This is a genomic window from Dyella acidiphila (assembly GCF_014863405.1).
In the GTDB taxonomy this organism is placed as follows: Bacteria; Pseudomonadota; Gammaproteobacteria; order Xanthomonadales; family Rhodanobacteraceae; genus Dyella_B; species Dyella_B acidiphila.
Genome location: NZ_JACZZA010000007.1, coordinates 57672 through 115131 on the forward strand (window position 1 = coordinate 57672; position 57460 = coordinate 115131).

At 63.1% G+C, this 57460-nt stretch carries 48 protein-coding genes and 12 tRNA genes (2 of these 60 only partly in view); 13 read left to right on the top strand and 47 right to left on the bottom strand.

The window, feature by feature from the left end; translation table 11 throughout:
• Positions 1-1449: the 3' portion of an ABC transporter transmembrane domain-containing protein gene (locus tag IGX34_RS12205; protein WP_192556012.1), read on the top strand. 324 nt of this gene lie to the left of the window's left edge; 1449 of the gene's 1773 nt are visible here — the last part of the coding sequence; the start codon falls outside the window, past its left edge; it ends in the stop codon at positions 1447-1449.
• Between the two features lie 122 nt (positions 1450-1571).
• Here the strand turns inward: IGX34_RS12205 and IGX34_RS12210 are convergent, their stop codons facing one another.
• The 7 genes from IGX34_RS12210 to IGX34_RS12240 form a co-directional block, all read right to left on the bottom strand.
• Complete coding sequence (locus IGX34_RS12210) at positions 1572-1778, bottom strand: cold-shock protein (protein ID WP_188798731.1); 207 nt, start codon at positions 1776-1778, stop codon at positions 1572-1574.
• A 172-nt stretch (positions 1779-1950) separates the two neighbouring features.
• Positions 1951-2700 carry an S-methyl-5'-thioinosine phosphorylase gene (locus tag IGX34_RS12215; protein WP_192556013.1) on the bottom strand — a complete coding sequence of 250 codons (750 nt, stop codon included), beginning with the start codon at positions 2698-2700 and terminating at the stop codon, positions 1951-1953.
• 55 nt (positions 2701-2755) lie between these two features.
• The gene (locus IGX34_RS12220; protein WP_192556014.1) at positions 2756-3322 is read right to left on the bottom strand and encodes a hypoxanthine-guanine phosphoribosyltransferase; all 567 of its coding nucleotides are present in this window, start codon (positions 3320-3322) and stop codon (positions 2756-2758) included.
• Between the two features lie 9 nt (positions 3323-3331).
• Positions 3332-4333, bottom strand: a complete 1002-nt coding sequence (nagZ, locus tag IGX34_RS12225) for a beta-N-acetylhexosaminidase (protein ID WP_192556015.1) — start codon at positions 4331-4333, stop codon at positions 3332-3334.
• On the bottom strand, positions 4333-4866 hold the full coding sequence (locus tag IGX34_RS12230; RefSeq protein ID WP_192556016.1) for a CYTH domain-containing protein: 534 nt from the start codon (positions 4864-4866) through the stop codon (positions 4333-4335). Before IGX34_RS12230 ends, nagZ begins: the two co-directional genes overlap by 1 nt.
• A 9-nt stretch (positions 4867-4875) precedes the next feature.
• On the bottom strand, positions 4876-6189 hold the full coding sequence (rlmD, locus tag IGX34_RS12235) for a 23S rRNA (uracil(1939)-C(5))-methyltransferase RlmD (RefSeq protein WP_192556017.1): 1314 nt from the start codon (positions 6187-6189) through the stop codon (positions 4876-4878).
• 127 nt (positions 6190-6316) lie between these two features.
• On the bottom strand, positions 6317-8353 hold the full coding sequence (locus tag IGX34_RS12240) for a translocation/assembly module TamB domain-containing protein (protein ID WP_192556018.1): 2037 nt from the start codon (positions 8351-8353) through the stop codon (positions 6317-6319).
• Between the two features lie 177 nt (positions 8354-8530).
• Between IGX34_RS12240 and IGX34_RS12245 the strand changes: the two genes are divergently transcribed.
• A complete protein-coding gene (locus IGX34_RS12245; protein WP_192556019.1) occupies positions 8531-9262 on the top strand; it encodes a response regulator in 732 nt (243 codons plus the stop codon).
• A 3-nt stretch (positions 9263-9265) separates the two neighbouring features.
• Here IGX34_RS12245 and recO read toward each other — a convergent pair whose 3' ends face one another.
• The 11 genes from recO to IGX34_RS12300 form a co-directional block, all read right to left on the bottom strand.
• Entirely contained in the window at positions 9266-9976 is a 711-nt protein-coding gene (gene recO / locus IGX34_RS12250) for a DNA repair protein RecO (protein ID WP_192556020.1), read from the bottom strand.
• A 29-nt stretch (positions 9977-10005) separates the two neighbouring features.
• Positions 10006-10944, bottom strand: a complete 939-nt coding sequence (gene era, locus IGX34_RS12255; protein WP_192556021.1) for a GTPase Era — start codon at positions 10942-10944, stop codon at positions 10006-10008.
• Positions 10945-11074: 130 nt separating this feature from the next.
• Positions 11075-11734: a ribonuclease III gene (rnc, locus tag IGX34_RS12260; protein ID WP_192556173.1), complete on the bottom strand. Its 660-nt coding sequence runs from the start codon at positions 11732-11734 to the stop codon at positions 11075-11077.
• A 7-nt stretch (positions 11735-11741) separates the two neighbouring features.
• On the bottom strand, positions 11742-12128 hold the full coding sequence (locus IGX34_RS12265; RefSeq protein ID WP_192556022.1) for a DUF4845 domain-containing protein: 387 nt from the start codon (positions 12126-12128) through the stop codon (positions 11742-11744).
• 125 nt (positions 12129-12253) lie between these two features.
• Entirely contained in the window at positions 12254-13150 is an 897-nt protein-coding gene (gene lepB / locus IGX34_RS12270; protein ID WP_192556023.1) for a signal peptidase I, read from the bottom strand.
• Positions 13151-13168: 18 nt separating this feature from the next.
• Positions 13169-14959 carry a translation elongation factor 4 gene (gene lepA, locus IGX34_RS12275; protein WP_192556024.1) on the bottom strand — a complete coding sequence of 597 codons (1791 nt, stop codon included), beginning with the start codon at positions 14957-14959 and terminating at the stop codon, positions 13169-13171.
• A gap of 165 nt (positions 14960-15124) precedes the next feature.
• Positions 15125-16603: a DegQ family serine endoprotease gene (locus tag IGX34_RS12280; protein ID WP_192556025.1), complete on the bottom strand. Its 1479-nt coding sequence runs from the start codon at positions 16601-16603 to the stop codon at positions 15125-15127.
• Between the two features lie 123 nt (positions 16604-16726).
• Complete coding sequence (locus IGX34_RS12285; RefSeq protein ID WP_192556026.1) at positions 16727-17407, bottom strand: sigma-E factor negative regulatory protein; 681 nt, start codon at positions 17405-17407, stop codon at positions 16727-16729.
• A gap of 5 nt (positions 17408-17412) precedes the next feature.
• Complete coding sequence (gene rpoE, locus IGX34_RS12290; RefSeq protein WP_192556027.1) at positions 17413-18000, bottom strand: RNA polymerase sigma factor RpoE; 588 nt, start codon at positions 17998-18000, stop codon at positions 17413-17415.
• Between the two features lie 143 nt (positions 18001-18143).
• The gene (locus IGX34_RS12295; RefSeq protein ID WP_338015467.1) at positions 18144-20705 is read right to left on the bottom strand and encodes a putative bifunctional diguanylate cyclase/phosphodiesterase; all 2562 of its coding nucleotides are present in this window, start codon (positions 20703-20705) and stop codon (positions 18144-18146) included.
• A 32-nt stretch (positions 20706-20737) separates the two neighbouring features.
• Positions 20738-21229: a hypothetical protein gene (locus IGX34_RS12300; RefSeq protein WP_192556029.1), complete on the bottom strand. Its 492-nt coding sequence runs from the start codon at positions 21227-21229 to the stop codon at positions 20738-20740.
• A 227-nt stretch (positions 21230-21456) separates the two neighbouring features.
• Between IGX34_RS12300 and IGX34_RS12305 the strand changes: the two genes are divergently transcribed.
• Positions 21457-23529: a 3-hydroxyacyl-CoA dehydrogenase NAD-binding domain-containing protein gene (locus tag IGX34_RS12305; protein ID WP_192556030.1), complete on the top strand. Its 2073-nt coding sequence runs from the start codon at positions 21457-21459 to the stop codon at positions 23527-23529.
• A gap of 66 nt (positions 23530-23595) precedes the next feature.
• Here the strand turns inward: IGX34_RS12305 and IGX34_RS12310 are convergent, their stop codons facing one another.
• The 5 genes from IGX34_RS12310 to IGX34_RS12330 form a co-directional block, all read right to left on the bottom strand.
• Complete coding sequence (locus tag IGX34_RS12310) at positions 23596-24156, bottom strand: DUF2058 domain-containing protein (protein ID WP_192556031.1); 561 nt, start codon at positions 24154-24156, stop codon at positions 23596-23598.
• A 27-nt stretch (positions 24157-24183) separates the two neighbouring features.
• Entirely contained in the window at positions 24184-24396 is a 213-nt protein-coding gene (locus tag IGX34_RS12315) for a SlyX family protein (RefSeq protein WP_425598788.1), read from the bottom strand.
• 2 nt (positions 24397-24398) lie between these two features.
• Positions 24399-25742 carry a UDP-glucose dehydrogenase family protein gene (locus IGX34_RS12320; protein ID WP_192556033.1) on the bottom strand — a complete coding sequence of 448 codons (1344 nt, stop codon included), beginning with the start codon at positions 25740-25742 and terminating at the stop codon, positions 24399-24401.
• A 153-nt stretch (positions 25743-25895) separates the two neighbouring features.
• Positions 25896-26696, bottom strand: a complete 801-nt coding sequence (locus IGX34_RS12325; protein ID WP_192556034.1) for an FKBP-type peptidyl-prolyl cis-trans isomerase — start codon at positions 26694-26696, stop codon at positions 25896-25898.
• Positions 26697-26868: 172 nt separating this feature from the next.
• Entirely contained in the window at positions 26869-28629 is a 1761-nt protein-coding gene (locus IGX34_RS12330; RefSeq protein WP_192556035.1) for a cation:proton antiporter, read from the bottom strand.
• A 157-nt stretch (positions 28630-28786) separates the two neighbouring features.
• On the opposite strand from IGX34_RS12330, the gene IGX34_RS12335 reads away from it, so the two are divergent.
• The 3 genes from IGX34_RS12335 (at position 28787) to IGX34_RS12345 (ending at position 29107) form a co-directional block, all read left to right on the top strand.
• Positions 28787-28862 (top strand) — tRNA-Ala (locus IGX34_RS12335).
• 8 nt (positions 28863-28870) lie between these two features.
• A tRNA-Glu gene (locus tag IGX34_RS12340) sits at positions 28871-28946 on the top strand.
• Positions 28947-29030: 84 nt separating this feature from the next.
• Positions 29031-29107: transfer RNA gene (locus tag IGX34_RS12345), tRNA-Asp, on the top strand.
• A gap of 76 nt (positions 29108-29183) precedes the next feature.
• Here the strand turns inward: IGX34_RS12345 and IGX34_RS12350 are convergent.
• Both IGX34_RS12350 and ppsR read right to left on the bottom strand, forming a co-directional pair.
• Positions 29184-29648 carry a DUF1249 domain-containing protein gene (locus tag IGX34_RS12350; protein WP_192556036.1) on the bottom strand — a complete coding sequence of 155 codons (465 nt, stop codon included), beginning with the start codon at positions 29646-29648 and terminating at the stop codon, positions 29184-29186.
• 23 nt (positions 29649-29671) lie between these two features.
• Entirely contained in the window at positions 29672-30487 is an 816-nt protein-coding gene (gene ppsR, locus IGX34_RS12355; RefSeq protein WP_192556174.1) for a posphoenolpyruvate synthetase regulatory kinase/phosphorylase PpsR, read from the bottom strand.
• 225 nt (positions 30488-30712) lie between these two features.
• On the opposite strand from ppsR, the gene ppsA reads away from it, so the two are divergent.
• From ppsA to IGX34_RS12375, 4 genes are all read left to right on the top strand, one after another.
• Positions 30713-33085, top strand: a complete 2373-nt coding sequence (gene ppsA, locus IGX34_RS12360; RefSeq protein WP_192556037.1) for a phosphoenolpyruvate synthase — start codon at positions 30713-30715, stop codon at positions 33083-33085.
• Between the two features lie 110 nt (positions 33086-33195).
• Positions 33196-33903, top strand: a complete 708-nt coding sequence (gene lepB, locus IGX34_RS12365; RefSeq protein ID WP_192556038.1) for a signal peptidase I — start codon at positions 33196-33198, stop codon at positions 33901-33903.
• 77 nt (positions 33904-33980) lie between these two features.
• A tRNA-Ser gene (locus tag IGX34_RS12370) sits at positions 33981-34070 on the top strand.
• A 307-nt stretch (positions 34071-34377) separates the two neighbouring features.
• Entirely contained in the window at positions 34378-35079 is a 702-nt protein-coding gene (locus tag IGX34_RS12375) for a PP2C family protein-serine/threonine phosphatase (protein WP_192556039.1), read from the top strand.
• A gap of 2 nt (positions 35080-35081) precedes the next feature.
• On the opposite strand, the gene dnaQ is transcribed toward IGX34_RS12375, so the two are convergent.
• The 3 genes from dnaQ to IGX34_RS12390 are packed head-to-tail and all read right to left on the bottom strand — an operon-like array spanning position 35082 to position 36910.
• The gene (gene dnaQ / locus IGX34_RS12380) at positions 35082-35798 is read right to left on the bottom strand and encodes a DNA polymerase III subunit epsilon (protein ID WP_192556040.1); all 717 of its coding nucleotides are present in this window, start codon (positions 35796-35798) and stop codon (positions 35082-35084) included.
• Positions 35795-36238, bottom strand: a complete 444-nt coding sequence (gene rnhA, locus IGX34_RS12385; protein ID WP_192556041.1) for a ribonuclease HI — start codon at positions 36236-36238, stop codon at positions 35795-35797. The genes dnaQ and rnhA overlap by 4 nt, the downstream gene beginning before the upstream one ends.
• 33 nt (positions 36239-36271) lie before the next feature.
• Positions 36272-36910 carry a methyltransferase domain-containing protein gene (locus IGX34_RS12390; RefSeq protein ID WP_225737429.1) on the bottom strand — a complete coding sequence of 213 codons (639 nt, stop codon included), beginning with the start codon at positions 36908-36910 and terminating at the stop codon, positions 36272-36274.
• Between the two features lie 243 nt (positions 36911-37153).
• On the opposite strand from IGX34_RS12390, the gene gloB reads away from it, so the two are divergent.
• Complete coding sequence (gene gloB / locus IGX34_RS12395; protein WP_192556043.1) at positions 37154-37918, top strand: hydroxyacylglutathione hydrolase; 765 nt, start codon at positions 37154-37156, stop codon at positions 37916-37918.
• Complete coding sequence (locus IGX34_RS12400; protein ID WP_225737430.1) at positions 37915-39168, top strand: LysM peptidoglycan-binding domain-containing protein; 1254 nt, start codon at positions 37915-37917, stop codon at positions 39166-39168. Before gloB ends, IGX34_RS12400 begins: the two co-directional genes overlap by 4 nt.
• A gap of 85 nt (positions 39169-39253) precedes the next feature.
• On the opposite strand, the gene IGX34_RS12405 is transcribed toward IGX34_RS12400, so the two are convergent.
• From IGX34_RS12405 to IGX34_RS12485, 17 genes are all read right to left on the bottom strand, one after another.
• On the bottom strand, positions 39254-41194 hold the full coding sequence (locus tag IGX34_RS12405) for a SurA N-terminal domain-containing protein (protein WP_192556044.1): 1941 nt from the start codon (positions 41192-41194) through the stop codon (positions 39254-39256).
• A gap of 82 nt (positions 41195-41276) precedes the next feature.
• A tRNA-Asp gene (locus tag IGX34_RS12410) sits at positions 41277-41353 on the bottom strand.
• A 6-nt stretch (positions 41354-41359) separates the two neighbouring features.
• Positions 41360-41434 (bottom strand) — tRNA-Val (locus tag IGX34_RS12415).
• 17 nt (positions 41435-41451) lie between these two features.
• Positions 41452-41724 (bottom strand): HU family DNA-binding protein, encoded by a 273-nt coding sequence (locus IGX34_RS12420; RefSeq protein ID WP_192556045.1) that lies wholly within the window; start codon positions 41722-41724, stop codon positions 41452-41454.
• A 333-nt stretch (positions 41725-42057) separates the two neighbouring features.
• A complete protein-coding gene (lon, locus tag IGX34_RS12425; RefSeq protein ID WP_192556046.1) occupies positions 42058-44571 on the bottom strand; it encodes an endopeptidase La in 2514 nt (837 codons plus the stop codon).
• A 170-nt stretch (positions 44572-44741) separates the two neighbouring features.
• On the bottom strand, positions 44742-46043 hold the full coding sequence (gene clpX, locus IGX34_RS12430) for an ATP-dependent Clp protease ATP-binding subunit ClpX (protein WP_192556047.1): 1302 nt from the start codon (positions 46041-46043) through the stop codon (positions 44742-44744).
• A gap of 110 nt (positions 46044-46153) precedes the next feature.
• Positions 46154-46783 carry an ATP-dependent Clp endopeptidase proteolytic subunit ClpP gene (gene clpP / locus IGX34_RS12435; RefSeq protein ID WP_192556048.1) on the bottom strand — a complete coding sequence of 210 codons (630 nt, stop codon included), beginning with the start codon at positions 46781-46783 and terminating at the stop codon, positions 46154-46156.
• Positions 46784-46864: 81 nt separating this feature from the next.
• Positions 46865-48157 carry a trigger factor gene (gene tig / locus IGX34_RS12440; RefSeq protein WP_192556049.1) on the bottom strand — a complete coding sequence of 431 codons (1293 nt, stop codon included), beginning with the start codon at positions 48155-48157 and terminating at the stop codon, positions 46865-46867.
• A gap of 82 nt (positions 48158-48239) precedes the next feature.
• Positions 48240-48325: transfer RNA gene (locus IGX34_RS12445), tRNA-Leu, on the bottom strand.
• 219 nt (positions 48326-48544) lie between these two features.
• A tRNA-Lys gene (locus IGX34_RS12450) sits at positions 48545-48620 on the bottom strand.
• A 28-nt stretch (positions 48621-48648) separates the two neighbouring features.
• A tRNA-His gene (locus IGX34_RS12455) sits at positions 48649-48725 on the bottom strand.
• Positions 48726-48739: 14 nt separating this feature from the next.
• Positions 48740-48816, bottom strand: a tRNA-Arg gene (locus tag IGX34_RS12460).
• Between the two features lie 22 nt (positions 48817-48838).
• Positions 48839-48915: transfer RNA gene (locus IGX34_RS12465), tRNA-Pro, on the bottom strand.
• 173 nt (positions 48916-49088) lie between these two features.
• Positions 49089-49165: transfer RNA gene (locus tag IGX34_RS12470), tRNA-Arg, on the bottom strand.
• 162 nt (positions 49166-49327) lie between these two features.
• Positions 49328-50131, bottom strand: coding sequence for an amidohydrolase (locus IGX34_RS12475; RefSeq protein ID WP_192556050.1), 804 nt, complete (start codon positions 50129-50131; stop codon positions 49328-49330).
• Positions 50119-51264 (bottom strand): pyridoxal phosphate-dependent aminotransferase, encoded by a 1146-nt coding sequence (locus IGX34_RS12480; RefSeq protein ID WP_192556051.1) that lies wholly within the window; start codon positions 51262-51264, stop codon positions 50119-50121. Before IGX34_RS12480 ends, IGX34_RS12475 begins: the two co-directional genes overlap by 13 nt.
• A gap of 53 nt (positions 51265-51317) precedes the next feature.
• The gene (locus IGX34_RS12485; protein ID WP_192556052.1) at positions 51318-52307 is read right to left on the bottom strand and encodes a LysR substrate-binding domain-containing protein; all 990 of its coding nucleotides are present in this window, start codon (positions 52305-52307) and stop codon (positions 51318-51320) included.
• Between the two features lie 114 nt (positions 52308-52421).
• Here IGX34_RS12485 and IGX34_RS12490 point away from each other — a divergent pair, with 114 nt between their 5' ends.
• Complete coding sequence (locus tag IGX34_RS12490; RefSeq protein ID WP_192556053.1) at positions 52422-53003, top strand: FMN-dependent NADH-azoreductase; 582 nt, start codon at positions 52422-52424, stop codon at positions 53001-53003.
• An 82-nt stretch (positions 53004-53085) separates the two neighbouring features.
• Here the strand turns inward: IGX34_RS12490 and zipA are convergent, their stop codons facing one another.
• A complete protein-coding gene (gene zipA / locus IGX34_RS12495; RefSeq protein WP_192556054.1) occupies positions 53086-54093 on the bottom strand; it encodes a cell division protein ZipA in 1008 nt (335 codons plus the stop codon).
• 11 nt (positions 54094-54104) lie between these two features.
• On the bottom strand, positions 54105-57460 hold the 3' portion of the coding sequence (gene smc, locus IGX34_RS12500) for a chromosome segregation protein SMC (RefSeq protein ID WP_192556055.1). The gene runs 154 nt beyond the window's last position; the window shows 3356 of its 3510 coding nt (coding positions 155-3510); the start codon falls outside the window, past its right edge; its stop codon occupies positions 54105-54107.

Below are 57460 nucleotides of genomic sequence, written 5' to 3' on the forward strand. Positions count from 1 at the left end.
CTGTATGCGCACGTGATCCGGCTGGACGTGAACTTCTTCGAGCGCAATCGCGTCGGCGAACTGATCTCGCGCCTGGGCACGGATACCGAAGTGGTACAGGCGCTGGTCGGCTCGGGCATCTCCGTGGCGCTGCGCAGTGCAGTGATGCTGGTTGGCGCCACCGCGGCCATGATCTGGACCAGCCCGCGCCTGGCCGGCCTGACCGCGCTGGTGATTCCGGCGGTGGTATTGCCGATCCTGATTTTCGGCCGCCGTGTGCAGAAGCTTTCCCGCGCCAGCCAGGACCGCCTGGCCGATGCCGCCGCCATCGCCAACGAAACACTCAATGCCGCGCCGGCAGTCAAGGCGTATGCCCGCGAGGGCATCGAAAGCGATCGCTACGGCAATGCCGTGCTGCGCGCGCTGGCCACCGCGCGCCAGCGCATCGGCATGCGCACCTTCCTTACCGCCGCGGTGATCGTGCTGTTCTTCGGCGCGATCACCCTGGTGCTGTGGGTCGGTGCACGCGATGTACTGGCCGGCAGCCTGGATGCCGGCGTGCTGGCGCAGTTCGTGGTCTACGCGATGCTGTCGGGCGGTTCGATCATGGGCCTGTCCGAAGTGTGGGGCGACGTGTTGCGTGCAGCCGGCGCGATGGAACGGCTGGGCGAGTTGTTCAACGAGCAGGCCACCATTGCCGATCCGGCGCATCCGCTGGCCTTGCCGCAGCCGGTGCGCGGCGCGCTGCGTTTCGACCATGTGGAATTCCGCTATCCCTCGCGTCCGGAAGCGCCCGCGCTGCACGATTTCAATCTGGATATCCGGCCCGGCGAAACGGTGGCGCTGGTCGGCCCTTCGGGCGCCGGCAAGAGCACGGTGTTTGCGCTACTGCTGCGCTTCTACGATCCGCAGCACGGGCGCATCAGTTTCGACGGCGTCGACCTGCGCGCGATGACCTTGCCGGAACTGCGTGGCTCGATCGCCCTGGTGCCACAGGAAACGGTGATCTTCGGCGGCAGCGCGGCCGACAACATCCGCTTCGGTCGCCAGGATGCCAGCGACGAGGATGTGCACGCCGCAGCGCGCGCCGCCGAAGCGCATGACTTTATCCAGCTGCTGCAGAACGGCTATGCGGCGGAACTTGGCGAACGCGGCGTGCGCCTGTCTGGCGGACAGCGCCAGCGCATTGCGATTGCCCGCGCGATCCTGCGCGATGCACCGCTGCTGTTGCTGGACGAGGCGACTTCGTCACTGGATGCGCAATCGGAAGCTGCGATCCAGCAGGCATTGGAACGCCTGGAAAAAGGCCGCACCACTCTGGTGATCGCGCATCGCCTGGCGACCGTGCAGCGCGCGGACCGGATCGTGGTGATGGACGGCGGCCGCATCGTGGCGCAGGGCACGCACGAAAGCCTGCTGGCGGAAGATGGTTTGTATGCGGAGCTGGCGCGGCTGCAGTTCGTCGCCTGATGGCCCCTCACCTCAATCCTCTCCCCGGAGGGGAGCGGAGGCAAACGCAAAAGGCGCATCGTTGAACAAGAAAAAGCCCCGACAGGCGGGGCTTTTTCAGAACTGCATGCAACGGCTTGGAATTACTGTGCGAGCTCGACACCGGAGGCCTGGGCACCCTTCGGGCCCTGGGTCACTTCGAATTTCACTCGCTGACCTTCTTGCAGACTACGGAAGCCCTTGGCGTTGATCGCCGAGAAGTGGACAAACACGTCCTCCCCACCGTCCTCGGGCGCGATGAAGCCGAAACCCTTGGCGTCGTTGAACCACTTGACCGTACCGAAACGCATTGCGTGAACCTCTGAATCTAAGGACTGGATGTACCAAGTCTCTGCGAGAACCACCTCTACCCCTAGGTCCGCCGCCCCTGGCACAGAGAAAGTATCTGCATGTTTTCGGGAAAAGCGCAATATGCGCCCGCGTCCGAAGTGGCCCGGGCATGACCCAGGCCGCGCTGGCTGCTTAGCTTTTGAGCAATTCGGCAAGGATGGGCGGTACCGAGGCGGTCGCAGCCGCCAGGTGGGCGAAGATCTCCTCGATGCTGATTTCGGCCTCGTCGCCGCACCCCGCGGCAAAGTTGGCGACCAGCGCCAGGCAAGCGTAGTCGAGTTCAAGCTCACGTGCCAAGGCAGCTTCCGGCATACCTGTCATGCCTACCAGGTCGCAGCCGTCACGCTTCATACGGGCGATTTCGGCCCGGGTTTCCAGGCGCGGCCCCTGGGTGGCGCCATAGCAGCCGCCATCGATGGCGGGGATGCCCGCCCGCTTTGCCGCAGCCAGCAAGGCCGTGCGGAGGCTGGCGGTATAGGGCTCGCTGAAATCGATGTGCTTGACCTCGGCGCCTTCCACATCGCAAAAACTTGTATAGCGCCCATGGGTGTAGTCGATCACCTGGTCGGGCACCACGATGACGCGCGGCCCCATGTCGTCGCGGATACCGCCCACCGCATTTACGCCGATGATCTTGCGCGCGCCCAGGTGGTGCAGCGCCCACAGGTTGGCGCGGTAATTGACGCGATGCGGCGGCAGCGTGTGGCTTTCGCCATGGCGCGCCAGGAAGGCAATGCGGCGGCCGGCGAAATCACCGACGACCACGTCGCCCGAGGCGGGGCCATACGGCGTGTCGACGCTTTGCCGCGTGCTGCGTTCCAGGCCGGGGAACTGGTAGAGGCCGCTGCCGCCGATAACGGCGAGATCGATCGATGAAGTCATTAGCTGTAGGTCTGCTTAGCCAAAGGTGATGCGGAACGAGTGCGCTGGCAGCGCCCTACTCTTTCAGCGCGTAGATCGCCGGCAGGTTGCGGCCTTGTTCGTAGTAGTCCATGCCATAGCCGAAGACATAGCGATCGGGCAGCACCACGCCGTTGAAGTCGCTCTGGATACCATCGACGCAACGGCCGTGATCCTTGCAGCACAGCGTGGCCACCAGCACGCGCGTAGCGCCGCGGCGCAGGCAGTCGTCACGCACGGCCTTGAGGGTGTGGCCTTCGTCGAGGATGTCGTCGACCAGCAGCACCGTGCGCCCCTGCAGCGATACCGCCGGCTCGCGCAGCCAGTGCAGATCGCTGCCCGAGGTAGCGCCCCGGTAGCGGGTGGCATGCACGTAATCGAATTCGAGATCGGTGCGGATCGCCAGCGCCAGCTGGCCGCCGAACATCAGCGCGCCATTCATGACGGTGAGGAAGACCGCGCGTTCGCCATCGAGCGCCGTGTCGATGGCACGCCCCAGGTCGGCGATCACGGTGTCCAGCTCGGCGCGCTCGAACAGCACGTCGGAACGGAGCAAGGCATCGGCCAGCGTGGGCGGCGCCTGGTGGGCAGGTGATGGACTCATGGCGGTTCCTTAGCGATCCAGGGCAGTAATGCGCGCGACGAAACGATCGCGCTGCGGATTGTCGAGCAGGCCGGCCCAGGTCGCGCCGATGGCGCCGCGCAGGCTGGCGACGCGCTGCATGCTAGCGGCCGAAGGTGTCGGCATGGCGGCAATCGCCGCTTCCACCACCTCGGGGAAGCAGGCCAGCACCAGGTCGCAGCCGGCGCCCAGGTGCGCATGCACCCGCTGCGCCACGCCACCGGCTACGCCGGCAGCGGCCATGCTGATGTCGTCGCTGATCACGGCGCCCTGGAAACCCAGCTCGCCACGCAAGATCTGCTCGATCCAGCGCGAGGAAAACCCGGCCGGCTGCTCGTCGACCGCGGGATAGACCACGTGGGCCATCATCACCGCTTCGGCGTGCGCCGAGAACGCTTCGGCAAACGGGCGCAGGTCGTCGCGGCGGATCTCGTCCAGCGAACGCGGATCGATCGCCTGCGCCTTGTGCGTATCCACCGCTACCGAACCATGTCCCGGGAAATGCTTGAGCACCGCAGCCATGCCGCCCAGATGCATGCCGCGCACATAGGCGTGGACCAGCTCGGCGGTTACGGCCGGATCGGCGTGGAAGGCACGCGTGCCGATGGCGGCGTTGCCGCGTGCCAGGTCGGCGACCGGCGCGAAACTGAAATCGATACCACTGGCGCGCAGCTCGCTGGCCATCACCCAGGCATGTTCTTCTGCCAGGCGCACCGCTTCGGTGGGATCGCGGTCATATACCGCACCGATCTTGGCCAGCGCGGGCAAGCGGGTGAAGCCCTCGCGGAAGCGCTGTACGGGACCGCCTTCCTGGTCGACGGCGAGCAGGAATTCTTCGCCGGCCACGGCGCGGATCGATTCCACCAGCGCCAGCAATTGCTCACGGCCGGTGTAGTTGCGCGCAAACAGGATTACTCCCGCCACACCCGGTGCCGTCAGCCACGCCTGTTCGGCGGGCAGCAGCTCGGTGCCGGCGATACCGATCAGCAACATCAGGCGTGCCCTCCGCTGGATGCATCGATGGCTGCGCGCTCGTCGTCACTCCAGTGCGAAAACGGGTACTCGAGCAGATTGACGTTGTAGTAGCGCGCCAGGCTGCTGACTTCGCGGCCCAGCCACACGGGACGCGGAAACTCCGCATCGGTCGCCGGCAGCTCGATCTCCGCCACCAGCAGGCCCTGGTTGTCGCCGAGGAACTCATCGACCTCGAACAGCCAGCCATCGACTTCGACGTGATGGCGCGTTTTTTCCAGCACCCCATCGCACAGGCTGGCAAGCATGGTTTGCGCATCGGCCAACGGCAACGGCAGTTCGTACTCGGCGCGGGCAATGCCCAGCTCCACCGATTTGATATTCAGCCATGCCTGCTCGCCGCTGATGCGCACGCGCACCGAGGCACGCGCAGTGCCATCGCGCAACGCACGCACATTCACCAGATAGCCCTGTGCGATCTGCTTGCTGCTGCTGACAGCCGCACGCCAGGTGTCATTGGCGAGCAGGAATTTGCGTTCGATCTCGATACCCATCGTGTGAGCTTACCTGCGTTCGAACAGCGCAATCGATTCGACGTGCGCGGTATGCGGAAACATGTCCATCACGCCCGCCGACACCAGCCGGAAGCCATGCTGGTTGACCAGAATGCCGGCGTCGCGCGCCAGCGAGGCCGGATGGCAGGACACATACACGATGCGACCGGTGTGCTTGTGCGGCAGGTATTCCAGCACCTTATCGGCGCCGGCACGCGGCGGATCGAGCAGCAGTTTGTCCCAGGGCTTGCGCGCCCAGTCGGTGCCGCGCTGGTCTTCGAACAGATTGGCCACCGCGAAGCTGGCATTGGTAATGCCGTTTTGTTTGGCGTTTTCGGCGGCGCGTGCAACCAGGCCGTGTTCGCCTTCCACGCCGGTCACTTCGGCGACGCGGCGCGCCAGCGGCAACGTGAAATTGCCCAGACCGCAGAACAGATCGAGCACGCGATCGGCAGGCTGCGCATCGAGCAGTTGCAGCGCATGCGCCAGCATGCGCCGGTTCATGCCGGCATTGACCTGCACGAAATCCAGCGGCTGGAATTCCAGCTCGACATCTTCCACGCCCTCGCCCGCCGGAATGCGGAAAGCAAGCCGCGGCTGTTCGGGCCACAGCGGATGCACGCTGCTGATGCCGCCTGGCTGCAGGTAGATCGCAAAAGCATGCTCCTGCGCGAACGCAATCAGCTTGGCGCGATCGCCTTCGCTCAGCGGCTTGAGGTGGCGGAACACCAAGGCCACGGTATCGTCGCCGGCGGCGAATTCGATCTGCGCGATCTCGGCCGCGGCATCCATGCTGCCGACCAGTTCGCCGAGCAGGCCGATCTTCGGGCCGATGGCCGGATGCACCACCTCGCAGTGAGTGATGTCGGCGACGAAACGCGGATTGCTTTCCTCGCGGAAGCCCACCAGCACGCGGCCCTTCTTCGCCACCGCGCGCACCGACAGGCGTCCTTTGCGGCGATAGCCCCAGGCTTCGTCGGTAAGCGGCGGCAGCCAGCTTTCCGGTTCCACCTTGCCGATGCGCGCGAAGTTGTCCACCAGCACGCGCTGCTTGGCCGCGATCTGCGAGACCGCATCCAGATGCTGCAGCGAGCAACCGCCGCACTGGCCGAAGTGGCGGCAGCGCGGCTCGACCCGGTGCGGCGATGGCGTGAGGATGGCCAGTGTTTCGGCTTCGTCGAAATGGCGATGCCGCTTACGAATCTTGAAGCGCACCTGTTCGCCCAGCAGGGCGCCGCTGACGAATACGGTCTTGCCGTCGATACGGGCCACACCCCGGCCGTCGTGACTCAAATCGGTGATGGGGGCTTCGAACTCGTTCATCGGCACTCTTGGCAAAAAGATGGCGCCAGGGCCGCAGGGCCCTGGCCGGAGAGGTTGGATGGAGGCACTCGCGGCCTCGCCAGCCGCACATGATACCAGCCGGGGCGGCGCCCCCTTACGGGCCAGCTCAGCGGTCGGCAACCGTGCCCTGCGTGGCGGTTTTCAGGCGATGCATCAGCACCGGCCATTCGACCCGGCTCTGCTCGCCCACCACGTGCAGGTAAGGCAAGCCGCTGCCCTCGACGATGGTGTACTCGCTCTGGTTGGCGTTGCTGCCGAGCCCACTCAGCGTGCAGATACCGTCCTGCAGGCTGGCATCGATGCCCATGCGCTTGTAGCCGAGGGTCTTGAATAGCTTCATCACCGCGCCCTGCAGGCCGCTGGCGGGCGCGCCGCCGGTCAACACCGACAGGTTGTTGGCCGCATGCAGGCTGATGCGCCCGCCGTTTTCCGCCTGCAGCGAGGCCTTGAAGGCAACGGGGGTGCTGTTGACCAGTTGCAGGCCGTCGATCGAGCCGTCCAGCCGCCCGCTCATGCTGCCGAAATTGAAGGTGTCGGCCAGCGGCGCCAGATCCAGCTGGTGCAGGGCAATATCGCCCTCGAGCACCGGACTGGCGCCGAACGGCTGCTGCACGGAAAGATGGTTGATCACCGCGCTGCCACCGAAGGCCTTGACGGTCAGCTCGCCACGCATCGCATAGCGGCCGTCTTCCCAGGTCAGCGCGGAAATGCTGCCGCCCAGGGTGCCGGCAAACGGCAACCAGCCCTGGCTCTGGTTGAGCGTGGCCATGTCGACGTTGGAAACATTCGCCACCAGGTTCACGCGTTCGGCTTTGGCCGCAGCAGGCCGCCACTCCAGCCCGGTGACATGCACCTGCCCTTTCCACAACGGCAGCTCCAGCGGCGACTGCAGGCTCAGCGTGCCGCTGCGGCTGCGCCAGTGCGATTGCGTGGCGCCCAGGGTGAACTGGCGTAGCGCCAATTGATTCCATGCCACATTGGTAACGGCGCGATCGCCCTGCGCGGCCCAGTCCACATCGCCGCGCAAACCATGCGCCTGCACCAGCCCCGTGCCATCGGCAGCATCAAGCCAGTCGGTATGGAAGGCGAAGCTGCGCCAGCTGTCGCCCTCGTAATCGACATGGCCTTCGAGCTGGCCGGCAAGATCCAGACTGTGGCCCGCGCCACTCAGCCAGGACTGGCCATAACGATCGTAGGCGACGGGAAAACGCGCCTGGAAATGATCCAGCCTGAGCTTCTGCAGATTGCCTTTTGCATCGATGGCGAGCGCGCCGCTAAGTTGCAGGGAATCGGCATCGTCCAGGTGCAATTGGTTGATGACCAGACCGCCCTTGTCCATGCCGGCGGTGAGATCGAACACCACGTCGTGCGTGGGCAGCCGCGCAGACACCGGCCCGAGTTGCAGCATGCCGCCGTGCAGACCGCCATTGAGCGTCAGCTGGGCCGGATGGCCGTTGGCGTCGACCGCAAAACGCATATGCCCCGCCAGCGCATCGCCACCGGGATTGCCGGCCGGCGTGCTGTAGGCCAGGTCGGCCACGTTGAAATCGCCTGAGGACTGGTACCCCTGGTCACGGACATCCAGGGCGAGGTCGGCATCGAGCTTGCCGCCGTTGATATGTCCGGGCCATACCGTCGCCAGCAGCCCCTGCAGCCAGCCGGCCGGCAGGTTGCGCAGGTTGATCTGCACATGGCTGGTCTGGTCCAGCGGAAAGGCCGTGCCGATATGGGTGACGCCCTGGTCGGCATTGATCTCCAGCGTATTGGCCGAACTGTCCACCAGCATGTTGATGGTGGCATTGCTCAAGGCCCCGCCCGGCGCGCCGGCCAGCTGCAGCGCACCGTCGAACATCCAGCGCATCTGCCGGTCGCGCAGCAGATGCCCACTCAGCGTCAGCGCAACGTGATGCAGCCCGAACGCAGGAATATCCGCCTTGCCGGCGTGCAGATTGATCTGCACGGTATCCGGATCCGTCCCCGGCGCGAGCTGCGCCTGCACATCCTGCAGGGTGACGCCGGACAAAACGATCCGCTTGGCCGCCACCACCGTATCCGCCCATGCGGACGTCGCCAGCAGCAGGCCGGAAAGCGCGCACAGGCACAGCAAAAGCTGCCGGGGGAGGCGGTAAGGTAGACAAATCATGTACGCGCATTTTGCCAAATTAAGCTGAACAGTTCGGACACAGGTAGGCAAATTCGGCCAGCCGATCCGGTACCTTGCACGACGGGTTTGAACGTATGGCCGAGCTTGGCCCCGCCGTTTCGCCCAGCGCGCACCGCTCCAGCACGGATGATTCGATCACCTAAGGAAAGCCACCCCATGCAGGGATCCTCCAGCAAAGCCTCCAACCATGCCGGCCCCTATGTGCTGGTCGCCGACGACGACGCCACCAGCCTGAGCTTTCTGGGCGACGCGCTGCATCAGCTCGGCGCACGCACGGCACTTAGCCCGGATGGCCGCACCGCACTGGCGCTGGCACGCCGCGAGGCGTTCGATCTGCTGATCCTCGATTGCCGCATGCCCGACCTGGATGGTGCGAGCGTGCTGGCCCAGCTGCGCCATGATTTGCCTGCACGCTCCGCCGCCAGCCCGGCGGTGGCCAGCAGCGCCGAGCTGGACGGCGAGCAACGGCGCGCCCTGCTGGCCGCGGGGTTCCATGCCGTGCTGCTCAAGCCCTGCACGCTGAAAGATCTGCACGCCCTGCTGAGTTTGTCGGCCGCCCATCGCGAGCAGATGCCATGGCTGGATGACCGGCAGGCCTTGAGCGCCAGCGGTACCCCCGCGGTGGTGCAGGCCCTGCGCGGGCTGTTCTATCAGGAACTGGTAGCGGTCGAGCGGGAACTGGACGACCTGAGCCAGGATGCCGGGGCGCTGGAGGCGCGGCTGCATAAGCTGCGCTCGTCGTGCGGTTTTTGCGGCGCGGCGGCGCTGAGCGAACACATCGCTTCATTGCAAACCCAGCTGAAGCTGTCGCACCAGGGTGCGATGTTGCCGCTGGGCGCGTTTCGCGAATCGCTGCGCCAGACCATGGCGGCGCTGCAGGTGGCCTGAGCCTCAGCGACGCGTTATCGCGCCGCGCAATACGCGCCAGGCACGCAGTTCCACGCCCCCCAGATGGAAGCGGATCAGCTCGCGCATCATGCCGCGCAAGGCATGCAGGCCCTGGGCATCGGGGGCACGATCCTGCTGCAGCAACTGCAGATCGCTACCGCGCACCGCATGGGGCTCTGAAGCGCGGCAGCGCACCGGACCATGCTCGGCGCGATACACATACAGCGCCTCGGCATGCAGCGCTTCGCCGCTGTCGGCCTCTTCATCGAGTTGCAGGGCGTAGCCGAGCGCGGCGAGCAGATCGCGCTCGAAGCGCCTGAGCTGCCAAGCCAGCGGTGGTTCCTGGGCCATGCGCAACAGGGTTTGCGCGTAGATCGCGTAGAGCTCGGGCAGCGGATCCTGCCGCTCGGTCAGGCGCACTACCAATTCATTGACGTACAGCCCCGCCAGGCCGACATCGCCCGGCAGCCGCACCGGCGCGCCGGCGGGTTCGGCGCTGCGCAAGCTCGCCAGTTCGCCGCGCATTTGCAGATCCAGCAGCACAGGCTGGAAAGGCTCCAGTTGCGCACGCTGCAAACGTCCGCGCTGGCTGCGCACGCCGCGCGCAACCACGCCGACACGGCCATGATCGCGGGTGAGGCATTCCAGCAGCAGCGAAGTCTCCCGATACGGGCGCAGGTGCAGCACGAAAGCAGGCTGTTGCTCGATCAGCATCAAGCGCCGCGCTCCCGCCTCATCGACAGCTAGTCGGTATAGCCGAACTGCTTGAGCATGGACTCATCGTCCACCCAGCCCTCGCGCACCTTCACCCACAGGCGCAGGAAAACCTTGCGGTCGAACATGCGCTCCATATGCCGGCGCGCCGCCGAGCCGATCGCCTTCAGCTGCGCCCCACCCTGGCCGATGACGATGGCCTTCTGCCCATCGCGTTCCACCCAGATCACGGCATGGATTTCGGCCACGCCATCGGGGCGATCGTTGAACTGCTCGATTTCCACGGTGGTGGCGTAAGGCAGTTCCTGGTCCAGCCGCAGCATCAGCTGCTCGCGCACCATCTCGGCCGCCAGGAAGCGTTCGCTGCGGTCGGTGATTTCGTCCTCGCCGAATACCGGCGCACGCACCGGCAGCCGCGTGAGGATGTCGCGCGTGAGCATGTCCAGGCCCTTGCGCTTGAGCGCGCTGACGTAATGCACGGCATCGAAGCTGTGCTTTTCGCACAGGTCGGCGACGAACGGCAGCAGCGCGGCCTTGTCCTTGCTGAGATCCACTTTGTTGAGCACCAGCAGGCGCGGAATCTGCTGCTCGGCCAGCGCCTCGTAAAGCGCCTGGTCCTCATCGGTCCAGCGCCCGGCCTCGATCACCTGCGCCGCCAGCTCGACCTCGCTGATCGCCGAGCGCACGGCACGATTGAGGCTGCGGTTCATGGCGCGCTTGGCGCCGCGGTGCAGGCCTGGCGTATCGACGTAGAGAATCTGCCCCTCGTCGCTAGTGGCGATGCCCAGAATGCGGTGGCGCGTCGTCTGCGGCCTGGGGCTCACAATCGACAGGCGAAAGCCAATCAGCGCATTGAGCAGGGTCGACTTGCCGACATTGGGTCGGCCAGCCAGCGCCACGAAGCCGCAACGAAAATCCGGATGAGGAAGTTCGTTTTCGGCGAGGTCGTCGTCGCGTTCGTCGTTCATAACAGGCAATACTCTTCAAAGACGGCTATAAGCATGGCTCCGCGCCCGCGCGAATGCCACTGATCAAAAACATATTGGCGGGAATGGGGTGTCCCGGGCACCGGACGGCACCAGGCCGCCCATCACGCTTTCAGGCCCCTTCCTGGGCCTCCCGCAGCAGGTTCAGCGCGGCCTCGGCGGCATCCTGCTCAGCCAGGCGCCGGCTGCTGCCCCGACCGGAAGTGGTAATGGCGGCCGGCTCGGTCACCACGCAGTTGACGCCGAAGATGCGCGCGTGATCCTCGCCTTCGGTCGCCACCAACTCGTATTGCGGCAGCGGCCAGCCGCTGGCTTGCAACCATTCCTGCAGCTTGGTCTTGGCGTCCTTGGAAGAACGCGGCAAAGCAGCAATGCGCTCGCCAAACAGCGACCTTACGATATCCCGGCAGGCGTCGAAGCCGCCGTCGAGATACACCGCCGCCAGCAAGGCCTCGAAGGCGTCGGCGAGGATCGAATCGCGCCGGAAGCCGCCGCTTTTCAACTCGCCCGAGCCCAGCTTGAGCTTGTCGCCAAGCTCCAGGTCCCGCGCCATCACCGCCAATGCCTGGCCGTTCACCAGCTGCGCCCGCAGGCGCGACATCTCCCCTTCGGTCGCCTTCGGATGCGTTTCATAAAGCATCTCCGCCACGATCGCTCCCAGCAGGGCGTCGCCGAGAAACTCCATGCGCTCGTTATTCGGCTTGCCGGCGCTGCGGTGAGTCAGAGCCAGCGTGGCAAGCGATGCATCGCGAAAGTGATAAGCCAGTTCCACTGTGTTCTTAGTTGGGCGATGCAATGTTGCCCTGGATGGGCACACTCTTTTCGAAGTGGATCAGGAAATCGATGTTGTAGATGAACGGAATGTCCTTGTCGTAGGCCACCTGCAGTTGCAAGCTCTGATCGCCCTTGCCGATGGTGATATCACCGGGCTGCACGGTGTCGTCGCCGACATATTGGTAAGACATTTTCTTCAGCACGTCGCGGCGGATTTGTTCCGGCGACTTGCCTTCCACGCTTTCGCTGGACATCTCGCCCATGGCCTTCTGCACGCCCATGAACTCGGTGTATGCGGGCACCAGCTTCATCGCCATAAAGGCAAAAAAGCCGGCCACAATCGCAATCAGCAAAAACGAAATTAAGGTGATGCCTGCCTGCTTCGATTTCATAGTCCCCTCGCTACGACGCCGATAGGGTGCGTCTTCCCCGAGCCTATGCGCCTACTTTGCCCGGTCGGCGCCCCGGCCGCCAGCGACCTATTCACGATTCCACTTCAGGCCGGAAAGATGCCGTGTCAGTGAATGACGGTACCGATGCGGTGGAAGTCCACGGCGCCGGTGCTCCAGCCCTTCCAGCTGAACCAGATCACGAAGGCCTTGCCGACCAGGTTCTGCTCGGGCATGCAGCCCCACCAGCGGCTGTCTTCGCTGTTTTCGCGGTCATCGCCCATCACGATGTAGCAATTGGGCGGTACCACCGAGGGCACCCGCGCATTCGGAATCGGCGGCGTCTGCAGCGAAGTCATGCGGGCGATCACATGATTGACGGTGCCCAGCTGCTCGCTCCACACGGTCGCACCGTTGTAGAGCAGGTAGTTGTCTTCGGCGCGGCTGGGATTGCCCTTGAACGGGCCGAGCTGGGTGTCGATCACCGGCTTGCCGTTGATGACGATCTGGCTGTCATGCACCTCGATGCTGTCGCCCGGCAGGCCGACCACGCGCTTGATCCAGTTCTGGCTGGCCACCGGCGCATGCGGGTCGCCGCAGGTCATGTCGCCGCTGCGCACGGTCTTGCCGTTCTCGTCCTGGCACAGGTAGCCGGGAAAACGGAACACCACCACATCGCCGCGCTTGGGTTCGCCCAGGCTGACGACTTTGTTGTTGAAGGCCGGCAGGCGCAGGCCGTAGGCAAACTTGTTGACCAGGATGAAGTCACCCACATCCAGGGTCGGCATCATCGAGCCGGAGGGAATGCGGAACGGTTCGGCCACGAAAGAACGCAGCAGCAGCACCACGAAGATCACCGGGAACAGCGAACGCGCCCAGTCCACCGGGACGGGATCGCGGTATTCCTCGCCTGACGCGTCATAGCGCGCCTTGCGCTGCTTGTACAAAAACAGGCGGTCTAGGCCCCACACCACGCCGAAAACGACGGTGAGGGCGAGCAATATGGCCGAAAAATCAAAATCCATGCGTGACTCCAAAGCCTGCTATTTGTCCACTTTGAGCACGGCGAGGAAGGCTTCCTGAGGAATCTCGACCCGGCCGACCTGCTTCATGCGCTTCTTGCCTTCTTTTTGCTTCTCCAGAAGCTTCTTCTTGCGGCTGACGTCGCCGCCATAGCATTTGGCAAGAACGTTCTTGCGCAGCGCTTTCACCGTCGAGCGCGCGATGATCTGGGCGCCGATGGCGGCCTGGATCGCTACGTCGAACTGCTGGCGCGGAATGAGATCCTTCATGCGTTCGACCAGCTCGCGGCCGCGGCGGTCGGCATGGCTGCGATGCACGATCAGGCTGAGCGCATCGACGCGGTCGCCGTTGATCAGCACATCGACGCGTACGAACGGACCCGCATCGAAACGCTCCAGGTGGTAATCCATCGATGCATAGCCGCGCGAGACGGATTTGAGCTTGTCGAAGAAATCCAGCACCACTTCGGCCAGCGGCAGTTCGTAGTTGATCTGCACCTGGGTGGCCAGGTACTGGATCGAGCGCTGAACGCCGCGCTTCTCTTCGCAAAGCGTGATGATGTTGCCGATGTAGTCGGGCGGCGTAAGGATGTTCGCCACGATGATCGGCTCGCGGATTTCCTCGATCTGCGGCACCGGCGGCAAACGCGCGGGATTGTCCAGCTCCATCACGCTGCCGTCGGTCTTGAGGATCTCATAGACCACGGTAGGCGCGGTGGTGATCAGGTTCAGATCGTATTCGCGCTCCAGGCGCTCCTGCACGATCTCCATGTGCAGCATGCCCAGGAAGCCGCAGCGGAAACCGAAACCCATCGCTTCGGAGCTTTCCGGCTCGAAGAACAGCGCGGCATCGTTGAGGCGCAGCTTGTCCAGCGCTTCGCGTAGTGCCGGGTAATCGTCGGCGGAAACCGGAAACAGGCCGGCGAACACGCGCGGCTGCATGGTCTGGAAGCCGGGTAGCGCACGCTCGGCCGGCTTGCCAGCCAGGGTCAGCGTGTCGCCCACAGGGGCGCCGTGCACGTCCTTGATCGAGGCGGTAATCCAGCCCACTTCGCCGGCCGACAACTTGTCGAGCTTCTTGCGCTTGGGCGTGAACACGCCCACTTCGCTTACTTCATGAGCGCGGCCGGTAGACATCACCAGCAGCTTGTCGCCCGGCTTGATTTCGCCCTGCATGATGCGCACCAGCGACACCACGCCAAGGTAATTGTCGAACCAGGAATCGATGATCAGCGCCTGCAGGCGTTCGGTATCGCGCGGCTTCGGCGGCGGAATGCGCGCCACGATCGCCTCGAGCACTTCGATCACGTTCTGCCCGGTCTTGGCGCTGACCGCCACGGCGTCGGTAGCATCGATGCCGATCACCGCCTCGATCTCGCCCTTCACCTTTTCCGGATCGGCGGTGGGCAGGTCGATCTTGTTGAGCACCGGCACCACTTCCAGGCCCTGCTCCACCGCGGTGTAGCAGTTGGCCACCGATTGCGCTTCCACGCCCTGCGCCGCATCCACCACCAGCAACGCGCCTTCGCACGCGGCCAGCGAGCGGCTCACTTCATAGGAGAAGTCGACGTGCCCGGGCGTATCGATGAAATTGAGTTGGTAGGTCTTGCCGTCGCGCGCTTTGTACGGCAGCGATACGGACTGGGCCTTGATGGTGATGCCGCGCTCACGCTCGATCGGGTTGCTGTCCAGCACCTGGGCTTCCATCTCGCGCTCGGCAAGTCCGCCGCAGATCTGGATGATGCGGTCGGCAAGCGTGGATTTGCCGTGATCGATATGGGCGATGATGGAGAAATTGCGGATCAGTTCCATGGAATACGCTGTCAGCTTCACCGCCCTGCGCGACGCGCGGGCAGCCTATCGCCGGGATGGCGACATTAGCCGTTCATTATCGCATGGATTGGGATACCGGACGGTACCGGCCAGTCCGCAAATTCAGGGGCCTGCCAGTACGGCAGGCCCCTGCTGAGTGAGGATTCACTCGTCTTTGCCGTCGGGAACGGTCAGCGCGATGAAATTGCTCTGATCGCCACGGCGTACCAGCAACAGCACGGTGTCGCCGGCCTTCACATTTGCCGTGGCGGCGCGGAATGCGTCCACGCTGCCGATTTTCTTCTGGTTGACCATCAGGATCACGTCGCCCGGCTGCAGGCCGGCCTGGGCCGCCACCGGTCCGGTCACGTTCGCGACCAGCACGCCCTCGCCCGCCTGCAGGCCAAGCTGGCTGCGGGTGGCCGAATCCAGACTTTGCACCCCCAGACCCAGCGCATCGGCGCCCTTGCTCGGCGCCGCCGGACCTGCCTCCGCCAGCGCGTTCTTGTCGCGCGGCATGGCCCCGATGGTGGCCTCGATGGTTTTGCTCTGGCCATCGCGCCACACCTGCACCGGTACGGTGGTACCGGGCTTGGTCATCGAGACCAGCGGCGGCAGATCGGCCCCCTGCTCGATGGCATGGCCGTTGAAACTCAGGATGATGTCGCCGGACTGCAAGCCAGCCTTCTGCGCCGCGGTGCCCGGGGATACCGTGACCACCAGCGCGCCCTTGGAGCTGCCCAGCTTGAGCGCCTTGACCACATCGTCATCGACCGGCTTCACCTCCACGCCCAACTGCCCGCGCGTGACATAGCCCTTGGTCTTGAGCTGATCCACCACGTTCATTGCCAGATCGATGGGAATGGAGAAGGCCACACCCTGATAGCCGCCGGTGCTCGAATAAATCTGCGAATTGACCCCCACCACCTGTCCCTGCAGGTTGAACAGCGGGCCGCCGGAATTGCCGCGGTTGATCGGCACATCCGTCTGGATAAACGACGTCGCCGGCTGGTCCCGGCTGCCCAGGTTGCGCCCGACGGCGCTGACGATGCCTTGCGTAACGGTGTAGTCGAAGCCGAACGGCGAACCGATCGCCAGCACCCACTGCCCGGGCTTCAGCTGCTGCGAATCGCCAATGCTTACCGCCGGCAGGTTGCCGCCGGCACTTACCTTCAGCAGGGCGATGTCATAGGTGGAATCGGTGCCGACCACCTTGGCGGTGAGCGTCCGATGGTCCTGCAGGCGGACCGTCACCGTATCGGCATCGTCCACCACATGATTGTTGGTGATGATGTAGCCGTCATTGGAAATGATGAAACCCGAACCCAGCGACGTATGCGCCTGGTCTTCCGGCGACGGCATCATCGGCATGCCGAAGAAACGCCGGAAAATTTCCGCCTGGCCCGGATCCATGCCCTGCATCGGGACGCCCCCGGAGCCTTTCGGACGCCGCCCGCTGTACTTTGCCTCCACTTGCACGACAGCCGGGGCGTTCTTTTGCACGATGCCGGTAAAGTCGGGCAAACCGCCTATTGTCGGGGCGGCCTGCGCCCATGCCATGCCCGGCCCGGCAAGGCCCATGGCCACAGCACCGCAGAGTAGGCCACTGAGAAGACGGTTATGGACGAGACGGGGGTGAATCATGGTTCCTCCTCGAGTCTGGGCACACTGCTCCCGCCCCATGGCTCGTTGCGTGAAGCGAGAGGGGTGCAATTGAGAAAAAAAGAAGGGACAGCTCAGCCGCAACGCGGCAAGGCGCGGGCGTGGTTAACGCCCGGCGCCTGCCTGGTAGGCCGGATTCTGCACCGCGGCCTTGGCCTGCGGCGTGTCGATCAGCAGCAGGTAGCTGCCGTCATGGTTGTTCAAAGCGCGATAGCCGTTGACCGAGTAACGCTGGCTCGCCGGATACCGCTGGAACAGCGGATTGTCGGAAGGATCGCCCAGCGTCACCGATGCGCGCTGGCTGAGGCCGGAGGCTGAATAAGCACTCAGCGACGGCGGCACAACGGCCAGCCCCTCGTTGCTCGCGCCGGACGCACTGACCGCAGCCGAAGCTATGCTTGCATGCGTGGTTTGCGGCGAAACGCTGGCGGTGGTCGGCGAATGCTCGGAATCGGGCGCCGTGGGCTGCGAAACCATCAAGGCGGCCACCGCCACGCTGGCGGCGATCGCCCCGCCGACGGACAGGCGCAGCCAGTCCCGGCGCCGGGGCGAAACCTGCGGTGCAGCCTGCTCGCCCTCGATCACATCCATCACTCGCGCGGCGAACCCGGCACTGGCCACGCCCGGCAGCTGCCGGCGCAGGCCGTCGCCGGCCACGTGGTAGCGTGCCCAGGCATCCATCAGCGAGGCATCGCGGTCGAGCCGGCGCAGCAGAAAACGCAGTTCGTCCCTGGACAATTCACCGTCCATCGCCGCGGAAAGAGTTTCCTTGTTCGCTTCACTCATGACATCTAATCCTCGCGGTCTGAGAGCAGTGGCCGCAGCTTTTCGTCGATCGCCTCGCGTGCCCGGAAAATGCGTGAACGCACCGTACCGATAGGGCAGCCCATGGCTTCGGCAATCTCTTCATAGCTGAGGCCTTCCACTTCACGCAGGGTGATGGCTGTCCGCAGCTCCTCGGGCAAGGCTTGGACAGTGGCAAACACCGTTTGTTCAATTTCTTGGCGCATTAATTCGCGTTCAGGGGTGGCCCCTTCCTGCATGCGGTCGGCGCCAGGGACGAACACCGCGTCCTCGATCGCAATATCGTCCGTGGGCGGCCGGCGCCCCATGGCCACCAGATGGTTCTTGGCCGTGTTCACGGCGATCTTGTACATCCAGGTATAGAAAGCGCTCTCGCCACGGAACGAGCCGATGGCCCGCCAGGCGCGGACAAACGCCTCCTGGGCCACGTCTTCGCATTCGGCGTGGTTATGCACATAGCGGGAGATCAGGCCCAGGACCTTGTGCTGATACTTGCGCACCAGCAGATCGAAAGCACGCCGGTCCCCATTTTGAACACGCTCAACCAGCGCACTATCGAGTTCGTTATCGCCCATCCGGGCCGTCTCCTTCGTCTCTGCACCATTCCGGGATGCCGCCCTTCGGATGGGTGAGCTGCTCTGACCGGTTCCGTGCCCGCAAGTTCAGCACGGATGTCACGGCTCCTGGAGATTCTAAGATAAGTGCGCCTGGCCCGGGCTCAAGCCGGCAGTTTCTCCAGGGCACCGGACAGCAGGCGCTCCCGCTCCGTCAGCAGGCGCTCGAAGGTGCCATGCGGCAGCGGCCGGCAGAACAGGTAGCCCTGCAGCTCGTCGCAATGATTGGCGCGAAGGAACTGCAGGTGCTGCTCGATCTCCACGCCCTCGGCCACCACGCCGCGCTTGAGCCGGTGCGCCATCTCGATGGTGGCGCGCACGATGGCCTCATCGTCCGGATCCACGCCGATATTGCGCACGAAGCTCTGGTCGATCTTGATGCGGTCGGCGGGCAGCTTGCGCAGGTAGTCCAGCGAGGCGGCGCCGGTGCCGAAGTCATCGATCGCGATATGGCAGCCCATGCGATGGAGCTTTTGCATGTTCTCCATCAGGTTGGGCGCGGCCTTGATGCTGATGCTTTCGGTTACCTCCAGCTCCAGCAGGCCGGGATCGAGACCGGTCTCCTCCAGCACGGTCGCCACTACCTCGGAGAGATCCGGCTGCATCAACTGCACGGCCGACAGATTGACACCCAGGCGCAAGCGCAGGCCGAAGCGGTCTTCCCACGCCCTCGCCTGCTTGCACGCGGTACGCAATACCCATTCGCCGATCGACACGATCAGGCCGGTTTCTTCCGCCAGCGGAATGAAGAAGCCCGGACCGATATTGCCGAGTTCCGGATGCTCCCAGCGCAGCAACGCCTCCATGCCGACGATGTCTTCCGTACCCGCATTGATCTGCGGCTGATAGAACACCCGCAGTTCGCCGTTCGCCTCGGCATGGCGCAGCCGCGCTTTCAGCGTGGCGTTCTGCTGTTCTTGCGCGGGGCTGACGTCGTAAACGCGATAGTTGTTGCGCCCCATGCTCTTGGCGGCATACATCGCCTCGTCGGCATGCTTGAGCAGGGTTTCGGCGTCCGGCGCGTCTTCGGGGAAGAAGCTGACGCCGATCGAAGCGGTGACCTGCAGCTCAGGGCCATCGTCCAGGTGCAGCGGCACATCCATCAGCTGCACGATCTTTTCGGCAACGCGCAACACATCGTCGGTTTTCACGATGTGCCTGAGCACGATGGTGAATTCATCACCGGCGTAGCGCGCCACCGTGTCGGAAGCGCGCACGCTGCTGCGCAGCCGCTGGGTCACGGCGACCAGTACCTGGTCGCCCACCGCATGGCCAAGGGTGTCGTTGATGAACTTGAAGCGGTCCAGGTCGACGAACAGCACGGCAAAGGTTTCGCCGGTGCGCGTTGCTTCGCGGATGATGGTGTCGAGGCGATCGTTGAACAGCAGGCGGTTGGGCAGACCGGTAAGCGCGTCGAGCAGGCCTTCTGCACGCCCCTGTTCGCGCGTGCGCCGCAGCTCCAGCATGTGCGCAAAATGCGCCGCTGCACACTGCAGCACAGGCTCCACGATTTCCGGCTCACCGAGCGGATTGCGGCTGCCAGCCAGTAGCGCACCAAGCACGCTGCGCCGCTCGTCGAGCAACGGCAGGCCGACGAATCCACGCAAGCCCAGCTGGCCGATCAGCGGATCGACATCGGCCAGGCGCCTTGCGTCGTGCGGATGCATCAGCGTGCGTCCGCCCAGCACCAGGCGCAGCGAACTCTGCAGCTGCGGGCCGGGCAGCACCTGATCTTCGCCACGCAGGCGCTGCACGATCTGCACCGGCACGCTGCTTTCCTCGGGGCGTGCCGACCACACCGCCAGATAATCCATACCCATTTCATCGAGCAGCAACTGGGCGGCATCGACGACGCCTTCGTCGTCATACCCGCCATTGAACAAACGCGCCAGCAAGGTCAGTGCGACGGTCGGACGCACACCGGCACGATCGCTGCGAAACTGCAGCGCGATCAAGTCGCGCCCGCTATGACGCACGCGGCGCACACTGGCTTCGCCGGTGTCGTGACCGCGGATCGATTTGCGCTGGCAGGCCAGCCAGCGGCGATCGGCATCGCTGAAAGCCTGGTCGGTACTGACGTTCTCGAAGGACAACACCTGGTGCAGCGTCAGGCCGGTCAGCACGCTGTTGGCCAGGCCGCTATGGCGCATGTACGCCGGACTGGCCTCGACCACCCGCTCGACTACCGGGTCGACGATCAACCAGTCGCCCTCGCCATCCTCGAAAATAAAACGGTAGTCGCCGCCGGTAGACGGCACCGCTACCGCGGCCACTGGGGGCGATGCGGGGGCCGGCTTCTCGGCCACCACCACTGCCCTGCCGCCATGCAGTTGCTGCCAGCGCGGTATCAGTTCGGTGCCGACCTGGGAGGCATACAGCCAGCCCGCCACCATCGCCGGCAGTTGCGCCGGCTTCATCGTCGCGTCGTCCACCAGCACGGCAATGATCGGCGCCTCGCTGCATGGCGGCAGCAGCCGCAGCTGCTCGCACAGGGTGAGGCTGGAGCGGCCGTCGCCGTCGAATGCGATCACGATCAGCGACAGCGGTTCGCGCCCTTCCAGCAGAATGGCGGCGTGCGTGGTATCGCGGGCCGAATGAATGGTGGGATGTCCTTCGCGGTCGAGCACGTCGAACAGTTCGCGGCGCAGTTCGCGCTGCGGTGCCACCAGCAGAATTCCCGTCAGGAGCGGCGCGCCGGTCACAGCAGCCAGCGCCCGTCGCGCAGGCGGGGCCGCTGCGCCATCGGCGCCGTCCCGCTGAGGCGTACCGCCACATCGTCAAAACTGGCCGCCAAGGCCGGGGCGGCATCAAGCAGCACTACTCGCCGCACATGGCCGGCTGGCGCGCGCGCCAGTTGGCGCAGCAAGGCGCTGTCGGTGGCCGACATCGGCAGCGGAAACTGGCGCAGCAGATACACCCCGAAATGGATGCTCTGCTGGATATAGCGCAAGGCAATGCTCAGCCGCTGCGAGCCGGGAACGCGCGCATGCGCTTCGCGCAGATTCTCCATGCCGTCCTGCGGATCCCACACGTAAACCGTCTGGCCGTGGTTCCTGGCCAGCGCGCGGAATTGCTCCACCAATGCCTCGCTATGGTCATGCTCAAGCACGACCAGCCCGCCGGGCGCCGTGAGGATTCGCTCGTAGATGTCGCTGCCGGCAAGCGGCGCGGGTGCCATCAGGGGAGTCATTGCGCCCAAACCGATAGAGAAGTCGTCGTCGCTCGTACGTTACGCACTCGTACGCCAAGCGCAATAGCCGGAACGCCATGGCGTGACGCATGCGGCATCCCGTGCAGCCGGACTTGCGGCATTGCGGCATAAGCGCCTTTGGCACCTTCCTTTCCTGCACCGGGGCGTCTCGCAATCGACGCTGCGGGACGGTATGGTGACGGTTTCCCGGCCACCTCCCCATCCCCATGTTCGAAGGATTGCGTTTCAATCACTGGAAAACGAGCCTGGACGACAGCGGCATCGTGACGCTCACCCTGGATCGCGCCCAAAGCAGCGTCAACGCGATTTCCCGCGAAGTGCTCGATGAGCTCGGCCAGATCGTGGAACGCCTGGCGATCGAAAAGCCGGCCGGCGTGATCATCCACTCGGCCAAGCCGAACGGCTTTGCGGTGGGGGCGGACATCAAGCAGTTCGTCGAATACGCCAAGCACGGCACCGTGCAGGAAAACATCGAGAACGGCCAGCGGGTGTTCGAGGCCCTGGCACGCCTGCCCTGCCCGACCGTGGCCGCCGTGCATGGCGCCTGCATGGGCGGCGGCACCGAACTGATCCTGGCCTGCCGCCAGCGCATCGCGGCTGACGACGACAAGACCCGCATCGGCCTGCCCGAAGTGATGCTCGGCATCCACCCCGGTTGGGGCGGCTCGGCCCGCCTGCCGCGCCTGATCGGCGCGCCCGAGGCCCTGCCGATCATGCTGACCGGCAAGGCCCTGTCCGCCCGCCGCGCCAAGAGCCTGGGCGTGGTCGACCGCGTGGCCCGCCCGGACGAACTGCTGCCTGAGGCGCGCGCTTTGCTGCGCAATCCGCATGCCCGTCCGTTTGCCCAACGGGCTACCGCCTGGGCGACCAATACCTGGCTGGCGCGGCAAATCCTTGCGCCGATGGTGCTCAAGCAGACCGCGGCGAAAGTACGCAAGGAACATTACCCCGCTCCGTTTGCGCTGATCGAGGTATGGAAGCGTGGCGGCAGCAGCATCCAGCAGCGCCTGAAACTGGAGGCGCGTTCGGTGGCCAAGCTCGCCGATACCCCCACCGCCCGCAACTTGATCCGCATCTTCTTCCTGCAGGAACGCCTCAAGAGCCAGGGCAGCGGCATCGAGGCGGAGATCAAGCACGTGCACGTGGTCGGCGCCGGCGTCATGGGTGGCGATATCGCCGCCTGGGCCGCGTTCAAGGGCTTCGAGGTCACGCTGCAGGATCGCGAGATGAAATTCATCCAGCCTGCGCTGGACCGCGCCCGTGCGCTGTACGAGAAAAAGCTCAAGACGCCGGAGAAAGTGGACGCCGCCAGCCGTCGCCTGCGCGCCGATGTCGAAGGCGCTGGCGTAGCCAAGGCCGACCTGGCCATCGAAGCCATCTTTGAAAACGCCCAGGCCAAGGAAGCGCTCTACGCGACGATCGAACCGCAATTCCAGAACAACGAAATCCTGGCCAGCAACACTTCTTCCATTCCGCTGGATGAACTGCGCAAAGGGCTGAAGGCGCCGCAGCGTTTCCTTGGCCTGCACTTTTTCAATCCGGTGGCACAAATGCCGCTGGTGGAAGTGGTGCGCCATGATCAGCTCGATCCCGCCATCGAGAAACGCGCACTCGCTTTCTGCAAGGCGATCGGCAAATTGCCGGTGGCGGTCAAGGGCACGCCAGGCTTCCTGGTCAACCGCATCCTGATGCCTTATCTGTTGGAAGCATTGCGCCTATACAACGAAGGCGTGCCCGGCCCGGTGCTGGACAGGCAAGCCAAGCAATTCGGCATGCCGATGGGACCGATCGAGCTGGCCGATACGGTCGGGCTCGATGTATGCGCCTCGGTAGGCAAGGAACTGGCGCCGTTCCTGGGCCTGGAACTTCCGCCTGGCCTGGAAGACAAACTCGAAGCCGGCAAGCGCGGCAAAAAGGACGGCCAGGGCTTGTACACCTGGCAGGACGGCAAGCCACAGAAACCTGAAGTGGATCCCGATTACACCCCGCCGCCGGACCTGCAGGAACGCATGGTGCTGGCGATGGTGAACGAAGCCGTAGCCTGTCTGGGCGACGACGTGGTCGACGATGCCGACCTGCTGGATGCCGGGGTGATCTTTGGTACCGGCTTCGCACCGTTCCGTGGCGGCCCGATTCAATACGTGCGCACGGAAGGGGTGGCCACTATCCGCCAGAAACTGGAAGCACTAGCCAAGCGCCACGGCGAACGCTTCACGCCCAAGAACGGCTGGGATCATCCCGCTCTGAAACAGAGTGGCTTCGAGTTTCCGTCCGCTTAAAGAACCGCCGCAATCCTCGGCAAGCCGATAACGAAGGTGCCCTTGCGGCACCTTCGCTTTATGCGTTCACCACATCAGGTCATCGGGCACGCCGTCATCGCCTACCCCACCGGTGGCAGGATCCACCAGCAGCGCCAGCAGATGCCCATCGATATCGCGCACCTGCTGGGCGATTTCGTGTGATACCAGCAGATAGCGTCCAGCATGCTGGACCACGCCCAGCTTGCCGGCGTTAAGATCCGCCAACTGCGCGGCATCCACATGCACCCGGCGGATCTTGCCGCCATATTCGAAATGGCGCACCTGGTCCACATCGGCTTTATTGAGTGCCTTGCCATCCAGCAGTTGCTGGATCCTGGCCTTGCGCTCGCGCTTGATGCGCGCCTGTTCGGCAGCCTCCTGTTCGGCGCGCTTGCGCTCGGCCGCTTCCGTCTGCGCGCGGATCGCATAGGCCTTGGCCAGATCCATTTCTTCCTGACTGCGCGCAGGCTTGTTCGGCCGGTGCGGCGGCTTGCCCTTGCCATGCGCAGGACCCGGCCTGGGCGCAGGCTGTTGCTGACGCTTGTCGTCCTTGAGCTGTTTGACGATGCCGCTCTTGAGCAGCTGATCTCGCAATGAATCAACCATGATCGAAACCCGGATTAACCTTAGTTCTCAATAGTGCGGGGGCGGCGGTTCGGAATGCGGATCGTGCCCCTGGCCCGTGCGCATGCTCGCCAGTTCGGTGCGCAGGTCGTGCACCAGGCGTTCCAACGCGGCAATGTGCAGGGACTGCTCCGCATCGGCCACCGTCAGTGCCTGTACGGCTTCATCGACAAAAGTCAGCCGTACTTCCAGTTCCGTAAGCCGCTGTTCTAGATTGCTCATAGTCATGCGGAGCGCAACACGCTGCGGCCACGGCCAATGCCGTAATACGCCATGCCCGCCTCTTCCACCGCCTCCGGCTCATACAGATTGCGGCCGTCGAAAATCACCGGCTCTTTCAGCATGCTGCGGATACGTGCGAAGTCCGGACTGCGGAAGGCCTTCCACTCGGTAAGGATGGCCAGCACATCCGCGCCATCCAGTGCCTGATAAGCGCTGTCGCACAACACCAGGTCGTCGCGCTCGCCGTAGATGCGCTGCGTTTCCTCGCGCGCCTCGGGATCGAACGCACGCACCGTGGCGCCGGCAGCCCACAACATTTCCATCAGGCGGCGGCTCGATGCCTCACGCATATCGTCGGTATTGGGTTTGAACGCCAATCCCCACAAAGCCACGGTGCGGCCGCGCAAATCGCCGGCAAAGTAGCGCTGGATAAAGTCGAACAGCTTGGCTTTCTGATCGTGATTGACCGCTTCGACCGCAGTCAGCAAGCGCGCGTCATAACCCACCGCGCGCGCCGTACGCTCCAGTGCCTGCACATCCTTGGGAAAACACGAGCCGCCGTAGCCGGCGCCCGGATAAATAAAGTGGTAGCCGATGCGCGGATCCGAGCCGATGCCTTGGCGCACCAGCTCCACGTCGGCGCCTACGCGCTCTGCGATATTGGCGATCTCGTTCATGAAGCTGATCTTGGTGGCCAGCATCGCATTGGCTGCGTACTTGGTCAGTTCGGCCGAGCACACATCCATCTCGACCACGCGATCGTGATTGCGATTGAACGGCGCGTACAGCTTGCGCAGCATATCGATCGCGCGCGCACTCGAGCTGCCGATCACGATGCGGTCCGGGCGCAGGCAATCCTCGACGGCATCGCCCTCCTTCAGGAATTCCGGGTTGGAAGCCACATCGAACGGGATATCCGCCTGCCGCGCAGACAGCTCCGCTTCCACTGCCTTGCGCACGCGATCCGCAGTACCTACCGGCACGGTCGACTTATTGACGATGACGGCGTAGCGATCCAGATGACGGCCGATCGACTTGGCCACACCGAGCACGTATTGCAGATCCGCGCTGCCGTCTTCGTCCGGCGGCGTGCCTACGGCAATGAAGATGATTTGCGCATGCGCAATCGCCGTCGCCGCATCGGTGGTGAACTGAAGTTGCCCATTGGCGTGATTGCGCCGCACGATGGGTTCCAGGCCCGGCTCGAAGATGGGCATTTCGCCCCGCTCCAGACGCGCCACCTTGGCCTGATCGATATCGACACAGACAACATGGTTACCCATTTCGGCCAAACAGGCCCCGGTGACCAGGCCTACGTAACCGGTGCCGAAAATGGTGACTTTCATGGAATAGGATCACAACCACACTTGGGGACGGCAATTCTAACAGGGCATGTAAGAAACCCCAGTGTCAGTTGTAGGTGAAACCTGACCCATAAAAAAGCAGGGCGCGAATTGCTTCGCGCCCTGCTTTTCATACGTGGATTGCGTCAGCTGCGATTACTGATCGCCACCGCTGCTGTCACCGCCCTTGGGGCCGGCAGCGTCACCCTGCGCGGCGCTGGCCGGGGTCGGGCCGGTGCTGACCAGGGTGATGTCGAAGATCAGCGTGGCATTCGGCGGGAACGGACGCTGCGGTTCAGCACCATAGGCCAGGCTGGCCGGGATGAAGAACTTGTAGTGGCCGCCCACCTGCATCAGCTGCAGACCTTCGCGGAAACCCGGGATCACGCGGGCCAGCGGAATCGCGGTCGGTCCCGGCGGGGTGTTCTTCTCGGAGCTGTCGAACACATCGCCGTTCACGAAGGTGCCCTTGTAGTTCACCTTCACGGTGTCATTCGGACCCGGACGAGCGCCGGTGCCCTGCGTGATCACCTGGTACTGCAGGCCCGAAGCGGTGGTCTTCACGCCCGGAGCGCTCTTGTTCTTGGCGAGGAACGCGTCACCTTCAGCCTTGTTCTTGGCCGAGGCAGCATCGAACTCCTGCTTGGCCTTGGAGCGCAGCTGCGCTTCGAAAGCCTGGGCGGTGGAGTTGAATTCCTGCTCGTTCATCGGCGGCTTCTTGCCGGACAGAGCGTCCTGCACAGCCTTGGCAACGGTCGCCGGATCCACGGCATCACGCATGATCGGCGGCACGGAACCGGCCAGTTCATAGCCGACCACGGTGCTGGCCTTGATCTTGTCGACGGTGCCCGTCGCGGAGCTGGTGCTGCTGGTGGTCTGTGCCTGCGCGCCAGCGGTCATGCCCAGCGCAACAGCCAGGGCGGCCGCCGTCAGCGTGGGTCGCAGAAAGTGCTTCATTTGGAACTCCCTCGTAATGGATATGCCGGCGTGCCGGCCGGACCTCCCCCAAATGGAGGCTGGCCACCCATTGTGCGGTGTCCAGTCCGGTCTTGGCAACGACGTTCAGGCGTTGACCGCGATTAAAATGGAAGGTTCAACAAGAAGCCTGCTTACGCCGTCTCATTCAGATTCATTTGTGATCGACGGGTGAAGGCTTTTCCAGTGTCTCGCGCAATGCGGCCTGCAAACGCGCATGCATTTTGACCAGTCCGCGCCAAAGCAGGATCGCCAGCACCACGCAAGCTGCGACCAGCGACAACGCCACGCCACGCGGCGGCAGGATCGCCGAGCCAAGCACACTCACCAGAATGGCCAATGCAACCAGCGTGGCAAGCGGGATCAGCTTCGCAAGAACCTGCCGGATCGCTTGCGTATAAGCGCCGGCAAAACGCTCGCGTATGCCCAGTTCCGCCAGCAACATGCCCAGCGCCTCGGCTTTGCGATAAACCGCAATCAGCAATGGCAACGATAGAAACAAGGCCAGCGCCCAGATCACCGAATGGCGAATATCGCGGCTCCAGCCCCAACGCTCGAACCATGCCGCGTTGTGCGCATTGATGTAGGCGCCGATCACAAACAGCGTCACGATCAAAGCCACATTCACGGCGATATGCCAAAGCAGGCGGCGAAACATCGCGGCCAACACTGCGTTATCGTCGACCGGGCGCAGGTTCTCCAGCCAGCCGCTGTAACTGGTCATCAACAAGCGCAAGGGACGCGGCACGATGCGCCGCCCGGCACGCGCCAGCGAATCCGCCGAACGAAGCAGATACGGCGACGCGATCATGCAGATCAGCGCGGCAGCCACCGCCGTGGGGTAGATGAAATCACTGACCGCGCCGAGCGTAACCCCCAGCGTGGCGATCACGAACGAAAACTCACCGATCTGCGCCATGCACAGGCCGGTGCGCAACGACGTGCGTGCATCGTGTCCGATGAAAAACATGCCCGCGCCGCACACCACGCTCTTGCCGACCATCACGGTCAGCGCGATCAGCACTGCCGGCAGCGCGTAATGAACCAGTTGCGCGGGATCGATCTTCAAGCCGATGGCAACGAAGAACAGCGCCGCAAACATGTCGCGCAAAGGTTCGACCAGATGCACCACGCGTGGCGCGCTGCGTGCCTCCGCCACCACCGCACCGGCCAGAAACGCACCAAGCGCAACGCTGAAACCCAGCCATGCGGCCAGCAGACTGGCGCCAAAGCAGATACCTAACACGCTCACCAACAGGGTTTCGTCCCGATCGAAACGGGCGACGTAATCCACCAGGCGCGGCAGCAGCAGCAAGCCCACGATCATGCCGGCCACAACGAACAAGCCCAGATGCCCGACCAGGGCAAACGCCGCCACCGGTTGTACCGCGCCCCTGATGGCAATCGCGGTCAGCAAGGTCAACAGCACGATGGTAAGCATGTCCTCCGCCACCAGCATGCCGACCACCAGGCGCGCGAACGGCCATTGCCGCAAGCCGTTCTCCGTCAACGTGCGCGTGGCCACCATGGTCGAAGACAGCGCCACGATCGCGCCGAGGAACAAGGCATTGCGACCGCCCCAGCCGAACAGCAGGCCCAGTTGATAGCCGACCCACAACATGAAGCCGACTTCGAACACCGTTACCAGCAGCAAGGTGCCGCCCACCTGGCGCAGTTTGCGCACGCTGAATTCGAGCCCCAGCGTGAACATCAGCAGGACCACGCCAAGGTTGGAAATGTCGCTGATGGTGCGCGGATCGGTGATCAACACGCCCGGCGTATGCGGGCCGATCACCACGCCGGCCAGCATGTAGCCAGGCAGTACCGGCAGGCGCAGGCGCTGGAACAGGATGCTGGTGGCGCCGGCCACCAGCATCACTAACGCAAGGTCGCGGATGAAGCCGATATCGTGCATGCCTTCCTCATGGCGCGGTCTCGCTGGCAGCTTAAACCGAAGCGGGAACAAGACTGCAGGCGAAGCAAAACATCTGGTTCATCGAATGATGAGATTTTTATAAAAATTTGCTTGACGGAATTCCAAACCCATCTTATTCTTTCGGGCTTCCAGCAGTGGGGCCATAGCTCAGCTGGGAGAGCGCCTGCATGGCATGCAGGAGGTCGGCGGTTCGATCCCGCCTGGCTCCACCAACACATACGTCCCCATCGTCTAGAGGCCTAGGACATCACCCTTTCACGGTGGCGACCGGGGTTCGAATCCCCGTGGGGACGCCAATTCAAGCGACAGCCGCAAGGTCATCGCAACGAGTTGGAAACGGATTTAGTGTGTTTGAGTGCGCTGGAAGGCAGTAACAACGCGGAGCGGTAGTTCAGTCGGTTAGAATGCTGGCCTGTCACGCCGGAGGTCGCGGGTTCGAGTCCCGTCCGCTCCGCCATTACTGAAATCTGTAGTCACAGGAAGCTCGCCATTGCGCGGGCTTTTTTGTTGCCCGCCGGCAGGCGCGCAACAGCTTACTTCGGCACCGGCTCCAGGGTACCGGCCGAATGCCCCTGCTCCGCCAGATACTCCAGCCAGCGGGCCAAAAAACCATTCATCTGCAAGCGATGCTGAAACACGGTATGGGCCGGCGGAAACGGACCCAGCACCTGCCACAGATGGCGCCCCGGATGACAATGCAGCGCTTCGGCCACATGTGCATCGTTGTAGACCCGCAATTGCGCCGCGGGTGCGCGATGCCCGGTCTGCGCATCCACAAAGCCGTAGGTGAGCTCCAGCTCCAGTGTGTACGGATGGCACTCCTGCACGACCAGATGCACCGGCAAGCCGTCGTCGATATCCGAAATATAGTCGCCCACCGCCAGCTTCTGCGGCGCGAACAGGCGCGTGAGCCGATGGTAGTTTTCGGCATAGAGCCCCATCAGGTACTCAAAGCGACCTGGCAGCAAGGCGGAACGGCTGTCGAGAACGGCACTCATAGGAATAAGGATGTCTCCGTGGCTCAGAACATGGTTTTTTCGATACCGAATTGATCGAAGATCTTGCTGGCAATTTCCTCGATCGATACGTGCGTGGTGTTGAGGGAGGGAATGCCGGCCTGGCGCAGCAGCCGGTCGGCCTGCTCCAGCTCCCACTTACATTGCTTTAGCGTGGCATACCGGCTGCCCGGACGTCGCTGCTCACGAATCTGCGCCAGCCGCGTGGATTCGATGGTCAGGCCGAACAAGCGGTTTTTATAGGGGCGCAGGCGGGACGGCAGCTCCAGCTTTTCCAGGTCCTCATCGGTCAGCGGGTAATTGGCGGCGCTGACCCCGTAATGCAAGGCCATATAGAGGCAGGTCGGGGTTTTGCCCGAGCGCGACACCCCCACCAGGATCAGATCGGCCTGCGCGTAGTCCACGTCCATGCCGTCATCGTGGCTCAGCGCGTAGTTGGTGGCGTTGATGCGCGCCTCGTATTTGGCGAAGTCCACCAGGCCGTGCGAGCGGTTCACCGCACCGGAATGGCGGGTGGCGAGCTCTTCCTCCAGCGGCCCGATAAACGGCGCAAACACATCCAGCATCAGCGCGCCGCTGGTGGCGACGATTTCGCACAGCGTCTTATCGGCCATGGTATTGACCACGATCGGCCGCTCTCCGCTCTGGGCATAACGCGTCTTGATGCGCAAGGCCGCAGCCTCGGCCTTCTGCGCGTTATCGATGAACGGCAGGCGGTGCTTTTCGAATTGCACCCCTTCAAACTGGGCAAGGATGCTGTTTCCGATCGTCTCGGCCGTAATACCAGTGGAATCGGAGATGAAAAAAACCGAGCGTTGCATGCGCGTTCCATGGGTGAGTGGAATTCCTGCCCTGCACCATATCGCAAGCGCGAATCCCTGTCTTTGCTTGACCCGGACCTGACTGGTATGCAGTTGGCGCGGCCGCGGGCGCGAATGGTCTTCTTGTGCCGCGCACCATCGGCAGCGGACAATACCAGTCTTTCGCGGCATGGATTTCCCCGCCGCTGCCCGGCTTATTAATCACGAGCTCTTGAGGAGATTCCCTTGAACGACCTGGTGCTTTGGCTCGACCAACTGCGCATGACCGACCTTGGCAAAGTGGGCGGCAAGAATGCGTCGCTCGGCGAGATGATTGGCAACCTGGCCCAGCTCGGCGTCTCCGTGCCGGGCGGCTTTGCCACCACCGCCGACGCGTTCCAGCAATACCTGGAGAAGAGCGGCCTGTCCAAGCGCATCGCCGAACGGCTGGCCACGCTGGACGTCGACGATGTCGACGCGCTGGTCGCCGGCGGCAAGGAAATCCGCGGCTGGATCGTCGACACCGCCCTGCCCGCCGAGCTGGAAAACGCCATCCGCGCGGCCTACGTCAAGCTTTGCAAGGATGCCGGCAGCGACAATATCGCCGTGGCCGTACGCTCCTCCGCCACCGCCGAAGACCTGCCCGACGCCTCCTTCGCCGGCCAGCAGGAAACCTTCCTCAACGTGGTCGGCATCGACGATGTACTGCACAAGGTGAAGGAAGTCTTCGCCTCGCTCTACAACGACCGCGCCATCGCCTACCGCGTGCACCAGGGCTTCAAGCACGAAGACGTATTCCTCTCGGCCGGCGTGCAGCTGATGGTGCGCTCGGACGTGGGCGCTTCCGGCGTGCTGTTCACGCTGGACACCGAATCGGGCTTCCGCGATGTGGTGTTCGTCACCGGCAGCTACGGCCTGGGTGAAATGGTGGTGCAAGGCGCGGTCAATCCCGACGAGTTCTACGTGTTCAAGCCCACCCTGCAGGAAGGCAAGCCGGCGGTGCTGCGCCGCAGCCTCGGCGCCAAGCAGCAGCGCATGGTGTATTCGAACCAGCCGGGCGAGCGCGTGCGCATCGAGGAAACGCCAGCCGCCGAGCGCAACCGCTTCTGCATCAACGATGCCGACGTGCAGGAACTGGCCAAGCAGTCGCTGGTAATCGAAAAGCATTACGGGCGCCCGATGGATATCGAATGGGCGAAGGACGGCAACACCGGCAAGCTGTACATCGTGCAGGCGCGCCCGGAAACGGTGAAATCCCGCGCCCACGCCACTCAGCTGGAACGCTTCCACCTCAGCGAGAAGGGCAAGGTGCTGGCAGAGGGCCGCGCCATCGGCCAGAAGATCGGCAGCGGCAAGGCACGGGTGATTCGTTCGCTCAGCGACATGAACAAGGTGCAGGCGGGTGACGTGCTGATCGCCGACATGACCGATCCCGACTGGGAGCCGGTGATGAAGCGCGCATCGGCCATCGTCACCAACCGCGGCGGACGCACCTGCCACGCAGCGATCATCGCGCGCGAACTGGGCGTACCGGCGGTAGTGGGCACCGGCAATGCGCTGGAAAGCATCCCGGACGGCCACGAAGTGACCGTGTCCTGCGCCGAAGGCGATACCGGCATGATCTACGAGGGGCAGCTGAAGTTCGAGCGCGTCACTGCGGATCTGGGCGCCATGCCCGAAGCGCCGCTCAAGATCATGATGAACGTGGCCAACCCCGAGCGGGCCTTCGATTTCGGCATGCTGCCGAACGCCGGCATCGGCCTGGCACGCCTGGAAATGATCATCGCCAGCCACATCGGCGTGCACCCGAAGGCGCTGCTGGAATATGGCAAGCAGGATGCCGACACCAAGGCCAAGATCGATGCGCGCATCGCCGGCTATGCCGATCCGGTGAGCTTCTATGTCGATCGCCTGGCCGAAGGCATCGCCACCATTGCCGCCTCGGTGTACCCGAAGCCGGTGATCGTGCGCCTGTCCGACTTCAAGTCCAACGAATACGCGAACCTGCTCGGCGGTTCGCGCTACGAGCCGCATGAAGAAAATCCGATGATCGGCTATCGCGGCGCCAGCCGTTATGTCGATGCCGGCTTTGCGGAGTCGTTCGGCCTGGAGTGCAAAGCGGTCAAACACGTGCGCGAAGTGATGGGCCTCACCAATGTGTGGGTGATGATTCCGTTCGTGCGCACTCTGGACGAAGGCCGCAAGGTGGTCGAGGTGCTGGCCAAGAACGGCCTGAAGCAGGGCCAGCATGATCTGAAGGTGATCATGATGTGCGAGCTGCCGTCGAACGCCCTGTTGGCCGACGAATTCCTCGACATCTTCGACGGCTTCTCGATCGGCTCGAACGATCTCACCCAGCTCACCCTGGGCCTGGACCGCGATTCCAGCGTGGTGGCGCACCTGTTCGACGAGCGCGACCCGGCCGTGAAAAAGCTGCTGTCGCTGGCGATCCAGACTGCGCGCAAGCGCGGCAAGTACGTGGGCATTTGCGGTCAAGGGCCGTCCGATCATCCGGACCTGGCCGAATGGCTGATGGACCAGGGCATCGAATCGGTATCGCTCAATCCCGATACCGTGGTCGACACCTGGCTGCGACTGGCCAAGAAAAAAGCCGGCTAAGACACGGGGTGTGAAATGCGGGGCGGTGGCAACACCGCCCCGCTGTTTTTTTGAAACTCAGTCCTGCCGGCGCGGTCTCTACCCCATCCACCACCGTCAAGGGGAAGATCATGCGCGCGCTGCTGCAATGCCTCGATCGCAACAAGGGCTTCATCGCCTTCATGCTCTGTCTGGTGATGTTCCGCAGCGCCCTGGCAGACTGGAGCGTAGTCCCCACCGGCTCCATGCAGCCCACCATCCAGATCGGCGATCGCATCCTGGTGGACAAGGCGGCCTATGACATCCGCCTGCCGCTCACGCATATCTCGCTTGTGCACCTGGCCGATCCGCAACGCGGCGATATCGTGGTACTCGACTCGCATGCCGCCGACGAACGCCTGGTGAAGCGCGTCATCGGCGTCCCCGGCGACGTGATCGCCCTGCGCGACAATGCGCTCTACGTCAACGGCGTAGCGGCCACCTACTCGCCCACCCGCGTGACGGGCATCCACGACGACCAGTTGGACCCGGCCCGCTATGAGGTGGAAAGCCTGGGCAATGTGCGCCATCTGGTCAGGCTGTCGCTCTACCGTCCTGGCGAGATGCGCAATTTCGGCCCGGTCATCGTGCCCGCCGGCCAATACCTCCTGATGGGCGACAATCGCGACAACAGCATGGATTCGCGCTATCTGGGCTTCTTTCCACGGCGGGAAATCGTGGGTCGCTCCCGCTACGTGGCGCTGTCGCTGGACCCCAGCAACGACTACCTGCCGCGCAAGCAGCGCTTCGGCGCCCCGCTCGACGGACCGCCCGCCCCGCCCCACCCGCAAGCCCGATAAATCCAGCGCCGGACAGTTGTCAGGGTCCGGGCAAGCACGTATCATGTCCGGCTCGCGCAGGCTACGCGCACCTTTTCGGAGAGGTGGCAGAGTGGTCGAATGTACCTGACTCGAAATCAGGCGTACGTGTAAGCGTACCGTGGGTTCGAATCCCACCCTCTCCGCCAGTTAAGAAAACGCCCCTCGTGGGCGTTTTTTTATGGCCTCCGCAGTTGACCGCCATGCGGCGAATGCATCGACCGTTACGGCCAGCAGCGATGGAATATCGCCAGCGTCACAGCGACTCAAAAAAGCATGTACGAGTTGCCATGCCGGCCAGCAAGCTGATGCGCGCAGTTGCTGGTATCCATGCGCCAAAGCCTGGATTCTGTACTAGGTCGGACGCAGCCCTCATACTTCGCGCAGGTTGTGTTCACGCCTATGGCAATGGATGGGCTGATAGAGTTTGTGTTCAAGCTGAGGCATGTAGCACCCATGATCGAATTCGGACACGGCACCCATGTCGGATTGCGCCGCACGCGCAATGAAGACACTTATTGCGCCGATGCGGCACTGGGCCTGTTCCTGGTCGCCGACGGCATGGGTGGGCATCAGCACGGCGAGGTGGCCTCTGCGCTGGCCCGTGACAGCGTGATCGAAGGGGTGCGCCGTGGCCTGCCGCTGGCCGAAGCGATCCACAAGGCCGCCGCGCGAGTGCTCGAGCACGCACAGCGCTACGACGATGCACTGCCGATGGGCACCACGGTCGCCGCGGTACGCCTTTCCGAACAGGGTTATGAAATAGCCTGGGTCGGCGACAGCCGCATTTACCAGTGGAAGAACGGGCTGCAACAAGTCAGCCACGATCATTCGCTGGTACAGGCGCTGGTCGAGGCAGGCGTAATCAACGAATCACAGGGTCGCCGACATCCTCAACGCAACGTGCTGACCCAGGCCCTGGGCATTACCGCGCTGGATCAATTGCACGTCAGCATGGCCAAGGGGCCGCTCACGCCAGGCATGGGTTTTCTGGTGTGCAGCGATGGGCTTACGGAAGAAGTAAGCGACAACGCCATTGCCAACATCGTCGGCCGGCAGGAACTGGCCGCGCAGGAGTGCGTCGATCACTTGCTGCTGGCGGCGCTGGACGCCGGCGGCAGCGACAACATTACGGCGATTCTCGCGCGTAATCGCTGAGCTTACGCTTCCGTTTCCAGCCGGCGCCAAATCGATTGGCCGCCCGCGCTCTTGTCCAGCGCATCCAGCCGCTTGCCGTGCGCATCGAGTTCATCCTGGGCGGCACGAAACACGCGCGGGCGACGCGACAAGACCAGGGGCGTCACCACCGCACGCTCCCCTCCTTCGCTGGCACCTTCAAAACCCAGATCGAGCACGACCTGGCCGGACGTCATCGCCAGATAGACATCTGCCAGCAACTGCGCGTCGATCAGGCCGCCGTGCAGATCGCGTGCGGAGTTGTCCACGCCCAGGCGTTTGCACAAGGCGTCGAGGCTGTTGCGCTGGCCTGGATAGCGCTCGCGCGCCATCAGCAGCGTATCCAGCACCGGACAGTAATCGCGGATGCGCCCGTAATCGGCACCTGCGCGCGCCAGTTCGGCATCGAGAAAGCCGACGTCGAAGGTGGCGTTGTGGATGATCAGTTCGGAGCCTTTGATAAAGGCCAGAAACTCTTCAACCACATCTTCGAAATGCGGCTTGTCGAGCAGGAATTCATCGGCAATGCCAGTGACTTCGCGCGCACCTTCGTCGATGGCGCGATCCGGATTGAGATAGGTCTGGTAATGGCGGCCGGTGGGGCGGCGCTCGATCAGTTCAACACAGGCGATTTCGATCAAACGATGACCCTGGCGCACTTCAAGGCCAGTGGTTTCCGTATCGAGAACAATCTGCCTCATGCTTTTTCCTTGAATTGCTCGGCCTGCTCGCGCGCGGCCTGATCAACGCGCTCGTTTTCCACATGGCCGTTATGACCGCGAACCCATTGCCAGCGCACCTTGTGCGGCGCGACGGCAGCGGCAAGGCGTTGCCACAGGTCCTGATTTTTTACTGGCTTCTTGTCGGCCGTGCGCCAGCCGTTGATGATCCAGCGCGGCACCCATTCTTCGATACCCTGCATGACGTAACGCGAATCCGTCGTTACGGTGATGCTGCATGGACGCTTGAGCGCTTCAAGCGCGCTGATGGCGGCCAGCAATTCCATCCGGTTATTGGTGGTCTGAGCTTCGCCACCGCTCAACATCCGTTCCGTTCCCTGGGCCCTCAGCAACGCAGCCCATCCGCCCGGGCCAGGATTGCCGAGGCACGCGCCATCGGTAAACGCTTCTACATCTGCCACTCGCTCTGCTCCGCTTTTTACTTGTTGGATAAATCAGCTGACTGAACTGCGCCGCGCGCCGGGTGCGAGGCCTGCGCCCACCGGTGTGGTGACCGGCTTGGGGCGCAAGCGCGTAGGCACGTTCATCGGCCCTTGCTTGCGCGCCACCAACACATAACCGCCACCCAGCAGGGCCGCGTGTTCGCCGTGCCCGTTGGGTGCCAGCGGCAACGCCCGCCCTACCCGCTGCACGCGTTCAATCTGCAGATCGGCACGCCGCAGCCGGGCCGCCAGCTGAAATGGCGTGGCGGCACGGGCGGCACTGCCGCGCGTCTGCCACAGCCACCATGGGGTCCAGCCGCTGAGGGGATTGATGCCGGTAAGCACCAGCATGCCGCCCGGCGCCAGCACCCGGATGACCTCGTCCAGCGACAAGCTACCTGGCTCGAAGGCATGACGCAGCAAGATCAGATCGAAGGCCCGGTCCACAAACGGCAGCGGTTCGCTGGCGCTGGCTTGTACATCGCCCTGCAGGCGCCCCTGCACCAGCCGTAGCGTGACCCACTGGCCCAGATAAGGCGGATTGGGCGGCACGTCCTGGGCCGCTGCCGAGAGCAGCAGCGCACGGGTGCCCGCACAACGGCGCACATCAGGCAGGTAGGCCACCGTTTCATCCGCGAGAAGGCCCCGCATGGGCGCGCTTGCATAGATGTCGGGGGCGCGCTGTGGCATGTACCGATGGCCTGTCGCGTGAGCGGATTGATTGGGGAGTTTAATAGCTGGCTTCACAAAGACGAACCAGCCCTCAACATGGTTCGAACAATATTTCGATTAACGGATATCTAACGAACCTGCGTTCCCGGGGTTTTATAGTCCGGGGTCGCGCGCAAGCAGGATGCCTGCGCCAGTCGATACGAAACCAGAGCGGAGCACGCCTTGCACGTCGTACCGTTACCGGCGCTTGCCGACAATTACATCTGGCTACTGCATGACGATAGTGGTCAAGCCCTCGTGGTCGATCCGGGCGAAGCCGCACCGGTGGAGGCTGCGCTCGCTGCGCGCAAGCTGAATCTGCGCGCCATCCTGCTTACGCATCATCATGCCGACCATATCGGCGGCGCCGGCCAGTTGCGTGAACGCTACGACGTTCCGGTCTATGCGCCGGACGACGATCGCATCGGCGTTGCCACGCATCGCGTCAATGATGGCCAGTCGCTGCAGCTGCAACAGCCCGCGGCGCGCTTCGACATCATGGCTGTGCCAGGCCATACGCTCAGCCATATCGTGTATGTGGGCGAAGGCGTGCTCCTGTGCGGCGACACGCTGTTCAGCCTCGGCTGCGGCCGCCTGTTTGAAGGCACCCCTACGCAGATGCTGGCGTCGCTGGAGCGACTGGCCGCCCTGCCCGGCGATACGCTGGTGTGCTGCGGACATGAATACACCGCGGCAAACGGCCGCTTCGCGCAAACCATCGAGCCTGCCAACGCGGCGCTTCAACAGCGCCTGGATCAGGTAACCAAACTGCGTGCCGAACAACGCCCCAGCGTGCCGGCAACTTTGTCGAGCGAGTTGGCATGCAATCCGTTTCTGCGCGTGAACAGCGCCGAGGTGATCGATTGGTGTCGTCGGCATGGTGCCGCCAATGACGCCGTCGCCCGCTTTGCGGCACTGCGTTCGGCCAAGGATGAGTTTCGCGCATGAAGCATACGCCGCGACTTCTGCCCGTTGCGCTCGCTTCGCTGCTTGCAGCCTGCGCGACGCCACCGACCACCGGCCCCACGCACGCACCCGCCACGGTCACTCCGGCGCCCACCCCGGCACCCGCCGCCAATCCGGCACCTGCGCCTACGCCGCAGGCGCAGGAAACAGCACCCCAAACACCAGCGGATACCGCTGCCGTTTGGGACAAACTGCGCAATAGCTTCGCCATGTCCGATTGCGATGCGGACCCGCAAATCATGGTCTGGGCACATCGCTACACGCAGAATCCGCAACGCTTTGAAGCGCAGATGAGCAATGCGCTGCCGCAATTGGTCTATGTGCAGCAGGTGGCGGAAAAGTATGACGTGGCCGGCGAATTCGCCCTGCTGCCCTGGGTGGAAAGCCAATACCAGCCAGTACCCGGCCATCGCAATCTGCCGGCTGGCATCTGGCAGATTGTCTCCAGTACTGCGCACGTGATCGGACTGCATACCGACCGCGGCTATGACGGTCGCCTGGATACGGCCGCGTCGACCGACAGCGTCATGCGCATGCTGCACGACTACTACGGCAATCTGCACGATTGGCGACTGGTCGACTATGCATTCAATCGCGGCGAATTCGGCATGCAGCGCATGCTGCAGCAGCACGGTGTTCCGCCGCAGGAACCGGCCATACCGAAAATGCCGGTCCCCCGCGTCACCCGTGAGCATCTGACCAAGCTGTTGGCGATCTCCTGCGTGGTGCGCGAGCCCGGACGCTTCAACGTGGAACTGCCGACGCTTGCCGCCGATCAGCATCTCGAAGCGGTCGAGGTCAACCATGGCATGACGCTCTCTACCGCCGCCAATAACGCCGGCATGGATGCGAGCCTGCTCAAGCGGCTCAATCCGGCCCTGCAGACCAATGCGGTAGATGCCAACACGCCCGGTCACATGCTGTTGATGCCGCATCGCAATGCAGAACAGTTGCGCACGGCCATGCAGGTAGCCAGCGACCAGAACATGACCGCCAGCTTGTCGGACACCGGCGATACGACGCTCTTTGCCGACAAGTCGGGCGATACCGACAGCGACACCGCCGCACCTGCAAAGTCCCATCGCGGCCGCACGCATACCGTGCGCGCCGGCGAAAGCCTGTGGCAAATCGCCAAGAACTATTCCACCAGCGTAAACAAGCTCGAGCGCCTGAATAATCTGCACGGCAAGGCGCTGAAGCCCGGCCAGGTGATCAAGCTCGACGGGCCCTGAAAGATTTCCCGGCAGCACCTTAAACAAGGGCAATAAAAAAGGCGGCTTTAAAAGCCGCCTTTTTCGTTAGGACATGCGCACCGGATTACATGCGGTCCTTGGCGTACTGGATCTTGGTCTTCGCCTTCAGCATGTCGACGAAGCCTTCCGTCTCGACGCTGCCATACACCTGCATCATCTGGCGATACAGCTGCCGGCGATCGTCTTCCGTCAGCTTGGACAGATCACCGCCTTGCACCTTGTCGACCGCCAGCACAGCGTAAACGCCGTTATCCAGCGAGACGGCCGCATACTGCGATTTGCCATCCGCTGCCGGATGCGGCGTCACAAACGCCTGGTCGATAATCGGCTGCGGCACGCTCTGCGCGTTCTGCGGGGCCTGCTGCACACGCTGGATCTGGTTGGACGTCTGCAGATCGGCATGCTCGGCCTTGGCCACCGTGGCCATGTCCTCGCCCTTGTTCAAGCGCTCAACCAGCACATCCGCTTTCTGCTTGGCTGCATCGGCGATACGTGCATCGAGAATCTTCTGCACGATGGCGTCGTGCACTTCGGCGATCGATTTCGGCGAAGCGGGAACGTGCTTGTCTGCGCGAATGACTACCGAATCGGTCTTGCTCAGATCCACCAGGCTGGAATTGTTGCCCGCATTGAGCACATCGTTGGAGAACGCTGCGGCAATCACCTTGGGATTGGTGGTGATGTCGTCGTTCTGGCCCTTGGGGCCACCGTTGCGGCCAAACAGCGGAGTTTCTTTGATCTGCAGCTGCAATGCCTGCGCCGCCGGCTCCAGCGAGCCAGGATTCTGCGAGGTCAGGTCGGTCATCTTGCCGGCCGCCTCGTTATAGGCGCGATCGTGATCGGCTGCCGTGGCTTCCTTCAGCAGCTGATCGCGGACTTCGGCGAACGACTTGGTCTGGCCGCTGCGGACATCGCGCAGATAGATGATGTGGTAGCCCTCGTCGGACAGCACCGGCTTGGAAATCTCGCCCTTCTGCAGCGCAAACATGGCCGATTCGAAGGCCGGGTTGGTCACGCCCTTCTGCAGCCAGCCGAGGTCGCCGCCGGTAAGCCTGGAACCCACGTCATCGGAATCCTGCTGCGCCAGCTTGGCGAAATTCGCCGGCGTGGCTTCGGCCGCGATCTTCTGCGCCTTGTCCAGCGCCGCCTTCTGCTGGTCCGGCGTCGCGTTCTTCGGCACGTTGACCAGGATATGCGACACCTCGCGCTCTTCCGGCAAGCCGAAGCGGGAGAGTTCGCTCTGGTAACGCTTTTTCAGATCGTCATCACTCGGCACGGATTCCGGCTTCAGCTCGGTCCCATTCACTTCGATGTACTTCAACGACACCTGTTCCGGATTCATGAAATCCGCCTGGTGCGCCTTGTAGTAATCCTGCACCTGCGAGTCGCTGACCTGGCTATCCGCCGGCGCCTCATGCGGCAGCACGAAATAGCGGATATCCCTGCGTTGCAGCTTGATGTCCAGGTAACGATCGACATCGGTCTGGGTAACGATCGTGCTGCCGCTGATGGCGTCCGGCAACAGGCCGCCCTGCAGCGAGGTGCGCAGGCTCTCCTGATACATGTCCGGCGTCATGCCGGCAGATGCCAGCTGCGCACGGTACATGTCGGAATTGAACTGGCCATCGACCTGGAACGAGGGGTTGGAGGCAATGGCTTCGCGCAACGACTGGTCCGGCACGCGCATGCCGAGATCTTCGTTGGCCTGCAGCAGCAACTGCTGGTCGACCAGCTCGTCCACGATCTGCTGCTTGAATTCGGGCTTGTCGAACACGCTCGGATCGAACTGGTCGCCGAGCTGCGCACGCTGCTGCTGGCGGATGCGGTTCATCGCATCCTGGTATTGCTGCTGGCCGACCTCCCGCTTGCCGACCTTGGCGACAAAGGTGTCGACCTGCGAGCTGAAATAGCCCTCGATGCCGAAGAAGGACATCGCTAACACCGCGATGCCCAGCACGACGATGGCTGGCCATCCTTGCATCTTGTCACGTAGTGACTGGAGCATAGATCTTCCCGCTGTTTTCGTTGGCGCGTTTCCGCGCATGTCCTAAACGACAAGGGCGCCACGGGGGCGCCCTTGCAAACCGTGGCGGAGCGGACGGGACTCGAACCCGCGACCTCCGGCGTGACAGGCCAGCATTCTAACCGACTGAACTACCGCTCCACATACTGGTGGGTGCTGTAGGGATCGAACCTACGACCCTCGCCTTGTAAGGGCGACGCTCTACCGCTGAGCTAAGCACCCGCAACCAAGCGGGCCGCTTAGTTTACGGCGTCCTTGAGCACCTTGCCAGCCTTGAACGCCGGGATCTTGGACGCGGCGATCTTGATTTCCTCGTTGGTACGCGGATTGCGGCCGGTACGGGCAGCACGCTCGCGCACGGTGAAGGTGCCAAAGCCGACGACCGACACGTCGTCGCCGTTCTTCAGAGCCTTCTGCACGGTCTCGAAGAAAGCTTCGAGTGCACGGCCGGCATCGGCCTTGGTCAGTTCGGCCTGTTCGGCGACGGCATTGATCAGATCGGTTTTATTCATTGAGTTACTCCCTTAAACAGATATTCGGCCCGCGGATAGGTTGGGGACGGGACAACGCAGGAAAGAATTGAAAGGATGCTACGGAAGGCGCTGCCTCGCGATCCCGCATCGCTGTGCGCACTGCAGTGGCCCAGGATGGCGGTGAGCCTTTATACCAGCGCCCCCCGGGGTCCGCAATATGAGCTGTACCAACGCTTTGCGAGAGTTCAGCGGCATTCGGCCACGCCACTGCAAACCGTACGCAACCGCTGCTTGACAACGGCGTTACACAGTGTGAAGCAGGCGACACGGTAACCGTGTCGCCTATCGCAATGAGCGGGGAATTGTTGCGCTTTAGTGCGTGCGCGTAGGTGCTTCGGAACTTTCTTCGTGCGAACCGGCGTCGGACGATCCGGAAGAAGTGGCCTCGGCATCTTCCTTCGCCGGCAACGGCTGCAACGGCCGTTCCAGTGCAATATCGAGTACTTCGTCGATCCAGCGCACGGGATGGATATCCAGCGATGCGGTGATGTTTTCCGGGATATCCGCCAAATCCTTACGGTTCTCGTCCGGAATGATCACCGTCGTGATACCGCCGCGGTGTGCCGCAAGCAATTTTTCCTTCAGACCACCGATCGGCAGCACACGCCCACGCAGGGTGATCTCACCCGTCATGGCGACTTCGGAGCGAACCGGTACCTTGGTCAAAGCCGAGACCAGGGCGGTGCACATCGCAATACCTGCGCTCGGGCCGTCCTTCGGCGTCGCACCTTCCGGCACGTGGATGTGCAGGTCGAATTTCTCGTGGAAATCGGGCTCGATCCCCAGGCGGCTGGCGCGCGCGCGCACCACCGACAAGGCGGCCTGGATCGACTCTTTCATCACATCGCCGAGCTGGCCGGTGTGCACCAGGCGTCCTTTGCCAGGCACGATCGATGCTTCGATGCTGAGCAAGTCGCCGCCGACCTGGGTCCAGGCAAGACCCGTCACCAGACCAACTTCGTTCTGCTGTTCCTTGCGGCCGAAGTCGAAACGACGCACGCCCAGGTATTGATCCAGATTGTCCGAATTCACCTGCACCTTGCCGGGAACAGCCTTGGCCTTGTTCTTCTTGGCATCCGGCTTGGCCTTCGCCTTTTCCGCCGCCTTCTTGTGTTCACTCAGCGTAAGCTGCTTGACCACCTTGCGGCAGATCTTGGAGATCTCGCGCTCAAGATTGCGCACGCCGGATTCGCGCGTGTAATAGCGCACGATGTCGCGCACCGCTTCGCCGTCCACGCTCAATTCTTCCGGCTTGAGGCCGTTGGCCTTGATCTGCTTGGGCAGCAGATATTTCTGCGCAATGGCGAGCTTCTCATCCTCGGTATAGCCAGGGATGCGAATGACTTCCATGCGATCAAGCAACGGGCCAGGAATATTCAGCGAATTGGCCGTCGCGATCCACATCACCTCGGAAAGATCGAGATCGACTTCCAGGTAATGATCGTTGAAGGTGTGGTTCTGCTCCGGATCGAGCACTTCCAGCAAGGCCGACGACGGATCGCCACGGAAGTCCATCGACATCTTGTCGATTTCGTCGAGCACGAACAGCGGATTCTTGCTGCCGACCTTGTTCATGTTCTGCACAATGCGGCCCGGCATCGAACCGATATAGGTACGGCGATGGCCGCGGATCTCCGCCTCGTCGCGCACGCCGCCCAGACTCATGCGGACAAATTTACGGTTGGTGGCTTTGGCGATCGACTGGCCGAGCGACGTCTTGCCCACGCCGGGAGGGCCGACCAGGCAAAGAATCGGACCCTTCATGCTGCTGACACGCTGCTGCACGGCGAGGTATTCAAGGATGCGCTCCTTGACCTTCTCCAGGCCGAAGTGATCGGCGTCGAGCACCTCTTGCGCCAGCGCCAGATCCTTGCGCACCTTGCTGCGCTTCTTCCACGGCACACCGATCAGCCAATCCAGGTAGTTGCGCACCACCGTGGCTTCGGCCGACATCGGCGACATTTGCTTGAGCTTGCCGAATTCCTGGCGCGCCTTGGTCAACACCGGCTTCGGCATACCGGCGTTTTCGATCTTCTTTTGCAGTTCCTCGATCTCGTTGGGGCCATCCTCGCCCTCACCCAGTTCCTTCTGGATGGCTTTCATCTGTTCGTTGAGGTAGTACTCGCGCTGGCTTTTCTCCATCTGCGACTTCACGCGGCCGCGGATGCGCTTTTCCACCTGCTGCAAATCAATTTCACCGTCGACCAGACCGATCAGCAGCTCAAGTCGCTGGCCCACATCGGCGGTTTCCAGCACCCTTTGCTTGTCGGACATGCGCACGGTGAGATGCGCGGCAATCGAGTCCGCCAGGCGCGACGGATCGTCGATGCCCGACAGGGTCGCCAGCACTTCAGGCGGCAACTTGCGGCTCTGCTTCACCAATTGTTCGAACAACGACACCAAGGTGCGCGAGACCACATCCAGCTCGCGCTCTTTCACGCTGTAGACGGGCTCGATAACGCGCGAACGCGCAGTGAGCATGCCGCCGTCGTCGTGGTACTCCTCGATGGCGACACGCGACTGACCTTCGACCAGCACCTTCACGGTGCCATCAGGCAGCTTTAACAGCTGCAGTACACCGGCAAGCGTGCCGATTTCATGCAGGTCCTTCACGGCAGGATCGTCGATATCAGGACTCTTCTGCGCCACCAGCAGGATCTGGCGCTCGCCTTCCATGGCGCGTTCGAGCGCGCGCATGGATTTGTCGCGGCCGACGAACAGCGGAATCACCATGTGTGGATACACCACAACATCGCGCAGGGGCAGGACCGGCAGCGCGTCTACAAGGGTGCCGGTGGCGACAGGATTTGCAGCACTTTTTGCCATCGCAGGAAATCTCTCATGAAAATGAGGCTTACGACCACGACACTGCGCCGAGGCCACTGACACGTCAAGTGGAGGCAACCCTAGCGTCACTCAAGTGCCAGGCGGATAACAAAAAACACGCGGCCCCGGTGGTTGCCCACCGGGGCCGCGGCATACGGATGTTGTAACAATCAGGCCGCTGCGTCGCCGCTTTCGCTGCCGATACGCGGTTGCTGTTGCAAGTTTCCACGATAGATCAGATAGGGCTCGGCCTGACCTTCGATCACGGCATCGTCCACGACGACCTTGCTCACATGCTCCAGCGACGGCAGCTCGTACATGGTATCGAGCAATACCTGCTCGAGGATGGTGCGCAGGCCGCGCGCGCCGGTCTTGCGCTTGAGCGCCTTGCGCGCAACTGCCTGCAAGGCTTCCGGGCGGAATTCCAGCTCCACGCCTTCCATCTCGAACAACTTGCGGAACTGCTTGGTGACTGCGTTGCGGGGCTCGGTGAGGATCTTCACCAGCGCCGCTTCATCGAGTTCATCCAGAGTCGCCACCACCGGCAGACGGCCGACGAATTCCGGGATCAGACCGAAACGCACCAGATCCGCCGGCTCGACTTCGGCCAGCACTTTGCCGAGATTCTCGGTGCGTTCCTTGGAGCGCACTTCCGCCGAGAAACCGATACCGGTGGTTTCCGAACGCTGCTGTATCACCTTCTCCAGGCCGGCAAATGCGCCGCCGCAGATGAACAGGATGTTCTTGGTATCGACCTGCAGGAATTCCTGCTGCGGATGCTTGCGACCGCCCTGCGGCGGCACCGAAGCCAGCGTGCCTTCGATCAGCTTCAACAGCGCCTGCTGCACACCTTCGCCGGAAACGTCACGAGTGATCGACGGGTTTTCGCTCTTGCGCGAAATCTTGTCGATTTCGTCGATATAGACGATGCCCGACTGCGCCTTCTCGACGTCGTAGTCGCACTTCTGCAACAGTTTCTGGATTATGTTCTCGACGTCCTCGCCGACGTAGCCCGCTTCGGTCAACGTGGTGGCGTCGGCGATCGTGAACGGCACGTTGAGCAGGCGCGCCAGCGTTTCGGCCAGCAGCGTCTTGCCCGAACCGGTCGGACCGATCAGCAGGATGTTGGACTTGCCCAGCTCGATGTCGTCGCTGCGCTGGCGAGACTCCATCCGCTTGTAGTGGTTGTAGACCGCGACGGCGAGCGCCTTCTTGGCGCGCGTCTGCCCGACCACGTACTGGTCGAGGGTCTCCATGATTTCCTTGGGCTTGGGCAGCTGGCTACGCCCGGAGGCTGCCTTCTCCTCCAGCTCCTCGCGGATGATGTCGTTGCACAGCTCCACGCACTCGTCACAGATGAACACGGACGGACCCGCGATCAGCTTGCGTACTTCGTGCTGGCTCTTGCCACAGAAGGAGCAGTAGAGAATCTTGCCGCTGTCGTTGGAACGGCCCTGCCGCTCGTCGCTCATTCGTTTGATCCTGCTGATAAATCCCAGTTACGGGTCGAGAATAGCACAGGGTCCCGAGTCCGCACCCGGACGCGGGACCCATGTAGGTCTAAAGCTTAGATCGGCCCAAATCAGGCGGACTTGACCGTTTCAACAGCCCGGCGGTCCAGCACGGCGTCGATCAGGCCGTATTCCTTGGCGGCCTCGGCGCTCATGAAACGGTCGCGCTCCATGTCGCGCTCGATCTTGTCCAGCGGCTGGCCGGTATGCTGAACGTAGATGTCGTTCAGGCGGCGACGCAGGTACAGAATTTCCTGGGCCTGGATCTCGATATCAGTGGCCTGCCCGCGGGCACCGCCGGAAGGCTGGTGGATCATCACGCGCGAGTTGGGCAGCGAATAGCGCTTGCCCTTGGCGCCGGCCATCAGCAGCAGCGAGGCTGCACTGCAGGCCTGGCCAATGCACATGGTGCTGACATCGGGCTTGATGAATTGCATGGTGTCGTAGATCGCCAGGCCGGCGGTGACTGCACCACCCGGGCTGTTGATGTACAGATGGATGTCCTTTTCCGGATTCTCCGACTCCAGGAACAGCATCTGCGCCACCAGCAGGTTGGCGACCTGATCGTTCACTTCGCCGACCAGGAAGATCACGCGCTCCTTCAACAGGCGCGAGTAAATATCGTACGAACGTTCGCCGCGAGCGGTCTGCTCGACAACGATCGGCACCAGGTTGAGGTTCTGGATCTGGTCCATGGCCATGCGTGTGACTCTCCGCGTGTGGGGACTGAATGGCGATTCGAGCAATCAGGTCAGACTATAGCCGGACCTGATCGAATCGTCTCAGGCACCGACCGGGCGCATCACTTCGTCGAAGCTCAGGTTCTGGACGGTGGTTTTGCCGTGCTCGGCCACCCATTCCGCCACCTGATCTTCCATCACGCGATTCTGCAGCCCGGACATCAGTTGGGGGTCGCCGTTATACAGTTCAATGACCTTTTCCGGCTCTTCGTAGGTCGAGGCAATGGCGGCGAGCTGCTCGGCCAGGCGGCTGCGATCGAGCTTGAGCTCGTTCTTGCGGGCGATTTCACCCATCAGCAGGCCGGCGATAACGCGCAGGCGAGCGGCCGGCATGGCCGAGTCGATCAGCTGCGGCGGCGGTTGCTGACCGCGCGGTACGCTGCCAGCCGCCAGATTGCGGGCTTCGGATTGCACCATCAGGTTCGGAACTTCGAGTTCCTTGTGCGTTTCGGCCAACTTTTCGGCCACCTGCGACTTCAGGCGGGCCATCAGGGCAGCCTTCAGTTCACGCTCGAGGTTGGCGCGCACTTCCTTGCGGAAGTTCTCCAGGTTGCCATCGACGATGCCGAACAGCTTGATGAATTCCGCATCGACTTCCGGCAGCTTCTGTTCCTGCACCTTCACGATCTTGAAGCTGACCTTGGCGGTCTTGCCGGCAAGCTGCTCATTGCGAAAATCGGCCGGGAATTCGATCTCGGCTTCGAATTCGTCGTCGGCCTTGTGGCCAGTCAACGCCGCGTCGAGCGCCTTGAACAGGGTGCCCGAGCCGATCACGCTGCCAGCGCGTTCCAGGCCTTCGGCCGGGAAGCGGTAGTCGCCGGTGGCAGCGGCGTATTCGAACATCACGAAATCGCTCTCGGCCGAGGCGCGCTCCACTTCGTCGAAGCTGCGGCGCTGCTGACGCAGCGTCTCGATCATCTTTTCGATGTCGGCATCGGTCACTTCAGCCACCGGGCGGCTGATTTCGAGCGTGGAAACGTCGACGTCCGGGAATTCCGGCATCACCTCGAAGGTGGCGGTATAGGCGATTTCGCCGTTTTCTGGCTGGCCGGTGGTATCGATCGCCGGGTTGGCGACCGGACGCAGGTTTTCCTTTTCGAAGGCTTCGCGCAGCGTGCTGCCGATCAGGTCCGAAAGCACCTCGCCACGCACCTGCGCGCCAAAGCGCTGCTGGATCACGTTGGTCGGCACTTTGCCGGGACGGAAACCCTTGAGGCGCACCGTGCGGCTCATTTCGGCGATGCGAGCGCTCACCTGCGTCTCGAACCGCTCAGCCGGAAATTTGACCGTGAGCTTGCGCTCAAGCTTGCCGACGTTTTCAACGGAAAACTGCATGACGTCTCCTGGAATTACCTGTGATGGCCCCAAATGGGGCCGCGGCGGCCCCGGCCGCCCGCAAAATCAAGCTCAAGGTCGGTGGTGCGAAAGAAGGGACTCGAACCCTTACGGGGGTTACCCGCTGGAACCTAAATCCAGTGCGTCTACCAATTCCGCCACTTTCGCATCGGCTATGAGATTGCAAATACATGATTTTCAACGATTTTCAGCAGCAATGCCGAATTCGCCAAAAACCATCGGTTTGCGACCTTAAGTCGATGATTACCTTATGCCAAGCCAGCCATTTTACGGATGTGCGGCGGCTCAGCACAAGCACTCGCGCGCGCTGCCGGCCTGAAGATCTGACAAACAAAAAGACCCGCATCGCTGCGGGTCTTTCGTAATTGGTGGGCCGTGTAAGATTCGAACTTACGACCAATTGATTAAGAGTCAACTGCTCTACCAACTGAGCTAACGGCCCGGAAACTGCCTTTTTATGTACTGCAAATTGGGGTGGACGATGGGACTCGAACCCACGACAACTGGAATCACAATCCAGTACTCTAACCAACTGAGCTACGCCCACCGTAACCACGAATCTGGCGCGCCCGACAGGAATCGAACCTGCAACCGTCGGCTTAGAAGGCCGATGCTCTATCCGGTTGAGCTACAGGCGCTTGACTGAAGCAGAACACCTGCTGGTCGGGGCAGAGGGATTCGAACCCACGACATCCAGCTCCCAAAGCTGGCGCTCTACCAGGCTGAGCTATACCCCGATTTCGAAACCCGGTCAGCTTTCGCGTACCTGAGCCTTGAAATCCTACGGGTGACACTCTGGCCCGTCAATCCGTATCGAACACGCCGGACTCCAATCTTTTTGTCCGGTTTTCGCAGGCGATTTCTGCCTGCGATGCAGACACGACTCGAACAGTATCGTGTCTTGCAAATATGGTGCGCCCGGAGAGATTCGAACTCCCGACCACCAAGTTCGTAGCCTGGTACTCTATCCAGCTGAGCTACGGGCGCGTGGTAAAAAACCATCTTGCCGGGCATTCGATCCGAAATCCGGAAGGGGCCGAAGCAAGAAGCGGAATTATTCAGGTACAGGCCGCCGACGTCAATACTCTCCGTGAATTTTTTTGAAATATTCCGTTCATGTCTTCGACGATGCGCGGCCGCTGCGCCACGTCAGCGGATGTCGAGCGCGAACTCATCCGCATCCATCCACGCGGGAAAGCGCTCGCGATGCGCGAGCAACGGTGCGGGATCGAGCGTCACCGTTACCACTTGCTCCTGCGTGCCGAGCTCCACCAGCGGCTCGCCAACCGCATCGATCACCGCGCTGTCGCCAGCGTAAGGAAGATCGTTGCCATCCGTACCGACCCGGTTTACGCCAATGACGTACGCAAGGTTCTCGATCGCGCGAGCGCGCAGCAAAGTGCGCCACGGTTGGCGGCGCGGCGCAGGCCAGTTGGCGACGAACAACGACAAGTCGTAATCCATGCCGCCTGTCGCCGATGCCAGACGGCGATTGCGCAACCACACCGGGAAACGCAGGTCGTAGCAAACCTGCGGCAAGATCCGCCAACCTTTGAGCTCGACCAGCAAACGCTCCGAACCGCCGCCGTAGCGCGTGTGCTCACCGGCCATGCGGAATAGATGGCGCTTGTCGTATTGGGCGAAGCTGCCGTCCGGACGCGCCCAGATCAGACGGTTGTAAACCTTGTCGCCATCCCGAATCGCCAGGCTGCCGGTGACCACGGCGCCGACCTCGGCAGCCAGCGCACGCATCCACGCAACACCCTCCCCGTCCATGCCTTCGGCAGCGCTGCGCGTGTCATTGCTGAAGCCGGAAAGAAACGTTTCCGGCAATACGATGAGATCGCTTTGACCCGCCACACTGCGCACCAGCGCGCCGTAGTAATCGCGGTTCGCCGGCGCGTCGTGCCAGCGTGTAGCGCCCTGCACCAACGACACCTTCAGAGTTTGCATAGCCGCTCCGCCGCTGCATCCATGGTGGCATCGCTCTTGGCGAAGCACAGGCGCACCAGGCGCGTGCCGGGCGCCTTCTCGTAGAACGGCGTCAGCGGAATGGCCGCCACCCCGCCCTCCTTCACCAGCCACTCGCAGAACGCCACATCGTCTTCGTCGCGAATCGCCGAATAATCGACCAGCTGGAAATAGCCGCCGGGAACGTCGAGCAGCTTCAGGCGCGATGGCGCCAACAACTGGCGAAAACGATCGCGCTTGACCTGATAGAACGCGGGCAGCTCCAGGTAATGCTCCGGGCTGCTGGCGAGGAATTCTGCGAAAGCGACCTGCGCCGGATGGAAAGTGCAGAACGTGAGGTATTGATGCACCTTGCGGAATTCTGCCGACAGCCTGGGCGGCGCCACGGCATAACCGACCTTCCAGCCGGTGCAGTGAAAGGTCTTGCCAAAACTGGAAACGACGATGCTGCGCTCGGCCAGCTCCGCATGCCGCAACACGCTCTGGTGCGCAGCCCCGTCGTACACGATGTGCTCGTAGACTTCGTCGGACAACACGATGATCGGCGTATCGCGCACGATCGCCGCCAGCTCATCCAGATCCGCCTGCGACAACACTGCACCCGAAGGATTGTGCGGGCTATTGATCAGGATCATGCGCGTCTTCGGCGTGATCGCCTCGCGCACGCGCTGCCAATCGATTGAAAAGCTCGGCACGGTAAGTGGGATGTGCACGGCGCGTGCGCCTTGCAGATCGATGGCCGGTTCGTAGGAATCGTAGGCCGGATCGAACACGATCACTTCATCGCCCGCGCGCACCAACGCGGCAATCGCCGCAAACAAGGCTTCGGTCGCGCCGGAGGTTACGGTGACATCACTATCCGGACTGAGCTTATGCCCATATAGCCGCTCGGTTTTCAGTGCAATCTGCTCGCGCAGCGCAGCCGTGCCGATACCGGGCGCGTATTGATTGAGTCCGTTCGCCATCGCGCGGGTCACCGCATCGCGCAACGCCTGCGGCGGCTCGAAATCGGGAAAGCCCTGACCCAGATTGACCGCCTTGTGCTGCACGGCCAGATGGCTCATCACACTGAAGATGGTGGTGCCTACTTTCGGAAGCTTGGTTTCGATGGTCATGGGCAGCGGTATGGATGTCTAAACGCGAAGACTAACATGGGCGCGGCGACAGCTCAGGGCGCAGGTTGCCCCGGCAGTTCCAGCGGATGGAGCGGACGCTTCATGCACTCGTTGTGGACCAGGCGCGTAGCCTCCGGCAAATGTTCGGCAAGAAAATCGATCAGGGCACGTACGCCCGGAAGCATGCCCCGCCGGCTAGGGTAGACAAAGTGCATGACACCATTGGGGGCGCTCCATTCCGGCAGCACCACTTCCAGCTCGCCGGAGGTGATCGCCGGAGCGCAGACGAATTCCGGCAACAGGGTGACGCCCATGCCCGAGCGCGCCGCACTCAGCAATACGGCGAAATCACCGGTGATCAGCCGCGCCTGCACTTCAACGCTGACACGTTCGCCGTGCTCGTCGATCAGCTCCCAGATCTGCGCACCTTCGTGCTCCAGCATGGACAACGCCGGCAGCCGCGCCAGATCGTCCGGATGCTTGGGATGGCCGTAGGTCTTGAGCAAGGCCGGACTGGCCACCGGCAGCACGCGCGACTGACTGAAGCTGCGCACGATCATGTTGGCATCCGTGTCGAGCTTGGTGCGCACGCGGATGGCCAGGTCGAAACCTTCGCTGATCAGGTCGACGCGGCGGTTGCTCGACAGCACCCGCACCTGCAGCTTGGGATACTGCGCCATGAAGGTCGGCAGGATGTGCGCCAGCACGGTCTGCGCAATCGAGATCGGGCAGCTCAGGCGAACCACGCCGCGCGGCTCGGCGCGCAGCTCTTCCACCGCATCCTGCGCCGCCCTCGCCTCTTCCAGCACGGCGCGGCAGTGTCCGTAGAACCGCTCGCCCACTTCGGTGACCACAAAGCGTCGGGTGGTTCGTTGCAGCAGGCGTACCCCCAATCGGTCCTCCAACTGGGCGATGCGCTTACTGAGCCGGGATTTGGGTACCCCCAGGGCCCGGCCGGCAGCCGAAAAACCACCGTGCTCGACTACGGCCGCAAAGAAGTACAGGTCGTTCAGGTCCTGCATGGCACCCGGTAAGGCCGTCATAGTCGTTTCCCATTTGGAACAATAAGTTCAAAAACATCCATCTTATCGGCCGTTTGTTCCGAATTTATCTTATCCACCAACGTCGGACTGCCCGACCTGGAATGAGATATCACCATGAAACTGCTGCATATTGACGCAAGCTCGCTGGGCCAGCATTCCGTGTCGCGCGCACTGACCGCGGCTGTCGTAGCTCAGATCACCCGTGAAAACCCCACCAGCAGCGTGACCTATCGCGATCTCACTGCCCAGCCGCTGCCGCATTGGGCGCCGGTGGTGGACGCCGAAAGCGAAGCGGCCAAGCTCGGTGAAGCCGTGATGGACGAATTCCTCGCCGCCGATGTGGTGGTGATCGGTGCCCCGATGTACAACTTTTCGATCCCCAGCCAGCTCAAGGCCTGGATCGACCGCATCGCCGTCGCCGGCAAGACCTTCAGCTACGGTGCGTCCGGCCCGCAGGGCCTGGTTGCCGGCAAGCGCCTGATCATCGTGTCCTCGCGCGGCGGCGTGTACTCGGCAGGCCCGGCCGCCGGCATGGACTTCCAGGAAACCTACCTGCGCACGCTGTTTGGCTTCCTGGGCGTGACCGATGTGGAATTCATCCGTGCCGAAGGCGTGAACATCAGCGCCGAGCATAAGACCAACGCGGTGGCCTCCGCCCACGCCACCATCGGCCAGTTGGCCGGCAAAGCCGCCTGATCGAAGCATCACGCGAATTCCCACGCTGGATAGACAGAGCGCCCGTTATGGGCGCTCTTGTTTTTGCGGACTTGGCGAATGGTCAGTGACCAAAACGGATTTCGCCGCCATCGTGATCGCGATCCCAGCCGCGCAATTCATCGCGGATATGCGCAATGCGCTGGCGGCCAAGCGCATTGCGCTCCTCGTCCAGCACTTGTCCATCGAGCAATTCCGCGAGCCGCTGCGCAGTGGGCAGCATGGCATCCCAGGCATCCAGTGCCGGCACCGGTCCGGGCAAGGCCATAAAGAAACTCAGGCCAGGCGTACGCAGCGTGTCGATCCGGGTCAGGTCGAAGCTGCCCGGCTTGAGCATATTGGCCACGCTGAAGATCGGGCCAAGCTCGCGCTTGCCGTCGACCAACCGGTGATAGATGCCCATGTCGCCGTATTCCAGCCCCGCCTTCTCCGCCGCAACCACCAGGTCGGCGCCATTGAACGCATGTCCTTCGCGCGCCACCAGGAACAAGGTGACAATGCGCTCCACCGGCATCTGCGGCGGCCGTTTGCCGAGATCCGAACGCGGAGGGATGCGCGGGGCCGGGGCGGGCGCAGGGGCTGGCGCCGGTGCTGCCGCTTCGATCGGTTCGGCCGGCATCGGCGGCTGCGCAGGGGCTGACGGCCTGACGAGGGGTTCGACAGGTGCGGTGGCCGGCGAAGAGGAACGCAGCATTTCCACGATGGAGGCCGCGTGACCGGTGGGCTTGGGCATGGCGGCGTGGCCGCTACGCGTATCGGCCAGCGTGGCGCCCAGCTTTTCCAGCTCTTCGCGCAAGCCGACATCCAGCTCGCCCTGCTGCGGCAGCGGTTCGGAAAACAGCGGATCGTGGCGGTCGTCGGCGATGTCGCGGAAGCCATCGTCCTCGTGCGAATCGCCGAAGGTAGGCTCGCGCCGCTCCATGCCGGGCTCCGGTGCCGGACGGCGCTTGCCTTGTTCTTTCTTCGGCTCGCCGAACAACCACACCAGCACCAGCACGATGAGGCCGAGGATCGCCAGCGGCACGCCGACCCAGGGGTTCCACGCAAAAGCCAATTCGGTTGCAGGCATCATGATCCCCATCCTCAAGCAGCGCCGGCCAGTTTGGCGGCCTCGGCAAGATCGACCTGCACGAGGCGCGATACGCCAGGTTCGCGCATGGTAACGCCGCACAACTGACTGGCCGCTTCCATCGTGGCCTTGTTGTGGCTGACGAAGATGAACTGCACTTTCTCGCTCATCTCGCGCACCATGTTGGAGAAGCGGCCCACGTTCGCTTCATCGAGCGGCGCATCCACTTCGTCCAACAGGCAGAACGGCGCCGGATTCAGGGCAAAGATGGCGAATACCAGCGATACCGCGGTAAGCGCCTTCTCGCCACCTGACAGCAAGGTGATGTTGGACACGCGCTTGCCCGGTGGGCGCGCCATGATGGATACGCCGGTGCTAAGCAGATCGTCGCCGGTCAGTTCCAGATAGGCATGGCCACCGCCGAACAGGCGCGGGAACAATTCCTGCACACCGGCGTTGACGCGGTCGAAGGTTTCCTTGAAACGCTGGCGGGTTTCGCGGTCGATCTTCTTGATCGCGTTTTCCAGCGTTTCCATCGCGCTGGTAAGGTCGGCGAGCTGGTTGTCCAGATAGGTCTTGCGCTCGCTCTGCTCGGCATGTTCCTGGATCGCGGCGAGATTCACCGGTTCCAGGCGCGCGATCTTCTGCCCGAGATCCGCCAGCTGCTGGCGCCACTGCGTGGCGTCGACATCCTCGGCCAGTTCGGACAGCAAGGTTTCCAGATCCAGGCCGGAGGCGGCGATAGCTTCGGCCAGCTGATCGGCACGCATCTGCAAGGCTTGCGCCGCGAGCTTTTGCTCGGACACTTTCTCGCGCAGCCCCGACAGCTCCTGCTCCAGGTTATGCCGCTGCTGTTCCAGCTTGCGGAACTCGATATCGCAATCTTCCAGCGCTCGGCGTGCCTCGACCAATTGGCGGTCCACCAGCAAGCGCTGGTCGAGATAGGTCTGGCGTTCGGCTTCCAGTTCCGCAATCGGGTCGGAACCGGCTTCCAGTTGTTCGGCAATTTCCGTGCGGCGCGCATCGATCACGCGGATCTGGCTATCCATGCGCGCCAGCGCCTGCTCCAGCGAAGTCAGCGAAGAACGCTTCGATTCCAGGCTCAGCGCCAGCGCATGCGCCTGGTCCGCCGCCTCGCGTGCGTTCATGCGCGCTTCTTCGCGCGCTTCGAGCAGCGCGCGCCGTTCGTTCTCCAGTTCGCGGCGCTGGTCTTCCAGGTCGCCCATGTTGTTGACCGACTCATCCAGGCGCGCACGCGCCTCGCGAATCTGCACCTGCAGCTCGTCGGTCTGTTCGACCAGCACGGAAATTTCGCCGGCCACTTTTTCGGCGCGGGCGCGGGCGGTTTCCACCTTGCCGCGATGGCTTTGCAGCTGGCCGGCCAGCTCGGATTGGCGGCGATGCGCGTTGTACAGCTCACGCTGAGCATCGTCGCGTGCACGCTCGGCTTCGAACTTGCTGGTGCGCAGGGTATCGAGTCGTTCGGTCGCTTCTTCGATCTGCGCTTCCAGCGCTTCCGTCTGCTCGGTCAGCACACGGATTTCGCGTTCGCGCGCCAGCACGCCGACCTGATTGCCTTGCGCGCGGCGCACGCGCGCCCAACCCGGGCCGAGCCACTCGCCGGCACGCGTGATCACCGATTGATACGGCGCCAGCGCTGAGAGGCCGGAGACGCGTTGATGCGCTTCGTCGATCGTTTCGGCAACCAGCACATGGCCCAGCATGGTGATCGCCGCAGCCGGACCGCGCACATGCGCCGCCAGCGTGCCGCCGGTCGCCGCACCGCCTTCGCTGGTGTCCAGCAAGGCTACGTCGGCATCTTTCAGCCCGGTGAATTCCCGCGCCACATCGTGCGCGCCATCGACCAGCACACTGTCGATAAAGCCCGACAGCACGGTTTCGACCGCGGTTTCCCAGCCGGCTTCCACCTGCAGCACTTCGCCCAGGCGGCGCTTCTTGTCCAAGCCGAACTGCGCCAGCCAGGTGCTGGCGGCACTCTCTTCCTGGCCGAGCGCGGCATTCTGCAAAGCCTCCAGCGAAGCCAGCCGGCCGCGCGCGGTTTGCAGCTGCTGGCGTGCTTCGTTGAGCACGCCTTGCACCTGGCGTTCTTCATCCAGCACTTTTTCGTAGCTGAGCTTGTGCTGGTCGAGCAGACCGCCCAGCGATTCGACGCGCTCGCGCTGGGTGTCGTGTTCGTTGTGCAGTTGTTCGGCCGCGGCATCGAGCGCGACGACGTCGGTGGCCTTCTGCTCGGTTTCCAGCGTTTCCTTGCGCTTACTCAAATCCATCGACTGGCGATCGAGATAGGCCAGCTTGGTGCGTTCTACTTCGGCCGCGCGGCTCGCTTCGCCGGCGGTGCGCGTGTAGGCATCCCAGCGCTGCTGCCAGTCGGCCAGCTTGGTCTCGGTGTCGCGCTGCGTATCGGCGGTTTCGTCCTGCATCTGCTGCAGGGCTTCCAGCTTCGGCTCGCCTTCGGACAAGGCCAGGCGCAGGCTTTCGACTTGGTCGCGGTCGGTGGCGATATGCGCAGCCAACTCGCCGTGTTCGCGCTCGGTATCCGCCTGCGCGCGCTGCAGGCGTTCGGCGGTTTCGCGGTTGTAGCGTACCTGCTGCTCGACGCGTGCGATCTCGGCGCCGACTTTGTAGACCTCGGCCTGCACCGTATTCAGGTGCTCGCTGGATTCGGCGTGGCGTTCGCGCGCACTTTCGATCTGCGCTTCGATCTGGCGCTGCGCGGCGAGGCGCTTTTCGATTTCGATTTCGGCGGCCGAAAGCCCCTGGCCCTGGCCGTCGTGCTGGCTCTTCAGCCCGCGATATTCCAGAGCGCGCAGCTCGGCTTCCTTGCGGGTCTGCTCTTCCTTGTAGGCCTTCCAGCGCTCGGCGGCGCGCGCCTGGCGATTGAGATGCTCGAGCTGCTTGTCGACTTCATCGCGCACATCGCGTACGCGGTCGAGGTTTTCGCGCGTCGCCTTGATGCGGCTCTCGGTTTCCTTGCGGCGCTCTTTGTACTTGGAGATGCCGGCGGCTTCTTCCAGATGCGTACGCAGTTCTTCGGGATGCGCCTCGATGATCTGGCTGATCATGCCCTGCTCGATAATCGAGTAGCTGCGCGGCCCCAGGCCCGTGCCCAGGAACAGATCGGTGATGTCGCGACGACGGCAGCGCGCACCGTTGAGGAAATACGCCGACTGCCCGTCACGCGTGACCTGGCGCTTCACCGAGATTTCGGCGTACTGGGCGTATTCGCCCTGAATGGTGCCGTCGGAGTTGTCGAAGATCAGCTCGACCGTGGCCTGCCCCACCGGCTTGCGCGCATTGGAACCGGAGAAGATCACGTCGGTGATCGAATCGCCGCGCAAACGGCTGGCCG

Bases quoted from the DNA above. Each gene is read 5' to 3' on its own strand.
- IGX34_RS12210 (WP_188798731.1), bottom strand. From the start codon at position 1,778: ATGCGTTTCGGTACGGTCAAGTGGTTCAACGACGCCAAGGGTTTCGGC.
- IGX34_RS12215 (WP_192556013.1), bottom strand. From the start codon at position 2,700: ATGACTTCATCGATCGATCTCGCCGTTATCGGCGGCAGCGGCCTCTAC.
- IGX34_RS12220 (WP_192556014.1), bottom strand. From the start codon at position 3,322: ATGAGTCCATCACCTGCCCACCAGGCGCCGCCCACGCTGGCCGATGCC.
- nagZ (WP_192556015.1), bottom strand. From the start codon at position 4,333: ATGTTGCTGATCGGTATCGCCGGCACCGAGCTGCTGCCCGCCGAACAG.
- IGX34_RS12230 (WP_192556016.1), bottom strand. From the start codon at position 4,866: ATGGGTATCGAGATCGAACGCAAATTCCTGCTCGCCAATGACACCTGG.
- rlmD (WP_192556017.1), bottom strand. From the start codon at position 6,189: ATGAACGAGTTCGAAGCCCCCATCACCGATTTGAGTCACGACGGCCGG.
- IGX34_RS12240 (WP_192556018.1), bottom strand. From the start codon at position 8,353: ATGATTTGTCTACCTTACCGCCTCCCCCGGCAGCTTTTGCTGTGCCTG.
- IGX34_RS12245 (WP_192556019.1), top strand. From the start codon at position 8,531: ATGCAGGGATCCTCCAGCAAAGCCTCCAACCATGCCGGCCCCTATGTG.
- recO (WP_192556020.1), bottom strand. From the start codon at position 9,976: ATGCTGATCGAGCAACAGCCTGCTTTCGTGCTGCACCTGCGCCCGTAT.
- era (WP_192556021.1), bottom strand. From the start codon at position 10,944: ATGAACGACGAACGCGACGACGACCTCGCCGAAAACGAACTTCCTCAT.
- IGX34_RS12265 (WP_192556022.1), bottom strand. From the start codon at position 12,128: ATGAAATCGAAGCAGGCAGGCATCACCTTAATTTCGTTTTTGCTGATT.
- lepB (WP_192556023.1), bottom strand. From the start codon at position 13,150: ATGGATTTTGATTTTTCGGCCATATTGCTCGCCCTCACCGTCGTTTTC.
- lepA (WP_192556024.1), bottom strand. From the start codon at position 14,959: ATGGAACTGATCCGCAATTTCTCCATCATCGCCCATATCGATCACGGC.
- IGX34_RS12280 (WP_192556025.1), bottom strand. From the start codon at position 16,603: ATGATTCACCCCCGTCTCGTCCATAACCGTCTTCTCAGTGGCCTACTC.
- IGX34_RS12285 (WP_192556026.1), bottom strand. From the start codon at position 17,407: ATGAGTGAAGCGAACAAGGAAACTCTTTCCGCGGCGATGGACGGTGAA.
- rpoE (WP_192556027.1), bottom strand. From the start codon at position 18,000: ATGGGCGATAACGAACTCGATAGTGCGCTGGTTGAGCGTGTTCAAAAT.
- IGX34_RS12300 (WP_192556029.1), bottom strand. From the start codon at position 21,229: ATGACTCCCCTGATGGCACCCGCGCCGCTTGCCGGCAGCGACATCTAC.
- IGX34_RS12305 (WP_192556030.1), top strand. From the start codon at position 21,457: ATGTTCGAAGGATTGCGTTTCAATCACTGGAAAACGAGCCTGGACGAC.
- IGX34_RS12310 (WP_192556031.1), bottom strand. From the start codon at position 24,156: ATGGTTGATTCATTGCGAGATCAGCTGCTCAAGAGCGGCATCGTCAAA.
- IGX34_RS12315 (WP_425598788.1), bottom strand. From the start codon at position 24,396: ATGAGCAATCTAGAACAGCGGCTTACGGAACTGGAAGTACGGCTGACT.
- IGX34_RS12320 (WP_192556033.1), bottom strand. From the start codon at position 25,742: ATGAAAGTCACCATTTTCGGCACCGGTTACGTAGGCCTGGTCACCGGG.
- IGX34_RS12325 (WP_192556034.1), bottom strand. From the start codon at position 26,696: ATGAAGCACTTTCTGCGACCCACGCTGACGGCGGCCGCCCTGGCTGTT.
- IGX34_RS12330 (WP_192556035.1), bottom strand. From the start codon at position 28,629: ATGCACGATATCGGCTTCATCCGCGACCTTGCGTTAGTGATGCTGGTG.
- IGX34_RS12350 (WP_192556036.1), bottom strand. From the start codon at position 29,648: ATGAGTGCCGTTCTCGACAGCCGTTCCGCCTTGCTGCCAGGTCGCTTT.
- ppsR (WP_192556174.1), bottom strand. From the start codon at position 30,487: ATGCAACGCTCGGTTTTTTTCATCTCCGATTCCACTGGTATTACGGCC.
- lepB (WP_192556038.1), top strand. From the start codon at position 33,196: ATGCGCGCGCTGCTGCAATGCCTCGATCGCAACAAGGGCTTCATCGCC.
- IGX34_RS12375 (WP_192556039.1), top strand. From the start codon at position 34,378: ATGATCGAATTCGGACACGGCACCCATGTCGGATTGCGCCGCACGCGC.
- dnaQ (WP_192556040.1), bottom strand. From the start codon at position 35,798: ATGAGGCAGATTGTTCTCGATACGGAAACCACTGGCCTTGAAGTGCGC.
- IGX34_RS12390 (WP_225737429.1), bottom strand. From the start codon at position 36,910: ATGCGGGGCCTTCTCGCGGATGAAACGGTGGCCTACCTGCCTGATGTG.
- IGX34_RS12400 (WP_225737430.1), top strand. From the start codon at position 37,915: ATGAAGCATACGCCGCGACTTCTGCCCGTTGCGCTCGCTTCGCTGCTT.
- IGX34_RS12405 (WP_192556044.1), bottom strand. From the start codon at position 41,194: ATGCTCCAGTCACTACGTGACAAGATGCAAGGATGGCCAGCCATCGTC.
- IGX34_RS12420 (WP_192556045.1), bottom strand. From the start codon at position 41,724: ATGAATAAAACCGATCTGATCAATGCCGTCGCCGAACAGGCCGAACTG.
- lon (WP_192556046.1), bottom strand. From the start codon at position 44,571: ATGGCAAAAAGTGCTGCAAATCCTGTCGCCACCGGCACCCTTGTAGAC.
- clpX (WP_192556047.1), bottom strand. From the start codon at position 46,043: ATGAGCGACGAGCGGCAGGGCCGTTCCAACGACAGCGGCAAGATTCTC.
- clpP (WP_192556048.1), bottom strand. From the start codon at position 46,783: ATGGCCATGGACCAGATCCAGAACCTCAACCTGGTGCCGATCGTTGTC.
- tig (WP_192556049.1), bottom strand. From the start codon at position 48,157: ATGCAGTTTTCCGTTGAAAACGTCGGCAAGCTTGAGCGCAAGCTCACG.
- IGX34_RS12475 (WP_192556050.1), bottom strand. From the start codon at position 50,131: ATGCAAACTCTGAAGGTGTCGTTGGTGCAGGGCGCTACACGCTGGCAC.
- IGX34_RS12480 (WP_192556051.1), bottom strand. From the start codon at position 51,264: ATGACCATCGAAACCAAGCTTCCGAAAGTAGGCACCACCATCTTCAGT.
- IGX34_RS12485 (WP_192556052.1), bottom strand. From the start codon at position 52,307: ATGACGGCCTTACCGGGTGCCATGCAGGACCTGAACGACCTGTACTTC.
- IGX34_RS12490 (WP_192556053.1), top strand. From the start codon at position 52,422: ATGAAACTGCTGCATATTGACGCAAGCTCGCTGGGCCAGCATTCCGTG.
- zipA (WP_192556054.1), bottom strand. From the start codon at position 54,093: ATGATGCCTGCAACCGAATTGGCTTTTGCGTGGAACCCCTGGGTCGGC.